The sequence below is a fragment of the Alteromonas lipotrueiana genome (genome assembly GCF_019249245.1).
GTDB classification, from domain to species: domain Bacteria; phylum Pseudomonadota; class Gammaproteobacteria; order Enterobacterales; family Alteromonadaceae; genus Alteromonas; species Alteromonas lipotrueiana.
This window is the reverse complement of sequence record NZ_JAESDK010000004.1, coordinates 57,672-115,342: the sequence shown is the minus strand read 5'-3', so window position 1 is coordinate 115,342 and position 57,671 is coordinate 57,672. Positions and strand designations below refer to the sequence as shown.

51 protein-coding genes (1 of these 51 only partly in view) are annotated in these 57,671 nt (G+C 45.6%); 34 read left to right on the top strand and 17 right to left on the bottom strand.

Features of this window, described 5'->3' with window-relative positions:
* The 12 genes from JK130_RS04450 to lipA all read left to right on the top strand — a co-directional run.
* Positions 1–325 carry the 3' portion of an LPS-assembly lipoprotein LptE gene (locus tag JK130_RS04450; RefSeq protein ID WP_218353014.1) on the top strand. 182 nt of this gene lie to the left of the window's left edge, so 325 of the gene's 507 nt are visible here — the last part of the coding sequence; the start codon falls outside the window, past its left edge; its stop codon occupies positions 323–325.
* 7 nt (positions 326–332) lie between these two features.
* Complete coding sequence (holA, locus tag JK130_RS04445; protein ID WP_218353013.1) at positions 333–1,364, top strand: DNA polymerase III subunit delta; 1,032 nt, start codon at positions 333–335, stop codon at positions 1,362–1,364.
* Positions 1,361–2,014, top strand: a complete 654-nt coding sequence (gene nadD / locus JK130_RS04440) for a nicotinate (nicotinamide) nucleotide adenylyltransferase (RefSeq protein ID WP_218353012.1) — start codon at positions 1,361–1,363, stop codon at positions 2,012–2,014. Before holA ends, nadD begins: the two co-directional genes overlap by 4 nt.
* On the top strand, positions 2,007–2,357 hold the full coding sequence (gene rsfS, locus JK130_RS04435; protein ID WP_425514584.1) for a ribosome silencing factor: 351 nt from the start codon (positions 2,007–2,009) through the stop codon (positions 2,355–2,357). Before nadD ends, rsfS begins: the two co-directional genes overlap by 8 nt.
* A gap of 72 nt (positions 2,358–2,429) precedes the next feature.
* Entirely contained in the window at positions 2,430–2,900 is a 471-nt protein-coding gene (gene rlmH, locus JK130_RS04430; protein ID WP_218353011.1) for a 23S rRNA (pseudouridine(1915)-N(3))-methyltransferase RlmH, read from the top strand.
* Positions 2,901–2,907: 7 nt separating this feature from the next.
* Positions 2,908–4,803, top strand: a complete 1,896-nt coding sequence (mrdA, locus tag JK130_RS04425; protein WP_218353010.1) for a penicillin-binding protein 2 — start codon at positions 2,908–2,910, stop codon at positions 4,801–4,803.
* Positions 4,800–5,921 (top strand): rod shape-determining protein RodA, encoded by a 1,122-nt coding sequence (gene rodA / locus JK130_RS04420; protein WP_218353009.1) that lies wholly within the window; start codon positions 4,800–4,802, stop codon positions 5,919–5,921. The genes mrdA and rodA overlap by 4 nt, the downstream gene beginning before the upstream one ends.
* A gap of 35 nt (positions 5,922–5,956) precedes the next feature.
* Positions 5,957–6,850: a septal ring lytic transglycosylase RlpA family protein gene (locus tag JK130_RS04415; protein WP_218353008.1), complete on the top strand. Its 894-nt coding sequence runs from the start codon at positions 5,957–5,959 to the stop codon at positions 6,848–6,850.
* A gap of 181 nt (positions 6,851–7,031) precedes the next feature.
* A complete protein-coding gene (locus tag JK130_RS04410; protein WP_425514583.1) occupies positions 7,032–8,225 on the top strand; it encodes a serine hydrolase in 1,194 nt (397 codons plus the stop codon).
* 86 nt (positions 8,226–8,311) lie between these two features.
* A complete protein-coding gene (gene ybeD / locus JK130_RS04405) occupies positions 8,312–8,575 on the top strand; it encodes a DUF493 family protein YbeD (RefSeq protein ID WP_218353007.1) in 264 nt (87 codons plus the stop codon).
* A gap of 72 nt (positions 8,576–8,647) precedes the next feature.
* Positions 8,648–9,232, top strand: a complete 585-nt coding sequence (gene lipB, locus JK130_RS04400; RefSeq protein WP_246587693.1) for a lipoyl(octanoyl) transferase LipB — start codon at positions 8,648–8,650, stop codon at positions 9,230–9,232.
* Positions 9,225–10,187 carry a lipoyl synthase gene (lipA, locus tag JK130_RS04395; RefSeq protein ID WP_218353005.1) on the top strand — a complete coding sequence of 321 codons (963 nt, stop codon included), beginning with the start codon at positions 9,225–9,227 and terminating at the stop codon, positions 10,185–10,187. Before lipB ends, lipA begins: the two co-directional genes overlap by 8 nt.
* 98 nt (positions 10,188–10,285) lie before the next feature.
* On the opposite strand, the gene JK130_RS04390 is transcribed toward lipA, so the two are convergent.
* On the bottom strand, positions 10,286–10,921 hold the full coding sequence (locus JK130_RS04390; RefSeq protein WP_218353004.1) for a response regulator transcription factor: 636 nt from the start codon (positions 10,919–10,921) through the stop codon (positions 10,286–10,288).
* Between the two features lie 172 nt (positions 10,922–11,093).
* Here JK130_RS04390 and cmoA point away from each other — a divergent pair, with 172 nt between their 5' ends.
* The 7 genes from cmoA to JK130_RS04355 all read left to right on the top strand — a co-directional run bounded on the left by cmoA (position 11,094) and on the right by JK130_RS04355 (position 19,750).
* Positions 11,094–11,834, top strand: a complete 741-nt coding sequence (gene cmoA, locus JK130_RS04385) for a carboxy-S-adenosyl-L-methionine synthase CmoA (RefSeq protein WP_218353003.1) — start codon at positions 11,094–11,096, stop codon at positions 11,832–11,834.
* Entirely contained in the window at positions 11,831–12,814 is a 984-nt protein-coding gene (gene cmoB, locus JK130_RS04380; protein WP_218353002.1) for a tRNA 5-methoxyuridine(34)/uridine 5-oxyacetic acid(34) synthase CmoB, read from the top strand. Before cmoA ends, cmoB begins: the two co-directional genes overlap by 4 nt.
* A gap of 347 nt (positions 12,815–13,161) precedes the next feature.
* Entirely contained in the window at positions 13,162–13,986 is an 825-nt protein-coding gene (locus JK130_RS04375; protein ID WP_218353001.1) for an HAD-IIB family hydrolase, read from the top strand.
* A gap of 8 nt (positions 13,987–13,994) precedes the next feature.
* A complete protein-coding gene (locus JK130_RS04370; protein ID WP_218353000.1) occupies positions 13,995–15,218 on the top strand; it encodes a glycosyltransferase family protein in 1,224 nt (407 codons plus the stop codon).
* Positions 15,219–15,221: 3 nt separating this feature from the next.
* Positions 15,222–16,982, top strand: coding sequence for a sugar phosphorylase (locus JK130_RS04365; RefSeq protein ID WP_218352999.1), 1,761 nt, complete (start codon positions 15,222–15,224; stop codon positions 16,980–16,982).
* 150 nt (positions 16,983–17,132) lie between these two features.
* Entirely contained in the window at positions 17,133–18,380 is a 1,248-nt protein-coding gene (gene moeA, locus JK130_RS04360) for a molybdopterin molybdotransferase MoeA (RefSeq protein WP_218352998.1), read from the top strand.
* Positions 18,377–19,750: an MATE family efflux transporter gene (locus JK130_RS04355; protein WP_218352997.1), complete on the top strand. Its 1,374-nt coding sequence runs from the start codon at positions 18,377–18,379 to the stop codon at positions 19,748–19,750. Before moeA ends, JK130_RS04355 begins: the two co-directional genes overlap by 4 nt.
* Positions 19,751–19,796: 46 nt before the next feature.
* Here the strand turns inward: JK130_RS04355 and JK130_RS04350 are convergent, their stop codons facing one another.
* From JK130_RS04350 to JK130_RS04330, 5 genes are all read right to left on the bottom strand, one after another.
* Positions 19,797–20,498, bottom strand: a complete 702-nt coding sequence (locus JK130_RS04350; protein ID WP_218352996.1) for a rhomboid family intramembrane serine protease — start codon at positions 20,496–20,498, stop codon at positions 19,797–19,799.
* An 83-nt stretch (positions 20,499–20,581) separates the two neighbouring features.
* Positions 20,582–21,178, bottom strand: coding sequence for a nucleotidyltransferase family protein (locus JK130_RS04345; protein WP_218352995.1), 597 nt, complete (start codon positions 21,176–21,178; stop codon positions 20,582–20,584).
* Entirely contained in the window at positions 21,166–22,152 is a 987-nt protein-coding gene (locus tag JK130_RS04340; protein WP_218352994.1) for an XdhC family protein, read from the bottom strand. Before JK130_RS04340 ends, JK130_RS04345 begins: the two co-directional genes overlap by 13 nt.
* Before the next feature lie 129 nt (positions 22,153–22,281).
* Positions 22,282–23,457, bottom strand: a complete 1,176-nt coding sequence (locus JK130_RS04335; protein WP_218352993.1) for a vWA domain-containing protein — start codon at positions 23,455–23,457, stop codon at positions 22,282–22,284.
* Positions 23,457–24,293: an AAA family ATPase gene (locus tag JK130_RS04330; protein ID WP_218352992.1), complete on the bottom strand. Its 837-nt coding sequence runs from the start codon at positions 24,291–24,293 to the stop codon at positions 23,457–23,459. The genes JK130_RS04335 and JK130_RS04330 overlap by 1 nt, the downstream gene beginning before the upstream one ends.
* 224 nt (positions 24,294–24,517) lie before the next feature.
* On the opposite strand from JK130_RS04330, the gene cysK reads away from it, so the two are divergent.
* Positions 24,518–25,483, top strand: a complete 966-nt coding sequence (cysK, locus tag JK130_RS04325) for a cysteine synthase A (RefSeq protein WP_218352991.1) — start codon at positions 24,518–24,520, stop codon at positions 25,481–25,483.
* 154 nt (positions 25,484–25,637) lie between these two features.
* Positions 25,638–26,090, top strand: a complete 453-nt coding sequence (locus tag JK130_RS04320; RefSeq protein WP_218352990.1) for a hypothetical protein — start codon at positions 25,638–25,640, stop codon at positions 26,088–26,090.
* Between the two features lies 1 nt (position 26,091).
* Here the strand turns inward: JK130_RS04320 and ggt are convergent, their stop codons facing one another.
* Together ggt and JK130_RS04310 are read right to left on the bottom strand one after the other, a co-directional pair.
* Positions 26,092–27,807, bottom strand: coding sequence for a gamma-glutamyltransferase (ggt, locus tag JK130_RS04315; protein ID WP_343210979.1), 1,716 nt, complete (start codon positions 27,805–27,807; stop codon positions 26,092–26,094).
* Positions 27,808–27,875: 68 nt separating this feature from the next.
* A complete protein-coding gene (locus JK130_RS04310) occupies positions 27,876–28,640 on the bottom strand; it encodes an enoyl-CoA hydratase (RefSeq protein WP_218352989.1) in 765 nt (254 codons plus the stop codon).
* Between the two features lie 87 nt (positions 28,641–28,727).
* Here JK130_RS04310 and rrtA point away from each other — a divergent pair, with 87 nt between their 5' ends.
* Positions 28,728–29,315 (top strand): rhombosortase, encoded by a 588-nt coding sequence (rrtA, locus tag JK130_RS04305; protein ID WP_218353088.1) that lies wholly within the window; start codon positions 28,728–28,730, stop codon positions 29,313–29,315.
* 75 nt (positions 29,316–29,390) lie between these two features.
* Here rrtA and JK130_RS04300 read toward each other — a convergent pair whose 3' ends face one another.
* The gene (locus tag JK130_RS04300) at positions 29,391–31,892 is read right to left on the bottom strand and encodes a S9 family peptidase (RefSeq protein ID WP_218352988.1); all 2,502 of its coding nucleotides are present in this window, start codon (positions 31,890–31,892) and stop codon (positions 29,391–29,393) included.
* A 495-nt stretch (positions 31,893–32,387) separates the two neighbouring features.
* Between JK130_RS04300 and JK130_RS04295 the strand changes: the two genes are divergently transcribed.
* Positions 32,388–34,112 (top strand): M1 family metallopeptidase, encoded by a 1,725-nt coding sequence (locus JK130_RS04295; protein ID WP_218352987.1) that lies wholly within the window; start codon positions 32,388–32,390, stop codon positions 34,110–34,112.
* A gap of 145 nt (positions 34,113–34,257) precedes the next feature.
* On the opposite strand, the gene JK130_RS04290 is transcribed toward JK130_RS04295, so the two are convergent.
* A complete protein-coding gene (locus JK130_RS04290) occupies positions 34,258–35,499 on the bottom strand; it encodes a cystathionine gamma-synthase family protein (protein WP_218352986.1) in 1,242 nt (413 codons plus the stop codon).
* A gap of 216 nt (positions 35,500–35,715) precedes the next feature.
* Between JK130_RS04290 and JK130_RS04285 the strand changes: the two genes are divergently transcribed.
* Complete coding sequence (locus tag JK130_RS04285; protein WP_218352985.1) at positions 35,716–36,483, top strand: NRDE family protein; 768 nt, start codon at positions 35,716–35,718, stop codon at positions 36,481–36,483.
* Between the two features lie 115 nt (positions 36,484–36,598).
* Complete coding sequence (locus tag JK130_RS04280) at positions 36,599–37,789, top strand: amino acid aminotransferase (RefSeq protein WP_218352984.1); 1,191 nt, start codon at positions 36,599–36,601, stop codon at positions 37,787–37,789.
* Between the two features lie 359 nt (positions 37,790–38,148).
* Here JK130_RS04280 and JK130_RS04275 read toward each other — a convergent pair whose 3' ends face one another.
* Positions 38,149–38,910 (bottom strand): SDR family oxidoreductase, encoded by a 762-nt coding sequence (locus JK130_RS04275; RefSeq protein WP_218352983.1) that lies wholly within the window; start codon positions 38,908–38,910, stop codon positions 38,149–38,151.
* A gap of 9 nt (positions 38,911–38,919) precedes the next feature.
* The gene (locus JK130_RS04270; RefSeq protein WP_218352982.1) at positions 38,920–39,924 is read right to left on the bottom strand and encodes an NADP-dependent oxidoreductase; all 1,005 of its coding nucleotides are present in this window, start codon (positions 39,922–39,924) and stop codon (positions 38,920–38,922) included.
* A 163-nt stretch (positions 39,925–40,087) separates the two neighbouring features.
* On the opposite strand from JK130_RS04270, the gene JK130_RS04265 reads away from it, so the two are divergent.
* A complete protein-coding gene (locus JK130_RS04265) occupies positions 40,088–41,083 on the top strand; it encodes a GlxA family transcriptional regulator (protein WP_218352981.1) in 996 nt (331 codons plus the stop codon).
* A gap of 142 nt (positions 41,084–41,225) precedes the next feature.
* A complete protein-coding gene (locus tag JK130_RS04260; protein WP_218352980.1) occupies positions 41,226–43,517 on the top strand; it encodes a TonB-dependent receptor in 2,292 nt (763 codons plus the stop codon).
* Between the two features lie 358 nt (positions 43,518–43,875).
* Here JK130_RS04260 and JK130_RS04255 read toward each other — a convergent pair whose 3' ends face one another.
* Together JK130_RS04255 and JK130_RS04250 are read right to left on the bottom strand one after the other, a co-directional pair.
* Complete coding sequence (locus tag JK130_RS04255) at positions 43,876–47,022, bottom strand: efflux RND transporter permease subunit (RefSeq protein WP_218352979.1); 3,147 nt, start codon at positions 47,020–47,022, stop codon at positions 43,876–43,878.
* A gap of 4 nt (positions 47,023–47,026) precedes the next feature.
* Positions 47,027–48,247 carry an efflux RND transporter periplasmic adaptor subunit gene (locus JK130_RS04250; RefSeq protein WP_218352978.1) on the bottom strand — a complete coding sequence of 407 codons (1,221 nt, stop codon included), beginning with the start codon at positions 48,245–48,247 and terminating at the stop codon, positions 47,027–47,029.
* Positions 48,248–48,523: 276 nt separating this feature from the next.
* Here JK130_RS04250 and JK130_RS04245 point away from each other — a divergent pair, with 276 nt between their 5' ends.
* Positions 48,524–48,832 (top strand): isoamylase early set domain-containing protein, encoded by a 309-nt coding sequence (locus JK130_RS04245; protein WP_218352977.1) that lies wholly within the window; start codon positions 48,524–48,526, stop codon positions 48,830–48,832.
* Positions 48,833–48,870: 38 nt separating this feature from the next.
* Here JK130_RS04245 and JK130_RS04240 read toward each other — a convergent pair whose 3' ends face one another.
* On the bottom strand, positions 48,871–49,797 hold the full coding sequence (locus JK130_RS04240) for an electron transfer flavoprotein subunit alpha/FixB family protein (protein WP_218352976.1): 927 nt from the start codon (positions 49,795–49,797) through the stop codon (positions 48,871–48,873).
* The gene (locus JK130_RS04235) at positions 49,797–50,546 is read right to left on the bottom strand and encodes an electron transfer flavoprotein subunit beta/FixA family protein (protein WP_218352975.1); all 750 of its coding nucleotides are present in this window, start codon (positions 50,544–50,546) and stop codon (positions 49,797–49,799) included. Before JK130_RS04235 ends, JK130_RS04240 begins: the two co-directional genes overlap by 1 nt.
* Before the next feature lie 290 nt (positions 50,547–50,836).
* On the opposite strand from JK130_RS04235, the gene JK130_RS04230 reads away from it, so the two are divergent.
* From JK130_RS04230 to fldA, 5 genes are all read left to right on the top strand, one after another.
* A complete protein-coding gene (locus JK130_RS04230; protein WP_218352974.1) occupies positions 50,837–52,483 on the top strand; it encodes an electron transfer flavoprotein-ubiquinone oxidoreductase in 1,647 nt (548 codons plus the stop codon).
* A 115-nt stretch (positions 52,484–52,598) separates the two neighbouring features.
* Positions 52,599–53,000: an H-NS histone family protein gene (locus tag JK130_RS04225; RefSeq protein ID WP_218352973.1), complete on the top strand. Its 402-nt coding sequence runs from the start codon at positions 52,599–52,601 to the stop codon at positions 52,998–53,000.
* Between the two features lie 171 nt (positions 53,001–53,171).
* Positions 53,172–53,963 (top strand): alpha/beta fold hydrolase, encoded by a 792-nt coding sequence (locus JK130_RS04220; RefSeq protein ID WP_218352972.1) that lies wholly within the window; start codon positions 53,172–53,174, stop codon positions 53,961–53,963.
* Between the two features lie 101 nt (positions 53,964–54,064).
* Positions 54,065–54,283: a DUF2788 domain-containing protein gene (locus tag JK130_RS04215; protein WP_218352971.1), complete on the top strand. Its 219-nt coding sequence runs from the start codon at positions 54,065–54,067 to the stop codon at positions 54,281–54,283.
* A 29-nt stretch (positions 54,284–54,312) separates the two neighbouring features.
* The gene (gene fldA / locus JK130_RS04210) at positions 54,313–54,837 is read left to right on the top strand and encodes a flavodoxin FldA (RefSeq protein WP_218352970.1); all 525 of its coding nucleotides are present in this window, start codon (positions 54,313–54,315) and stop codon (positions 54,835–54,837) included.
* A gap of 83 nt (positions 54,838–54,920) precedes the next feature.
* Here fldA and JK130_RS04205 read toward each other — a convergent pair whose 3' ends face one another.
* Complete coding sequence (locus JK130_RS04205) at positions 54,921–56,939, bottom strand: methyl-accepting chemotaxis protein (RefSeq protein ID WP_218352969.1); 2,019 nt, start codon at positions 56,937–56,939, stop codon at positions 54,921–54,923.
* A 274-nt stretch (positions 56,940–57,213) separates the two neighbouring features.
* Between JK130_RS04205 and fur the strand changes: the two genes are divergently transcribed.
* Positions 57,214–57,639, top strand: a complete 426-nt coding sequence (gene fur, locus JK130_RS04200; protein ID WP_218352968.1) for a ferric iron uptake transcriptional regulator — start codon at positions 57,214–57,216, stop codon at positions 57,637–57,639.
* Positions 57,640–57,671 lie beyond the last annotated feature (32 nt).

The following is a 57,671-nucleotide window of genomic DNA, read 5'->3' as shown; positions in this document are numbered from 1 at the left end:
GCATATTGAGGCGAGCGAGCTTGCGGGTAGCGCGAATACTGTGCTTATCCGGCTGCAACCTGAAACCCTCGAACGACGCTTACTTTCAGTCTTTTCTACCGGACAGGTCGCAGAATATGAGCTTATTTATGGCGTGAATTATCAGGTCGTGTTTCCAAACAAAGAACCGTTATACGCCTCATTTGAAGTGTTGCGTGACTACCAGGACGACCCGGATAAAGTGCTGGCCAAATCTCGCGAACTTGATTTGGTGGTAAGTGAAATGCGCAGAGAGGCTGCCGATCGTATTATTCGTCAGCTTGCTCGTCAGGCTAGCGGTCAATAAGGCGTCTATGCAGGTTTATCCTAATCGTTTTGACGAACAGCTAAAGCAGGGATTGTCTTCGTGCTACCTGTTGTTCGGCGATGAGCCCCAACAAAAATTCAGCATAATAAACGCGGTACGCCACCATGCTCGTAAAAAGGGATTTGATGAGCGCACCGTACTGGTGGCTGACAAAGACTTCAACTGGAACCAGCTGCTTGAAGCCACGCAGGCTATGTCGTTATTTTCTGCCAACATATTTATAGAATTAGAGCTACCTACCGGCAAACCCGGTTCCGAAGGTAGCAAGATGCTGCAAAGTGTTGCCCAGCGTCTGTCTGACGATATTTTACTGTTGGTGCATGGCCCTAAAATTGGCAAGGATGTACAAAAAGCAAAATGGTTTAAAACCCTTGATGCTATTGGTGTTCATTCTATTTGTTACGCGCTGGAAGGTCGGCAGCTACATAGCTGGATTCAACAAACCTTGCAGCATGTTGATGTGAAAGCCGATACGGTGACTGTGGCATTAATTGCTGATTTTTGTGAAGGCAATATGATGGCGGCTCATCAGGAAATTGAGAAGCTGGCTTTAGTGTACGCAGGACAAAGCGTAACGCGCGAGCAGGTCGAACAAATTATTGTAGACCAATCCCGCTTTACGGTATTTCAGTTAGTTGACGTGATGCTAAATGGTGAACAACAGCGTTGTGTTAAAATGCTTTATCGCCTGGAAAGCGAAGGGGTTGAACCCAACATTGTAATCTGGGCTTTAATTCGTGAGTTTCAGCTACTTTGGAAGTTAAAGATTCTGCTTGAACAAAATCAGCCTGTAAGTTGGCAACGTTTCGGAATTTGGCGTAACCGACAAGGTTGTTATGAAAATGCTCTGGCGCGTTTGTCAAAACCCGTGTTAGGGCAAATTCGCGAACAACTGAAAGAGGCCGATGTGGCTTTCAAGCAAAATCAGATAGTCCGCCCTTATGTAAAACTGTGTCACCTTTGTATGCTGTTCATGGGTGTACCGCTGAGCCTGCCTTTAGGTACCAGCGTGGCATGAAAACGCCAGTATGTGTATTTGGCGGCACCTTCAATCCGCCTCATTTAGGGCATGTTCGTGCCTGCCTCGACGCCGCTGACGAAATTGGCGTGACTAAAGTAGGATTGATGCCGGCTAAAGTGCCTCCACATAAACAGACTCATGGGGTTGCCGAACAGCACCGGGTGGCTATGGTTAATCTAACCTGTAATACCTCATCGCGGCTGTATCCGGAGCTTATTGAACTGGCGTTACCAGAGCCCTCGTATACCGTTAAAACCTTACAGGCACTGCGAGACAAAAATCCAGAGGCACCGCTTATTTTTATTATGGGCGAAGACTCCTGGCTAAATCTCACCAGCTGGTATCAGTGGTCCCGTTTGACCCAGTTTTGTCATTTGGTGATTTTAAAGCGGGCAACGCAAAATAAAGCACTCGCTGCAGAGTTAGCAGAACTTGCAGAGCAACAAGGCACGCAGTCTTTTGAACCCTTGCATAACGAATTATCCGGACGTATTTATTTTGCCCAAACCTGTTTGCAGCCGGTCTCATCGACCCAGCTAAGAGAATGGCTAAATACCAACGCAAACACCCCTTATGTTGCTACGGTAGGTGACTGGGTGTCCGATTCCGTATTACACTATATAAAAGAGAACCGACTTTATGTCTGAAAACCCGACCCGAGAAGGAGTCACTTTGCAGAACACCGAACTAAAAGAATTTGTTATTGATAAAATTGATGACATGAAAGCACGCAGTATTACCCAACTTAATGTTGAGGGAAAATCAAGCATTACCGACCTTATGGTTATTTGCTCTGGCAACTCTAAACGTCATGTTGTGGCTATTGCCGATAATTTGGTCGTAGAGGCTAAACAAGCCGGTATAAAACCCTTAAGCGTGGAAGGAAAAGAAACCGGCGAATGGGTACTGGTTGATTTGGGTGAAATTATCGTGCATGTCATGCAGGACGAAACCCGCGATTTTTATCAGCTTGAGAAGTTGTGGTCATAATATCGTAGTGACACATACAGCTGCGGTACAACTTGTAGCTGTATGTATCAAGCCAGATTCAGAGGTAACGCTTTGCGCATTCAAATAGTCGCGGTAGGCACAAAAATGCCTGGCTGGGTTGAAACCGGCACAAACGAGTTTTTACGTCGATTTCCGGTGGATTTGCCCGTAAGCTTTACCGAAATACCTGCTCAAAAGCGCGGCAAAAATGCAGATATTAAACGCATTTTGCAAAAAGAAGGTCAGGCCACTCTGAGCGTTATTCCTAAAGACCATCGTATCGTTACTCTGGAAGTGACCGGCAAACCCTGGGATACACCCACTTTAGCCCGTCAGCTTGACCAATGGAAGATGGACGGCCGGGATGTTAGCTTACTTATCGGGGGTCCTGAAGGGCTGGCGCCCGAGTGCATTGCATTGGCCGAACAGCGCTGGTCATTATCCCCCCTCACCCTGCCCCACCCTCTGGTAAGAGTTATCGTCACCGAAAGTCTTTACCGGGCATGGTCAGTTACGCAAAATCACCCTTACCATCGAGAATAACTTTTACATGGTAAGAAAACGTCAACATATTCGCGATCATACCGCTGAGTCCAATTTGTTTGCCCGGCGCGCTGCTATTGCGTTGCTTATTGTCGTAGGCATGCTTGCGGTTGTGATCAGTAATTTGTATAGGCTGCAGGTAAATCAGTTTGAGGACTATCAGACCCGGTCTAATGGTAACCGGATCAAGGTAGTACCCATTGCGCCCAATCGCGGTCTCATCTATGACCGCAACGGGGTACTTCTTGCCGAAAATCGACCGGTATTCAGCCTTGAAGTTATTCCTGAAAAAGTAGAGGACCTGGAAGATACCCTGCAAAAATTAACTACATTGATGCAACTTACCCCAGAAGAGCTGACCAATTTCACCAAAAACAGTCAGGGTAAACGGCGTTTTAAACCCGTGGCATTGCGAACACAATTAACCGAATATGAAGTAGCCCGCTTTTCTGCTCAACAGCATTTGTTTACAGGGGTGTCTATTGAAGCACGATTGTCGCGTCACTACCCGTACGGTGATACTCTCACCCATATTCTGGGATATGTGGCTAAGATAAACAAAAAAGATTTACAGAAAATTGTAGAGGCAGGCCAGGAAGCTAATTACGCCGCTACCCATGATATTGGCAAGCTTGGAATAGAAAAATACCATGAGGACAAACTTCATGGTGAGGTAGGTTATCAGCAGGTTGAAGTAAACAGCCAGGGTCGCATTATTCGAATTTTACATGTCGACCCGCCCACGCCGGGCAAAGATATTGTGCTCAATGTTGATTTGCAAATGCAAATAGCCGTGCAAAAAACGCTGCAAGACCAACGGGGTACTGTAGTGGTTTCAGACCCGCGAACCGGCGGGCTGCTGGCAATGTATTCTAACCCCAGCTATGATCCGAACTTATTTGTGCATGGCATCAGTCAAAAGAATTACAGTGCGTTGCTTAATTCACCCGACCGGCCACTTATTAACCGGGCTACTCAGGGCCAGTATCCGCCAGCTTCTACCATTAAGCCGCATCTGGCATTACTGGGGCTTGACAGTGATACCATTTCGACCAGCTACACTATAAATGATACCGGACGTTTCCGACTGCCCAATGTTTCGCATGTCTGGCGCGACTGGAAACGCTGGGGCCACGGCAAGGTAGATGTTGCTAAAGCCATCGAGGTGTCGTGCGATACGTATTATTACGACCTGGCCTATAAGTTAGGTATCGACAAAATCAGTGCAGCGATGAGTGAGTTTGGATTTGGCGATTATACCGGCATTGACCTGTACGAAGAGTCCGATGGCAATATGCCAAGTCGCGGCTGGAAGCGGGCCCGGTTCAATCAGCCGTGGTATATCGGCGATACTATTCCGGTAGGTATCGGACAAAGTTTCTGGACCGCCACCCCCATACAGTTAAACCAATCAATAAACACACTAATAAATCGGGGCAAACGTTATGTTCCCCAGTTGATGCGCGGGTACATGCAAGACAATGGCGAGGTAGAGCTGGAATCCCTTAAAACATTGCGTCCTTACCAGATTAAGCAACAAAAAAACTGGGATATTGTGTTAGATGCCATGTGGAAGGTAGTCAACGGTGAGGAAGGAACAGCTCGCCACGCTTTTGATGATGTGGGTTACGTTTCAGCCGGTAAAACCGGAACCGCGCAGTTATTTTCGGTCGGTCAGAACGAGTCCTACAATGCTGACGAAGTTGCCGAGCATTTACGTGACAATGCCATGTATGTGGGTTTTGCACCTTTTGAAGACCCGCAGGTATCGGTAACCGTGGTCATTGAAAATGCCGGAGGAGGCAGTTCTAACGCGGCGCCGGTAGCTCGTCAGGTCATGGACTTTTACTTTGACCATATGGCCTCAGACCTGTCGAGTGTACAAAGCCAGGAGATGATGTGAAGTCAGCCAAAAGCACCATCAAACACCATAAAACCAGCTGGTTAGTGCGTTGTCATGTTGATGCCATTTTACTTATAGGCCTGATCGCGCTGACCGGGGTTGGTTTGATTACATTATACTCAGCAGCAGGTCAGGATATCGCTCAGATGGAACGGCAGCTGACCAGACTCGGGGTGAGTTTTTTAGTCATGTTAGGGCTGGCTCAGTTGCCAATCATGTTTATCCGACGTCTGTCTCCGGTTAGCTTCGGGGTGGGTGTGCTTATGTTAGTGGCCGTTATCTTTTTCGGCGATATGGGCAAAGGCGCTCAGCGCTGGCTTGATTTGCAATTCATTCGTTTTCAACCTTCTGAAATGATGAAACTTGCCGTGCCCATGATGGTTGCCTGGTATATAAGCAAGTTTACGTTACCGCCACGCACTTTGCATATTATCGGGGCATTTTTACTGGTCGTGTTTCCCACCATATTAATTGCTAAACAACCTGATTTGGGCACCTCGCTACTGGTAGCCAGTTCGGGGATATTTGCGATATTTTTAGCGGGCATGAGCTGGCGCCTGATCATGCTTGTCGCCGGCTTGATGGGCGCTTTTTTACCGGTGATGTGGTACTTTTTAATGAAAGAATACCAAAAACAGCGGGTGCTTACTTTTCTTAATCCGGAAAGCGACCCTTTGGGTTCGGGTTACCATATTATTCAATCAAAAATTGCCATAGGTTCCGGCGGTCTGGAAGGTAAAGGCTGGTTGCAGGGCACGCAGTCACAACTCGAATTTTTGCCCGAACGCCACACCGACTTTATCTTTGCGGTATTTAGTGAAGAATTTGGTTTATTAGGCGTGTTAGGGCTGTTGGCTATCTACTTATTTATAATTTGTCGAGGCCTGATAATCGCAAATAGAGCGCAGGATGCGTACAGCAAGCTTTTGGCTGGCAGCATTACGCTGACTTTTTTTGTGTACGTTTTTGTAAATATGGGGATGGTGTCAGGGCTATTGCCAGTGGTTGGTGTCCCCTTACCGTTAGTAAGTTTCGGTGGCACATCAATGGTGACACTAATGGCAGGTTTTGGCATGCTTATGCGTATTGCAACTCAACAACGATTTTTAACCCGATGACCTCGTTTTCATTTTGCAGACTAATACTAGCCGCTATGGCTTTATATTGGCTTACTGGCTGTCAGACACCCAGTGGACGTTATGCACAACATCAGGACTCTGCGCCCACATTTGAACACGGTGCCTATGACCAAACCGATGCTACCCCTCGCTTCGAACCGTACCGAAGCTTTAATAGCCGACCTTACGAAGTTTTGGGTAAACGGTATTATCCTATGCAAACAGGCAAAGGCTTTGAGCAGGAGGGTTTTGCTTCATGGTATGGCCAAAAGTTTCACGGTCATTTAACCTCCAATGGTGAAACCTATAATATGTTTGCTATGACGGCAGCTCACAAAACCCTGCCTCTGCCCAGTTTTGTCAGAGTAACCAATCTGGCCAACAATAAGAGCGCGGTAGTGCGGGTAAATGACCGCGGGCCGTTTCATTCAAACCGGATTATTGACCTGTCTTATGCCGCAGCTCACAAGTTAGATTATCAGCAACACGGCACCGCGCGGGTGCGCATAGAAGTCATTCATTTTGACGATAATAATAACGTAACTGTAGGTAACTCGCCCACGGTGAGCTTCACCGAATATGCGGCGCTCACTTCAGATACCGCTACTGCACCCGACAAATTACAGACAGCAAAAGAACCCGCTGTTCCCGAAGTTAACAACCAGCCTGAGCAATATGCTGCACAATCTGGGGTAAAATCTGATGATGTGTACATTCAGGTGGCTGCGCTTAGTGATGCTGACAAAGCCAAATCGGTGTCGACTATTTTATCCAAACTGTACCAGGTTCCATCGCAAATACCGCTGGTAAACAACATCTACAAACTTCGGTTAGGCCCATTGCGTGACCGGTTCCAGGTGAAAATGTTACTTGAAGAGCTTAAAAGGAATGGTTACCCCAACGCTTATACTGTTGAAGTTCAGCTGTAAGCATGTTGGTAAGCGGACAAAAATGTTTTATACAGCTCATCATGATGCTTTAACTTACAAAGCATGTTTTTCATAGCAAAACAGGTAAACTTTTGCGTGCAAACCTAGTCCTGTCCAAAGGCATACGGTACACTTTGTAAAAGTTTTGAAAGTATCAACAACACGGTAATTAAGATCACTCATGTATAATAATAGTAAACGCGCTAAGCATTCAGCCAGTGTCTACGGTATGGCCTTCATTACACTGCTGCTAACGGTATTTTGCCTGACAGCAAATGCGGCCGTCGTCACCCCTCCTCCTCCTAACGTAGATGGTGAGGGCTTTGTGCTGATGGATTTTGACACCGGCCATGTTATTGCTTCAAAAAATGCAGATATGCAGGTTTTTCCAGCCAGTCTGACTAAAATGATGACGACCTATGTTATTGGCAAAGAATTGGAAGCCGGCAATATCAGCATGGACGATGAAGTCACCATTTCAGAAAATGCCTGGGCCAAGAAATTCCCCGATTCGTCGAAGATGTTTATCGAGGTAGGTACACAGGTAAAAGTCGCAGACTTAATTCGCGGTATTATTATTCAGTCAGGCAACGATGCGTGTGTGGCCATGGCCGAACATGTGGCAGGCTCAGAAGATGCTTTTGCCAGCATGATGAACGCCCATGCGCAATCTCTGGGTATGACCGGCTCACATTTTGTGAACAGCCATGGTCTGCACGACCCTGAGCATTATGTTACGCCTTCGGATATGGCTATTTTATCGCGGGCGCTGGTCTCTGAAACCCGTAAAATCTACGATATCTACAGTGAAAAAGAATTTAGCTACAATGGCATCAAGCAATACAACCGTAATAGCCTGCTGTGGGACAAAAGCCTGAATGTTGATGGTATTAAAACCGGCCACACCTCAGATGCGGGTTACAGTTTAATCACATCAGCAAAACAAGGTGATATGCGTTTGATTGCAGTGGTTATGGGGACCGACAGTGAGCGTTCGCGCAAGGTAGAAAACAAAAAACTATTGCGTTATGGCTTTCGCTTCTACGAAACGGTAACTCCATACGAGGCAGGCAAAAGCTTTGTTGCGCACCGCATTTACATGGGCGACCGCGACACAGTAGACCTGGGTATTAACCAGGCCACACCCATTACCATCCCCCGTGGTCAGGCTGAAAATCTTGAAGCAAATTTTGAGCTAGACCAAAAACTTGAAGCACCCTTAGCCAAAGGCGAGGTGGTAGGTACGTTGTATCTTCAGCTGGAAGGTAAAGACGTAGCAAATTACCCGTTGGTCACCTTACAGGAAGTAAACGAAGGCAGTTTACTGGATCGCGTATGGGACTGGGGAATGCTACAAATTGGCTGGGAAGAATAAACCATATAAAATACAACAAAACTAGTTCTAAGGCGGTCAGATTTGTTACAATCTGACCGTTTTTTATTTGCAGTCAAGGATATCGCATGGATACCCATTTTGATGAACTACTGGATTTCCCGACCTTTCAAACATTTAAGGTTATGGGCGTAGCAGATGACGACCTTCCTAATCAGGTAGTTACATGTTTGCAAAAGCTTTCGCCAGGGGATTACAGTCCAACCGTTAAGCCAAGCAGTAAAGGCAATTATCATTCTATCTCGGTGAGTGTTAAGGTGACCAGTAAAGAGCATATGGAAACTATCTATACCGAGCTGGCAGAACTTGAACTGGTGAGGGTTGTATTATAAGTGGCTACTGAGCTTCCCCGACTAATTGTTCGGCAATTAGGGCGCCAGGCTTACACACCTGTCTGGCAAAAGATGCAAGGCTTTACCGATACCCGGACGCCTGAGTGCGCCGATGAAATGTGGCTGGTTGAACATGACCCCGTTTTTACACAAGGGCAGGCAGGTAAAGCAGAACATATTTTAATGCCAGGTGATATTCCGGTAGTCAATGTTGATCGGGGAGGACAGGTAACCTACCACGGCCCTGGCCAGCAGGTTATTTACTTGCTGATTGATATTAAGCGGCGCAAGTTGGGTGTCAGGCACCTGGTTAATGCGATGGAAAATGCAGTCATTTCGCTTTTGGCTGAATCTAACATCCAGGCTTATGCCAAAAAGGATGCCCCAGGCGTATACGTTGATGAACAAAAAGTGTGTTCATTAGGCTTACGCATTCGCCGCGGTTGTTCTTTTCATGGCTTAGCGTTAAATGTTGCAATGGATTTGTCTCCGTTTGACAGAATCAATCCGTGTGGCTATGCGGGCATGCAAATGGTTGATACTCAGCGCCTTGGTGGGCCTGAATCACTTGCTCAGACGGGTCCAGCGCTTATCGCGAATTTACTAAATGAATTAGACATTCAGAATACACAGTATAAAGAAGGTTTTGATGAGTAACGCACGTCCCCAAGCTGGAGTGAAGCTCCGCGACGATGAAAAAGTCAAACATATTCCGGTCACCATTGTACCGACCGAAAAAGAAGAGATGCTGCGCAAGCCTGAGTGGATAAAAATCAAGCTTCCGCGCACCACTGACAAAATTGATCACATAAAAAAAACCCTGCGCAAAAATAATTTGCATTCGGTTTGTGAAGAAGCAAGTTGCCCGAATCTGGCAGAATGTTTTAATCATGGTACTGCCACCTTTATGATTTTAGGTGATATTTGTACGCGTCGTTGTCCGTTTTGTGATGTGGGGCACGGTAAACCATTACCGCCTAGCGCTGAAGAGCCAGAGAAACTCGCCACCACTATTGCTGAAATGGATTTAAAATATGTTGTGATCACCTCGGTAGACCGAGACGATCTACGAGATGGTGGCGCGCAGCATTTTGTTGATTGCATTAATGCGATTCGCAAGCACAGCCCATCTACAACGATTGAAGTATTAGTCCCTGATTTTCGCGGACGTATGGACCGTGCTCTGGAAATATTCAAACACGGTGTGCCCGATGTGTTTAATCACAATCTTGAAACCATTCCACGCTTGTATCGTGAGTGCCGGCCCGGGGCTAATTACCAGTGGTCTTTAGACTTGCTGAAAAAGTTTAAAGAACAACATCCCGATATTCCCACAAAATCTGGATTAATGATGGGCATGGGAGAAGAAAGTGATGAGATTAAAGGGGTTTTGCGCGACCTTCGCGCGCACAATGTAAATATGCTTACGTTAGGTCAGTATTTACAGCCAAGCCGTCATCATTTTCCTGTGAAAAAATATGTACATCCTACTGAGTTTGATGCGCTGGGCGATTACGCCCGCGAAATAGGTTTTACACAGGCGGCATGCGGGCCTATGGTTCGTTCAAGTTACCATGCAGATCAACAAGCTGCGGGTAAAGAAGTTAAATAATTAGCGTACAAAGTACGTAAAATTAATCAGTAGATAAAATAAAAAAACCGGCACTTTGCATCTGCCGGTTTTTTTGTTTGTTAAGAATGAAGCTTAAATTAGGTAAGCTGAAGTTTATCCATTAATAACACCGCCTGGGTTCGGGTGTTAATATCAAGTTTACGTAAAATAGCACTGATGTGCGCTTTTATCGTGGCTTCTGTGACATTCATTTCATGCGCTATTTGTTTATTCATCAAGCCTGCACGTAAAAACGATAACACCTGAATTTGCTTTGGCGTCAGCTCTCTGAAGCGTTGTAACAACTGTGCCATCTCAGCATTTACCGACTCTAACTCAGCCTGCATAGATTCAGGGATCCAGGTTCCGCCCTTAGTAATATGCATAATAGCCTGGGCAATGTCTTTGGTGGGTGTCGATTTTGGAATAAAACCCTGAGCCCCCAGGCTCATTACCTGAGCCACTACCTCAATACCTTCGCTGGCAGACACTACGGCTACCGGGATATCAGGATAGGCTTCGCGAACCGAGATTAAGCCGTTAAAGTACTCTGCCCCCGGCATGGTTAAATCCAGCAATATAAGTTCAATTTCACGTTGTTCGTTCAGTACAGACAACATTGTATCCAGCGAGTCCGCCTCAAGAATTTCCGTATCTTCAAAATACGGTGTGAGAGCGCCCCGCAATGCCTCTCGAAACAAGGGATGGTCGTCGGCAACCAATATCTGCATCATGTTTATTCTCAAACCTAAATTATTGTGTACTACAGTAATACTTAAGACTAATAAGTAAAAGTAAAAAAGGCAAATATACCGGGTAAACAATAAGTTTTATTACGAAGCAATTGGAAAAAACTGCAAGACAGGTAAAATCGGGGCAATTTTATGATTTGAAAGAGCCGACATTGTGAGCAAACAAGACAAAATCTTTGCCACCCCCATGCAATCTGTCGAAGACTTTACCTTTGACGAAGCTGTGGCAGATGTATTTCCAGATATGATAAAGCGGTCGGTCCCCGGCTATCAGACCATTGTTCACACCATTGGTGAACTGGCCAGTCGCTATGTCAAAAGCGCAACCCGCGTCTATGATTTAGGTTGCTCGTTAGGGGCCGCCAGTTTATCTGTCGCCCGGGCAACGCATGCTATACCCTGTGATATTGTGGCAATAGACAGCTCACCGGCTATGGTTGAGCGATGCAGTCGAACCGTGCGCTCCTTTGCGCTCTCAAATCCTATCACGGTTGAGCAAAAGCTGGCACAAAACACCAAAATTGAAAACGCCTCAATGGTTATTATGAACTTCACCTTACAGTTTATTAAACCAGATGAGCGCTTAGCGTTGTTAACCTCTATTTATAAAGGTATGAACGATGGCGCTATTTTAGTTTTGTCAGAGAAGGTCAGTCACCCTACCCTGCAAGGCAATGAGTTACTTATTGATTTGCATCACCAGTTCAAACGCGATAATGGTTACAGTGAACTCGAAGTATCACAAAAGCGGGCTGCGTTAGAAAACATTATGCTGACCGACTCGTTTGAAACCCATGAGAATCGGTTGTTTGAAGCGGGCTTCAGTGACGTTGTAAAGTGGTATCAGTGTTATAACTTCATGTCGTTAGTAGCGATCAAGGGACAAACATTATGAATCAACTTGCACGCAGCTGGTTTGATGATGCCTACGCTTGTCTGATAGACAACAACCTGAGTCACTGGCTTGAAACGCTGCCAGCCCAAATTAACTTATGGGACCAACAGGGCCAGCGCGGGGAGTTTAACAAGTGGTGTCGATTACTTGCAAAACTACCCCAGGTATCCTCACCCGACATTGAGCTGTCTGCCCAGGTTAAAATAGGCAGTAGCGAAGATATTACCGAGTATCAGAAAAAGCAGATAACCGGCTTGTTACAGCAGTTTACGCCCTGGCGTAAGGGCCCGTTTGATTTATTTGGTATTGAAATAAACACTGAATGGCGTTCAGACTGGAAGTGGGATCGGGTGGTCGGCCATATTAGTCCCCTGGCTAATCGAAAGGTGCTGGATGTAGGATGTGGCAGCGGCTATCACTTATGGCGCATGTACGGTGAACACGCAAGGTGTGTGTTTGGCATTGACCCTACCAATTTATTTTTAGTTCAGTTTCAGGCCATCAAGCATTATCTGGGGGCTGCACCCGTACACTACCTACCTCTTGGAATAGAACAAATGCAAGCGGTTCAGGCTTTTGACACGGTGTTTTCTATGGGTGTCTTATATCATCGCAAAGACCCTCTTCAGTTTTTAGAACAGCTGAAATCACAACTTCGAAGTGGCGGTGAACTGGTGTTAGAAACCCTTGTAGTCGATGGCGACGAGCGCACTGTGGTTATGCCGGGCGAGCGTTATGCGCAAATGCGCAATGTTTGGTTTTTACCTTCGGTGGCAGCATTAACCACGTGGTTAGAGCGTTTAGGCTTTAAAAATATTATCATCGCCGATGTAAACACAACCAGTTTGGATGAACAAAGAAGTACTAACTGGATGACAAATCAAAGTTTGCAGGATTTTCTGGACCCTGAAGACATTAGCAAAACCATTGAAGGCTACCCTGCACCAAAACGAGCGGTACTGGTGGCTACCCGAAAATAGCTACTTGTCTGCTATGTTGTCACTATTGCACCATATTGGCGTTTAAGCGCTTTATCATGGTGCATGCCCTCGGCTTTTACAGGGTGCCAGGCTTTGGCCGCACCTTGTAACTTTACCGCATACAATTTAAAGCGACATATCGTCTCTTTTTTATTCTAAACCTTAGACCTGCCCCCCTAAGCTAAGGTTATTGCAGCCGATGTGATCATTACTGCGCGCGTTTGCGTTTTAATTGCAAAATGATTATACGGCAATGGCCTGAAATGTGCTTTGTGAGATATTACTCCACACTTTCTGCCACACGTATAGGATTGGTTTTCAACTCTATTTGCTTGATAAGGTCGCTCATGACATCAATTCAAACGCTGGTATTCACCGACATGGATGGCACTTTGCTGGATCACAATACCTATAGCTTTGAGCCTGCAAAACCCACGCTTGATGTGTTATCTGAACAGCGTATTCCGGTTATTCCTACTACCAGCAAAACCTTTGCAGAGATGCTGGTGTTAAGGAACAGAATTGGCCTGACGGGTCCGTTTATTGTAGAAAACGGGGCGGCAGTCTATATTCCTCGCAATTTCTTTGACCAAAAACCGACAGGTACCGTATGGCAGGATGGTTTTTGGTGTAAGTCTTTTATTTCGGCCAACCACCACTGGCTGCAGATTCTTGAACAAATAAAAACGGACTGCGAGTATAAATTCACTCATTTTAGTGCCATGACGTTAGCGCAAATCCAAGATGCCACAGGCTTAGACGAAGACTCAGCGAAACTTGCCGCAAGCCGGCAGTACGGCGAACCCGTCTTATGGCAGGATGAACAGAGCAAAAAAGAGGCTTTTTTAAAGACTATAGCAGCGCGCGGTGCTCATCCGTTGGAGGGCGGCCGTTTTATTCATATTTCTGGAGATTGCGACAAAGGCCAGGCATTAAACTGGCTGTGTAGCGAATACCAGCGGCAGAATAAAACGACCACACAATCTATTGCACTAGGCGATGGTAACAATGATGTGGCTATGCTTGAGGCGGCAGATATTGCCGTTAGAATTGCCTCGCCCAGTCATGAGCCACCCACATTAAAAAAAGAAGAACAGGTTTACACCAGTACCTTACACGGCCCGGCGGGCTGGACTGAAATCCTTTCAAAATTGCTTTCATTACCTATTTAGGAGTATACATGGCCGATTTTTATCAAAACGGTGTGGTGACAACCTTACATAATCTGGCGAACCGCCCTACTGAAGAGCTTGAAGCCGAGTTGCTACGCTTTTCACAAAAGCGACCCATGGCGCTTATTTTGCCCTCACTGTATTCCGAACTTGAAGGCGAAGCATTGCCTGATATTATCGAGCATCTGAAGGATGTTCCCTATCTTTCTGAAATTGTTATTGGTCTGGACAGAGCAGATAAAGAGCAATATAAAAGTGCGCTTAAGTTTTTTGGAAAACTTCCCCAGCACCACCGGGTATTATGGAATGATGGCCCTCGTCTTCAGGCTATTGATAAAGAACTAACCGAAATGGGGCTTGCGCCAAAGGAGTTAGGTAAAGGCCGTAATGTCTGGTATTGCATGGGCTACATTCTGGCTTCTAACCGGGCCGAATCGGTGGCGCTACACGATTGCGACATTGTTACCTACAACCGGGATTTGCTGGCCCGGTTAATTTACCCGGTGGCCAATCCAATGTTTAATTATGAATTTTGCAAAGGCTATTATGCCCGTGTGGCAGATGGCAAAATTAACGGGCGGGTCTCGCGACTGCTGGTAACGCCACTGTTACGCGCGTTAAAGCGCACGTTAGGCGACAATGAGTATCTCGAATTCATGGACAGTTTCCGGTATCCATTAGCCGGAGAGTTTTCTTTCAGACGCGATGTGTTAAACGACATTCGCATACCCAGTGACTGGGGTTTGGAGATTGGCGTACTTTCTGAAATGCACCGTAATTATTCTCATAATCGATTATGTCAGGCTGATATCGCCGAAACTTACGACCACAAACATCAGGACCTGTCGCTGCATGACGATCAGGGTGGATTGTCGAAAATGTCTATCGATATTACCAAAGCGCTGTTTCGAAAGCTGGCGACGCAAGGCGTTGCATTTAGTCCTGAAACCTTTCGCGCAGTAAAAGCGACGTACTATCGAATCGCATTGGATTTTGTCGAAACCTATCATAATGATGCGGTTATGAATGGTTTAACTTTAGATATTCACCGTGAAGAAAAAGCGGTAGAGATGTTTGCAAGTAATATTATGAAGGCCGGCCAAAGCTTTTTAGACAGCCCGATGGAAACCCCTTTTATCCCAAGCTGGAATCGCGTCACCAGTGCGGTGCCTGATATTTTAGATCGCTTATTAGAAGCGGTAGAGGCAGATACATCTGAATTACTGGAGTAGTCTATGACCACGAACTGGAATTCTTTAAACGAAAAAATCAAACATCATTTAGAAGCGATTTTTGCCCAGGTGAATTTAGACACTTCTGTGGGGAAAATCGCTGATGAACTGATGCATGCGATGCGCCTGAAATCAGACGATGACATTGTGGTCCCCCAGCATCATTGTAACTACTGGGATGAGCAAGATGTGATGATGATCACCTACGGTGACAGTATTGTAGATGGCCATGAGAAACCGCTCTTTACATTACACCGGTTTTTACAAACTTACTGTAAAAATACGATTAACAAAGTGCATTTGCTACCGTTTTACCCTTACAGCTCTGACGATGGGTTTTCGGTCATCGATTATTCCAGTGTTAACGAAGCATTGGGTGAATGGTCTGATATTAAACGTTTAGCTGACGATTACGGTCTTATGTTTGATCTGGTGGTCAATCATTGCTCTGCCCGCAGTGCCTGGTTTGAAAATTTCATCAAAGGTGAAGGGCCCGGCAGTGATTTTTTCTTTACAGCCAGCCCTGATGACGATTTATCGCAGGTAACCCGCCCTCGGGTTTCACCGCTATTGCGCGAAACCCAGACCCAAGAGGGAACAAAGTACGTGTGGTGTACGTTTAGTCACGACCAGGTCGATTTTGATTTCAGCAATCCAAAAGTGCTTTTGGCTTTTATGAAAATCATTCGTCTGTATATCGACGAAGGTGCAAAAGTATTTCGATTAGATGCTGTCGCGTTCTTATGGAAAGTGGTGGGGACCACCTGTATTAATCTTCCCCAAACGCATGAAGTTATTCGGTTAATGCGTACGTTGATTGAACATGTTGATCCCAGCATTATTATCATTACTGAAACAAATATACCAAATCGCGAAAATCTGACCTATTTCGGTAATGCTAATGAAGCTCATGCTATTTACAACTTTTCATTGCCACCTTTGCTGGTTAATACTCTGGTGACGGGTGACTGCCGTTATCTGAAAAGCTGGATGATGAGTATGCCACCTGCGCAAAATGGCACCACTTATTTTAATTTTATTGCTTCACATGATGGTATTGGGCTGCGCCCGGCTGAAGGTCTACTCGATGATGAGGAAATTTCTACGCTGGCACATACCATGCAAAATTATGGGGGGAAAATCTCGTGGCGGGCGTCGGCTCATGGTCAGCAAAAGCCTTATGAGATTAATATTACCCTGTTTGATGCTTTGCAGGGCACCGTCAATGGTCCTGACCGCTGGCAGATTGAACGCTTTATCTGTGCCCACGCTATCATGCTGGGTATGGAAGGAATGCCCGGTATCTATATTCATAGCTTACTGGGGACGTCTAACGATTACGAAAAAGTAGCCAATACAGGCCAAAATCGTTCGATTAACCGTAAGCGTTGGGAGTTTGATGAAATTGAGCGGCTGCTTGATGCGCCCTACTCTCAGCATCATCAGGTTTTAACGCAGATGTCCCAGCTTATTCGTATCCGTAAAGCGCAGCCGGCATTTCATCCAAATGCGACTCAGTTTACCTTGCAACTGGGTAATCAGCTGTTTGGTTACTGGCGTCAAAGCCTTGATCGCACGCAAAGTATTTTTTGTGTCAGTAACATTTCAGTCGATGAGCAAGTGGTATTGATGTCAGACATCAATCTGCTGGCAACCGAACACTGGATTGATTTGATTAGCGGTGAAGCCATTGAAGATGACAATGGCTACTTACGGCTTGCTCCGTATCAAACAGTATGGATTTGTAACCAGCGCCCCTCCTAGCGCAGGGTAAGCTGCCGAAATGGCGATGGCAGACAATACTGCCTTCGCCTTATCTGACTGAATAGAAAATTGACCTGAAAAGCGCTAGCGCCTGCCTCTGATCTTCGCCATAATTGCCCGTGTTTTCAAAGATAAATCAATGGGTTTTGAATGGCAGCAAATAATTGGTTAAGTTTACAAGATGCATTGAAAGTAATTTATCAGCAATCTTGTCCGGTTACCGACTTGCAAGAATGCCCGGTATACGAAGCATCAGGCCGAATTTTGGCCAACACACTCTATGCACCCATGAGCGTGCCAGGACAAGATGTGTCATCAATGGATGGTTATGCGCTGGCAGTTCCCCCTTCAGTGGAAAGCGATACCTTTGAAGTGGCTGCAACTATTTTCGCCGGCGATGATGCCGGTGCTGTTACTTTGAAGCAGGGTCAGGCCGCCCGAATTATGACAGGCGCCGGCATACCTGCAGCGGCCGACCGGGTTGTGATGCAGGAAAACACGGTTTTAACAGACACCAGGGTAAAGGTAACCTCGTGGCCGGATGCCGGTGAAAATATTCGGTCGGCCGGTGAAGACATCACCAGCGGCGATGAAGTCATTAAATCGGGCACCCGTTTAAAGCCCGAGCATCTGATGTTATTAAGCTCTTTAGGTATTACCTCCATTACTGTATATCGCAAGCTCAATGTAGCGCTGCTTGCCACCGGTGATGAGTTAAAAGCGCCAGGTGATACGCTAAAGCCTGGCCAAATATATAACTCAAACAGTGTTGGTATTGCAGCTTTATTGCAACCCTACCACGTAAATATCATTGACCTGGGCATTGCTGCTGATAGTCAGGAAACCCTGACCCGTATATTTAAAGAAGCCATAAAAAATGCCGACGTCTTGATAAGCTCAGGTGGGGTATCGGTGGGTGACGCCGATTTTGTCAAACCCACATTGCAGGCTTTGGGAAATATCGATTTTTGGAAGATTGCTATAAAGCCTGGTAAACCCTTTGCTTTTGGTCATCTTGAAAACTGTTTATTTTGTGGCCTACCGGGCAACCCCGTGTCGGCCTATGTCACCACACAGCAATTAGTATTACCCCTGATCCAAAAGCTTCAGGGCGAAGAAAACCGGTCCGAACCTCTGACGATTACCGCGACCCTCACTCAGGCTATCCGTCATCGCCCGGGCCGGGCTGAGTTTGTTCGTGCCTGGATAAGCCGTGATACTACCGGCAACTGGAAGGCTACGCCGCTTTCAAAACAAAGCTCGGGGGTAATGACGACAGTAACTAAGGCCAACGCCTATATTTTAGTTGCGGCCGACAGCACCGGCTTATCAGCGAATGACCCGGTTTCGGTCCAACCTTTTAGCGTGTGCGGCGATTGGAGTACTTTCACCCAGTGACCTTATTTACCCCCCGCTTTGCTCTTGAAAGTAAGCGACTTATTCAGCTTACCTGGCCGCTGCTTATCGCTCAGATAACACAAATGCTGATGGGCGTGGTCGATACCATAATGGCTGGACAATACAATGCTGTAGACATGGCCGCTGTGGCATTAGGCTTCAGTATTACCATTCCTCTGATGTGTTTTTTACAAGGGGTTGCCCTGGCCCTCCCCCCTATCATTTCGCGATATCAGGGTAAAGGTGCGTCGGGTCAGGTCGCCTTTGCTGCTCAGCAGGCTGGTTACTTACTATTGGTCATAGGTATCGCCATTTTAAGCCTGTATCCGGTAGTACCTCATATTTTAAAATGGTTTCCGATGGAGCCTGAGTTACACAGTATTACCCTTGACTATGTCCGCTATGTATTACTAAGTATGCCAGCCTTTGCCCTGTATCAATGGTTAAGAAACTATTGTGAGGGGCTGGGCAATACCAAGCCGACGATGATTATTACGGTTATTGGGCTTGGGTTTAATATTGTCGCAAATTATCTGTTTATCTACGGCGCCGGGCCCATACCCGCCTTTGGCGGTGCAGGCTGTGGTATTGCTACGGCCATTGTGATCACGGTCATGTTTTTCTCAACGTTGTTGTATACCGCCCGTAGTCGCAGACTTAAAGTATTTGGTTTATATGAAAAGCTGCATCGGCCCGCACTCAAAATGATGCTACGTACGTTTAAGCTTGGTTTTCCGGTGGCAATGACATTGCTATTTGAAGTGACTCTGTTTGCCGTTGTGGCATTGCTACTGGCCCCCTTTGGAGCGACTACGGTCGCCGCGCATCAGGTAGCACTGAACTTCTCGTCACTTATGTTTATGTTTCCCCTTAGTATGGGAATGGCGGTATCGATTCGGGTGGGCTATCGGGTTGGACAAAGAAATTACCGTCAGGCCAGAACCGCCGTACACAGCGCACTGGTTATTGGTTTACTGGTGGCTATAGGAACCGCCAGCTTTACACTACTGGCGAAAGATTTCATTATCGGTCTTTATACCAGTGACCCTGCGGTCTCCTCATTGGCAAGTGCGTTATTGATATATGCGGCGATGTTTCAGTTTTCTGATGCTATCCAGGTTATCTCTGCCAATACATTGCGCGGTTACAAAGATACCACCGCCATGTTTATTATCAGTTTTCTGGCTTACTGGGGCGTGGGCCTGCCTACCGGGGTTATTCTTGGCCGTACAAATTGGGTCACGGACGTACCGATGGAAGCTGCTGGCTTTTGGATAGGGATAATCGCGGGTCTGAGCTGCGCAGCGGTTTTGTTAGGCGCTCGGGTCTATCATGTTATTAAACAGCAACCTCAGAGCGCGCTGGCTTAGCCTGGCTTAGTGAAACGGCAGATTCTTTGCAATTCTGGCACGTCGGTCAATGTCGTGTGTGGTCAAAAAAAGACTCCGGCTCATCCTGTTTTTCGGGATTATCGGGGTCATGTGATAATTGCCGGGCAATCTGCGGATCATCAGGTTCGTCCGGAGTTTCCCAGCTATACGTTTTGCGTTTAAGTTGTGGGTCTTTGCGCCACCAAATCAGTGCGGCAATAAACCCAGACAATCCTCCAAAAAAATGCGCTTCATAGGAAATATTGGGTTCGGTAGGAAATATTGTTAACACCATGGTTCCGTACATAAAAAACGCAATCATCATCAGCGCAACTGAACGGGCATCACGCCGTAAAATCGATACCACAAACACATAAAAAAACAAGCCGTGAGCTAACCCACTTGCTCCAAGATGGTTTGATTCACGACCAAACAGCCAGACGCCCAAACCACTGCCTATCCAGGTTATCACTATTACTTTGAAGCGGCTTTTGGGGTAGCCGTACATTAACGCACTACCAAGTACCAGCAGCGGCAAAGTATTATTAAACAAATGCTCGTATCCAGAGTGCACCAGTACCGAGGTTATAACACCATGTAACCGGGAAATCTCCAGAGGATAAACTGCCAGTACAGAGAGTGGCAGGTTAAACAACACGCCTGCCGATTGAATTATCCACAACAGTGCTACCGCACAGGTTACACTTTTGATTGCACCCGCCAGGCTATAGGTCGGTTTTGATGTCATTAGAACCTCTTAACAGCCAAGGTGACGGGTTTATTTTGTAGTGCTTACAAAAGTGATTTTTATACTCACATCAACAGGCTGTATTAGCTTACGAATTTTTTGTAGGTTTGCGGCGTATCAATATCAAGCGCTGCTTCTGCATGAGGTACCGGAATACAAGCAGGGGGAGATTGCGCCATAGCATCACGCAGTAGCATACCCGCCCCACTGTCGCCTGACAGCTGTGTCAGTAACGGCCAGAAACAGCGCGGAAAAATAGCCGGAGCCGTCGCCCGGCCCTCCCAGAAACTCGCGATAATTGTTTGGGGTTCACTTTGCGCGACTTCCCACAGGCTGTTCAGGCTCTGTGTTGTTACCAACGGCAAATCGCCTAACGTGACCAACAAATGTGTTATGTCAGCGGGTTGGCGCTTAACACATTGCACCGCCTGATGAATGCTGGTGGCCATACCCTGTTGCCAATGGGTGTTCTGCACAAGGTTTACCGAGGCGGCAAAGGGTTGCTGGCTTAACGCATTGTGATAGGCGCCGCTAACCACGATAATCGGCAGCCTGGATAAAGGCCTGCACTGTTCAATACAATGTCCCAGCAAAGTTTGCCCGCCGGCTAGCGGAGCTAACATTTTGTTACCGCCATAGCGCTGTGAACAGCCTGCGGCCAGAATAGCTATGCCGAGCATGCGTCCTCGATAATAAAATTAGTTTGGTAAGATTTATTGTGTAAGGCAGCATGTGCCTGAGACAACATAGACAGCGCAATAGACTCAGGCAGCTCACCCCCAATATCAAAACCCGCCGGAGACTGCAGCGGCGTGGGCAGATCGCAGCTGCGTAACATTGCCTGCTCTAGTACACGCTGGGTACGATGCGTCGGGCCCAACAGGGCTAAATATTGCAATGCAGAAGGTGGCTCAGCAGCTATAGCTTTTAAACATTCTGCATCTAAACTTACCTGATGGTGCATCGCAATAACGGCCCTTGCCTGCTGGTAGTCAGTCACGTTATTGACCGAACCCGCCGGCTCTTTTGTACATTGTACTGCATTAGCAAAGTCAGTGGGTCGGGCATAGCGCGCCCGTTCGTCATTTACCAGTACCCGCCACCCAATACGACTGGCTAAATCACATACCGGTACGGCATCTACTCCACCGCCTAAAATCAGTAGCGTGGGCGGCGGCTCGATAACATGACAGAAACTTTCAGTGCTGTTGGCAGCATCACCTGTGTACACCTTCGCCGAATTCATCGTTTTGTTTTGACAGTATAATACCGACTGATGATTGTTTAGCATGCTTCGTACATCAGCTAAATATAAATAATGATTATCAGCGGTCACGGGCTGCAACAGTAATGTGACCTCGCCCCCGCAGCCAATTCCCAGCCGCCAGGCTACATCGCCCTCTTCGCGCATGTCATACGTCACTGTTCGTGCTTTGCCGGTCATCCAGCACTTTTGGGCATGATGATACAAGTCGCTTTCAAGACAGCCGCCACTCACTACACCAAACTGATCGCCAGAGTCATTGAAAAGCATCATAGCGCCGGCTTTACGATACGCAGAACCCCGGGTTTGCACGATAGTGGCTAATAGCCACCGACCTTCATCTTTATGCGTAAACCAGTGTTCTAATAAGTAGCAAAAGTGATGTTTCATAGTTTTGGTATCTTTTGACTCGCGCGGTGCATTTGGCATTCATCGAACAAAAAAATGCCGACAGTAATGCTATCTTTACCTCTGCCAGCATAAAATTGTTCACCCACGGCCTTTATTTATTGTATTGCCTTACCCACTTAATTCGCTGATTGCCTGTGCCATGCCGTCAAGAGTTAACGAATACATGCGCTTATCCATTAATTCATGAATAAGACCAATCGACTGATAGTAGTTCCAGTATGACTGAGGCTGCGGGTTAAGCCAGACCGCACGAGCAAAATGGTTAAGCAAACGCTGCATCCATACACTTCCGGGCTCTTCATTCCAGTGTTCAACGCTGCCGCCTGGATACGCTATTTCGTACGGGCCCATGGTCGCATCGCCGACAAATATGACCTTATAGTCACTGCCAAATCGATGGATAATATCCCATACATCAATCGTGTCAGTGCGGCGCCGGGCGTTGTCCTGCCAAACCCCTTCATAAACACAGTTGTGAAAATAAAAATATTCAAGATGTTTAAACTCACTGTGCACCGCTGAAAACAGTTCTTGTACCTGTTCCACATAGGGGTCCATCGAGCCCCCGACATCGAAAAACATCAACACCTTTACCGCATTATGGCGAGTGGGCGTCATATGTATATCCAGCAGTCCACCTTTTCGGGCTGTTTGAGCAATGGTATTGTCAATATCCAGTTCAAGGCTGGCGCCGGTGCGAGCAAACTTTCGTAATTTGCGCAGCGCCATTTTTATATTACGCGTTCCCAGAGCCACTTCTGATGACAGATTTTTAAATTCGCGTTTATCCCAAACCTTTGCCGCTGAAAAATTGCGGTTTCCGGGCTGACCAATCCTTACCCCTTCCGGGTTGTACCCAAAAGCACCAAAAGGTGAAGTGCCGCCAGTGCCAATCCACTTGCTACCGCCCTGATGGCGCTTTTCCTGCTCTTTAAGCCGTTCTTGCAAGGTTTTCATTAGCTCATCGAGCCCGCCTAATGCCTTGATCTGAGCTTTTTCTTCATCACTTAGCTGTTTTTCAAACGCTTTTGTGAGCCAGTCATCGGGTATTTCCTTGTCAAATAAATCAATTGACTGAACCCCGTCAAAGTAATCGGCGAAGGCTTTATCAAACCGGTCAAACTGGGTTTCATCTTTTACCAAAGTCAGACGTGCAAGATAATAAAAGGCGTTGATGTCAGCAAAAACTACCTGCTGTTCGAGAGCGCTTAGTAAATCAAGTAACTCGCGTAAACTGGTTTTAACGCGGTATCGGCGTAGGGTAAAAAAGAAATCTATCAGCATTACCGGCGCGCCATAAATGCCAGTTTCTCGAATAAATGAATGTCCTGTTCATTTTTCAATAGTGCCCCATACAACGGTGGAATCGCCGTTTTTCCATCTTTACTGTGCAGTGCTTCAGGCGCAATGTCTTCTGCTACCAGTAGCTTAAGCCAGTCGATCAGCTCTGAGGTAGAAGGTTTTTTCTTGAGGCCCGGGACCTCGCGGATATTAAAAAATGCATTAAGGGCATCATCTAACAACCGATTCTTTAACTTAGGAAAATGCACCTCGACAATGTCGCGCATTTGCTGAGCGTCGGGAAACTGAATGTAATGAAAGAAGCACCGGCGAAGAAAGGCATCAGGTAATTCTTTTTCGTTATTTGAAGTAATAATAACCACAGGTCTTTGCGCCGCTTTAATGACCTGTTGAGTTTCATAAACAAAAAATTCCATTTTGTCTAACTCAAGTAACAAATCGTTAGGAAACTCAATATCTGCTTTGTCTATTTCATCAATCAGTAACACCGGACGCTGCTGCGCCTCAAAGGCTTGCCATAACTTACCTTTTACAATGTAGTTACCAATATCATGAACGCGATCATCGCCCAGTTGCGAGTCTCGCAGCCTGGACACGGCATCGTATTCGTATAGCCCCTGCTGTGCTTTTGTGGTCGATTTAATATGCCACTGTATCAGGTCGGTATTAAGACTTGCGGCTAATTCTTCGGCCAGTAACGTTTTGCCGGTGCCTGGTTCGCCTTTAATCAATAGAGGCTTTTGCAAGGTTATCGCGGCGTTAACTGCCAGTTGCAGTTCTTCGCTGGCGATATAATTTTCTGTGCTGCTAAATGCCATAGGTTTTCCTTTCAAATACTTCACTAAGCCATAGAATAATAATCAATACAAATAACCATATCATATAACTAAAAATCACTTTGATTTTTGTAGTTTGACACCAATCATATAAGTGTTAATAAAAATATCATGCAACAGCCTTTAGTAAGTTTCAGCTTGTTTTTGTTAGCAAAATAAACCATAAAGGCGTATGACAACGATTCAAAGCGAATAAAGGACGACTAATGAAAGTATTTGACGACAATTCACTGGCAATCGGCGGTACGCCGCTGGTAAAACTGAACCGGGTAACCAGCGGTAACGTGTACGCTAAAATGGAGTCACGTAATCCTAGCTTTAGCGTAAAATGCCGTATTGGTGCGAACATGATTTGGGACGCCGAAAAACGCGGTGTATTGACCGAAGGCAAAGAAATTGTCGAACCCACCAGTGGTAACACCGGTATCGCCCTGGCCTTTGTAGCGGCATCGCGTGGTTACAAACTAACCTTAACCATGCCTAGCAGCATGAGCTTAGAGCGTCGCAAACTATTAAAAGCATTAGGGGCTAACTTAGTACTTACCGAAGCGCCAAAGGGTATGAAAGGTGCAATGGCAGCGGCTCAGGAAATCGTAGACTCTGCCCCCGAAAAATATGTGTTATTGCAACAATTTGACAATCCGGCTAACCCTCAAATTCATGAGCTCACCACCGGCCCTGAAATTTGGGAAGGCACTGAAGGTAAAATTGATGCCTTTATTGCCGGTGTAGGCACGGGCGGTACCATTACCGGCGTTAGTCGTTATATAAAACAAACCAAAGGTAAGGCCATTACGTCTGTAGCGGTGGAACCTACCGACTCACCCGTGATTACACAGGCAAAAAATGGTGAAGAGCTCACTCCAGGCCCACACAAAATTCAGGGAATTGGCGCAGGTTTTATTCCAGGCAACCTGGATTTAGACCTGGTCGACGAAGTTGAACAAGTCACTAACGAAGAATGCATGGCGATGGTTCATCGTTTAATGAAAGAAGAAGGCATTCTGGCAGGTATTTCTTCAGGTGCTGCCGTAGTAGCCGCGAAGCGTTATGCCGAACGACCTGAAAACAAAGATAAAGTAGTGGTGGTGATATTAGCCAGTGCTACCGAGCGTTACTTATCAAGTCCCTTGTTTGCCGGTGAATTTGGCGATCAGGAAGAAGTGCAGTAATATTACTGCCAGGCTTGCAGGTATAATACCTTATAAAAACGAGGCCCAATCGGCCTCGTTTTTTTAACTCAGAAAAGTAAATAAACGAATTGGGGCTGTACCCAGTTTAACCAGATATTGCCTGCCACTTCATGATTTATAATAGGATGCTGTCATGATAAATCGCGTGTTTTTTCTGCCTGTTCTGGCATTTTTCCTTTTGTTACTTACAGGATGCAATAAGGAGGAGCCCGGTGAACAAAATTCAAAGGTAAAAAACGATACTCCCGAACATGCTGCATTGTTGTTTGCAAGAAGTATCTATGAAGAGCGCACAATCGAAACAGCACTGTCGTTGAGTACCCCGCGTTTACAGCGGGTGTTAAACAGTTATCATATTAACAGCAATGTTCAGCGTCATATTTTCAATCTTAAATACGACAATGTTAAAATTATACCCGATGGCGGTAACAAAATAGGCCGGGCGCAATTTGCAGAAACTGCCTCCGTAACGCTATTTTTTACCGGTACTTACGGTGATGATCACATAGAAGACTTACGCTCGGTAAAATTACTACGACAAAACGGCCAGTGGAAAGTAGACCGTATTGCCGCAGATGTCATGTGATTTACTGGCCTACAGCAACGCCTTCACGTCGTGGGTCTGCGCCACCAATATAGTGGCCGTCTTTAATCTGAATGCCATGTAAGCCGCTATTTAAATCAATAATTTTAACCCGGTGGCCCAGCGCTTCTAAAGGCTGTGCTAAATCTTGTGCGGCGGTGCCTTTTTCTAGCGCGGTATAATCGTTGCGGTTGGTGATTCTTGGTAAGTTAATCGCCTCTTGCACGTTTAGGTCAAAGTCTACAACCCCAATAACCGTTTGCGCCACATAATCAATAATACGGCTGCCTCCCGGCGAGCCTATCACCAATTCTAATGCACCTGTCTGGTCGAAGACCATTGTCGGGCTCATGGAGCTGCGTGGCCGTTTATGGGGTTCTACCCTGTTGGGCACCGGGTTAACGCCTTGAACCGGGTTGAACGAAAAATCAGTAAGCTGATTATTCAACAAAAAGCCCTCGACCATTAATCCGGAGCCAAACATGAACTCAATACTGGTGGTCATCGATACTGCATTGCCTTGCTTATCAATAATAGAAACATGACTGGTATTGGGCTGTTCAGGGGTCATACCGTGATGTTGCTGAGCCTCACTGAACGGCTTGCCAGGGCGTGCTTTTCGCCACTTTTTATCGACCTTGATGCTTTGTGCTCTGCGGGTTAAATAAGGTGGGTTAATAAGTGAAGCCACCGGCAGGTTGGTAAAGTCGGTATCGGCTATATAGGCTTCTCGGTCTGCATACGTCATCGCACTTGCCTGAACAAACAGATTGACAAATTCAGGATCTAAAGGCGAATACGAAGCAATATCAAATTTTTCAAGCAGCTTTAAAATTTGGTAGACATTGATTCCGCCCGAGCTGGGAGGTGCCATGCCACAGATTTTTCTATCCCGATAGGGCCCGCAAACCGCACCTCGCTCAACCGCAGTGTAAGCGTTAAGATCGTCCAGAGAGATTTTCCCGGGATTTACCGGGGCATGGTTAACCGTATCAACAATTTTTTTGGCTAATGAACCGGTATATAAATAATCTGCTCCATGTCGGGCAATATTATGTAAGGTTTTGGCTAAAGGTTTATTTTTCTTATTTACGCCAGCTTTTAGTGGCATACCGCCCGGGAAAAAATAGGTACTGCTACCGGCAAACTCCCGTAACCCCGGATGATAATCAAGCGCCACTAATTTTGCCAGGCGTGGTGAAACTTTAAAACCCTCGTTCGCCGTTTGTACCGCATCAGTAAATAATGTTTTCCACGGCAATTTTCCATGCTGGTTATGCGCAAGCTCTAATGCACGTAAAGCACCGGGTACCCCCACTGACATGCCGCCCACCAGCGCATCAAGCCAGGGCATTGCCTTATTGTTTTGCATAAACCAGTAAGGATTAACCTGCTCAGGTGCTGTTTCCCGGCCGTCAAAGGTATGCAACTGTTTATTTTGATTATCCCAGTACAAAATAAACGCTCCACCCCCGATGCCCGAAGACTGAGGTTCGACTAAGGTCAACATAGCCTGAACGGCAATGGCAGCATCAATGGCACTGCCCCCTTTTTCGATAATATTTTTACCGGCCCATGAGGCGTAAGGGTTTGCAGCCACTACCATATAGTTGTCGCTCAAAAAAGCCTGTTTTTGTTCAAAGCCGGTATTTGCTTCGGGTTCACGGGTTTCAATAGACGCACTTTGCGCCAATGCTGCTGAAGTCGATATCAGCGAGATCGCAACAGAACATAGGCGCAATACTGTTTTTATGATTTTTTTTGACTGTGTCAAAGCCACATCTTCCTTTATTTAAATTTTTCAGGATTTATCGGACGCTTATGCAAAAAAGCGTCAAACGCTTCACGGGCGGCTTCGCTGTCCATTGCCTCTAAAAATACATCAAGCTCAACATTTATATGTTGTTCAATGGCTTCTTTATCCGAGTTCAGTAAGCTTTTTGTATGATGAAGCGAAAATTGAGGTTTTGCTGCCAGTGACTGGCACACTTTATCTACCCGCTCAGCCAACTGTTCTTCATTCAGAACCGCAGTGACAATTCCGCCTTCATAGGCATCCTGGGCGCTAAAGGGTTCGCCCAGCATCAGCCATTCGCTGGCCTTGCGACGGCCCGCCAAACGTGGCAGCAAATAGCTAGAAGCATACTCGGGCACCAGGCCTAAATTGATAAACGGTAAAATAAATCGGGTATTTTTTGCAGCATAGACCAAATCACAGTGCAGCAGTAACGTTGTACCAATACCCACCGCCATGCCGTGTACCTGTGCTACCACTGGCTTAGTGCAATCCACTAATGCATGCATAAATGCCGATATTTCAGAAATTTGTCGGCCATCATCTTGCTGCGCAAAATCACTGATATCATTGCCGGCGGTAAAACAATCTCCTGCCGCCTCAATTCGAACCACCTTAATGTTTTCATCCTCATTGGCTTTTACCAGCGCATCAGCAAGGCTTTGATACATATGCCGGGTAAGTGCATTTTTTTTATCAGCCCGGTTCAGGGTTAGTGTTAAAACCTTGTCTTTTTGACTTTCAGTAACATGACTCATAAACGCTCCTACGGGATTGGTCGGTTATTTTCATTGTTTTTCTGTATGATAGCCCGCATCGTCCAAAATCAAAAATCATTCACATTGATGATCACACTGCCCATATCACCCAAACACAGCGTGGGGCCGCTTATTATTGCCCTGACCGCTATAATTGTTTTTTTCTTGGAGCCGGCAGCCTCTGACTGGCTTGCTTACGACCGGTACGCATTACAAGGTTGGGAGACCTGGCGTGTGCTTACCGGTAATTTAGTTCATACCAATGGCTATCACTTACTATTAAACCTTGGCGGTCTTGGTTTGTTATGGTTATTACATGCTGAACATTATCGTATTTTGCGGTTTTTAAAGGTATTTGGTTGGTGTTGTCTGGGTACCAGCGTCGCTATTTATATAGGCTCGCCAGATTTAATCTGGTATGTGGGTTTATCGGGGGCACTGCACGGGGTATTTGTCTGGGGTGCGTGTATGGATATTGCTTCGGGGGTACGTTCAGGCTGGCTGCTATTAACAGGAGTAGCGGCAAAGGTTGTTTATGAACAGCTGGGCGGTAGCAGTAGTTCGGTTGCCGAACTGATTCAGGCAAAGGTGGCAACCGATGCTCATCTTTATGGGGCGGTGTGCGGGCTGGTATTATTTTTTGCTATGTACGGTCTTAGAAAACCCGCCAAATAAATAACTTATGTGTCACCCATGTTATTAAATAATAACGCCGACAGTCTTTCTGCCGGCGTTTTGTTTAACAGACGATTATAGGTTTTCTTCAAAAAGTTTATAAATACGACGGTATTCATCAAGCCATGAACTCGGCTGAACAAACCCATGAGGTTCAACCGGATAAATCGCTGTTTCAAAGTCTTGTTTTTCAAGTTCGATGAGCTTTTGCACCAGCCTTACCGTGTCTACAAAAAACACGTTATCGTCTACCATAGGTGCGTTAATCAGTAAGGGTTTTTCCAGACCTTCAGCAAAATAGATAGGTGAACTGCGACGATACGCTATAGGGTCAATATCCGGGGTGTTCAGTATATTGGCGGTATAGGGCGTATTATAATGGGCCCAGTCTGTTACAGGGCGAAGTGCTGCCCCGGCTTGAAACAAGTCAGGCTGTTTGAACATAGCCATAAATGTTAAAAATCCGCCATAAGAGCCGCCATAGGTACCAATACGCTGCCTGTCCACATTCGCATTGTTTACGAGCCAATTCACACCGTCTCTTAAATCTTCAACCTCGGGTTGACCCATGTCGCGGTATATTGCGGTACGCCAGTCGCGCCCATAACCGGCTGAAGCCCGGTAGTCCATATCCAGTACGACATAACCCTGTTGCACCAACATACTGTGAAACATGAATTCGCGAAAATATCCTGACCAGCCTAAATGCGAATTTTGCAGATAGCCGGCTCCATGATTAAACACTACCGCTTTGCGGGGCTCACCTTGTTGATAATTTTCTGGCAAATACACTCTGGCATAAATAGGCTGCGCAGTGTTGCTTGACTCAATAGCGACCACTTTAGGTACGCTCCACGGTTTAGCCAAAAATTCATCACTTATGGTGTCGGTAATTTTTTTCGCGGTTGTGCGCGAGTCTGCTGGCTTAATATACAACTCTGGAGGGCGGGTAACTTTACTGTGCGTGAGCAAGAGTGTCTGTTCATCCGGACTCAGCGTATAGTCAGTCATGCCATTCAGACGGGTTAATTCAGTGTTTTCGCCTGTTTGCAGGTTCACACGATAAATCTCGTACACGCCGGGATGTTTTTTGTTGGCTTTGTAGTAAAGATATTTATCGTCTTTGGTTAGTGTCGGGTCGTCGGTGACAAACTGGCCTTCGGTAAGTGCGGTAGCCGCCTCGCCCGGTTTTTGCAGATACAAGTGCGAATAACCTGAGCGCTCAGACTGATAATAAAGAGTTTCACTGTTGTTTAGCCAGCCAAACTGGTTATAGCGATAATTGATCCAGGCGTCATCGTGCAGACGCGCCTGACTGGTTAACTGACTATTTTGCAAATCGACCGTGGCTATCCAGCGATCTTTATTGTCCCAGGCTTCTAACATTACCGCGACCGCCTTACCCTCAGAGTGCCACCGGATAGACGGATTAGTCCAGTACCAGCTTTCTAACAGGGTTATATCCCGACCCAGGCGATTTACCTGATAGGTTTCGCCGCGCGCTTTTGCGTTTTCGGTTTTTTCTTCAGCCAGCACGTCTTCGTTGTAGCCGGGTAATGTTTTGAACGATAAAGGCTGTTTTTTGTTCGTCGCTAAATCTACCATCCATAATTCGTGATTTACAGGTTTGGCATCTGCCACGCGCTGACGTACTTCTTTTGAGGCTATCCGACCATCTTCCTGAATATAATGAGGCATAATGTCGGTATCGTCACGCCATGGTTTATCAGCGGTAGTGGCTACTATCGCTTTGTCACCTGCAGGTGATACTGACACAGCTACCAGCTTGTGATCAGGGGCAAAATACAAGGTTTCAGGGGCCACAGCCTGACTTTCCCGGGCCAGTTTGCGGTCTTGTTCGGCCGCTTCTTCAGCCTGGGCCTGCTGTTTTGCCACATAGTCAATCAACGAAATTTGTTCGCGAGCCACAAAGTCTTCAGCTTCATCTACCGGTTGTGGCTTTTCAGCGAACTTCCAGCTGATAAGCTGCTCTCGCTGACCTGTGTTCAAATCAATCGCCACCACTTTGTTACCTGAGCGTGCCATTAAGCGATTATCAGTCATAAACTGCAAGTGTGTCAGACGCGCCCCACCCCGCGTTAGCTGTACCAGTTGGCCATTGCCAAACTGAACAAATACACTGTCTTTAAAGCGATAAGCAGTGATTTCACCATTGCTGCTGGTAACCTTTTCATCAAACCGATAACGGTGTAACTCAGAGTCCTGCGCCGGCTGAGCATTGTCCGGATTTGTTAGCGGTGCTACAAAAACCGTATTAAGGTCGCTGTCAACTTTCTCACGCTCGTAAACAATGCTTTTTCCGTCGATAGAAAACCCTGCCCGCTGGGGCGCGCGACCTAACCATTGTGGGTCTGACATGATTTTTTCAAGGGTCAGAACCGTGCTATTACTGGCTTGCGATGCGGGCACTTGAGGTTGCATGACCGCTGCCGGGGTTGAGGCACTAGCTTGCGTTGATGTTTCAGTTGCTGGTGAGTCGGGCGCCGAGGTGGAAGAACAGGCACTAAGGGCGCTGGTAATAGCAGCACTTAGCATCAGTTTGGTCAGTTTTTTCATAGGTTGGGTCTTTTTTTGGTTTGTTGTTTTACCCTCATTATACCCAAGCCATGTTCGGGCTGGTCAAGCTTCATCTTTAATGTTGATAGAGTCGTCTTACATAAAGCCATTATTTATTACTGTATTCACGGTGCGCTATTTTTATCAGGACATAAAAAAGCCCCGCTAATAGCGGGGCAATCAAGCACACTCAACTTGGAACACACACTTGCTCTAAACAGATCTCTTCAAAAGATGAAAGAGAATATTGCTAGCAGCATAGATTTAGTCAGCCAGAACCTGCGTAAGTTCAATTTTTTTCGCAGTTTTATAATATGCTTTAAAAAATACGGATTTAATTTGATAAATCTTATAGTTATCATGAACCTAAATTTATTTATCGCATTTCTCACCAGGTTTAACAAAGAATAGTTGCGTAAGTCTGTACGCAGCGTAAAAAGCACGTCATTATGTCAATTTTTGAATTTGTACTGTACATCTCAGACAGGAATTTTAATGCGTAAATTTGTAGCCGGGCTTATCTCATTATTGGTTTTAAGCGCCTGTGCAACCCGCGAACCCGTAATTAAAGGGCAGCCTTCCAGAGAGCTTTCTACCCCTTATACACTAAAAACGGGCGGATTTATGCCGCCGCTGCAACGTGGGGTCACCCTGAATCATGCTGAATTGTGGTTCAATTTCGATTTTGAGCGCAATGTACTGTTTGGCATTAGCGAGCTTACATTAGACAGTAACCGACCCAAACGAACCTTATCGGTAGATCTTGATACGCGCTTTAAAGTTGAGCAAGTTTGGATAAATGGCTCACCTGTGCCGTTAGGAAACGTCAAAAATCCCGATGGGCAGCTGCTCATTACTCCGCAAAATGCAGTCGCGTTTCCACTTAAATTGAAAATTCAATACTTTGGGCGCCCACGAACTCCTTCAAATCCCCCGTGGGAAGGGGGCGTGCTTTGGGATAAAACTGCCGAAGGTCAACCTTGGGTGGTTACCACTGTGCAAAGCGAAGGTTGCGATTTGTTTTGGCCGTGCATTGATCAGCCGTCAGGCGAGCCACAGCAACTTGATGTGCATATTACGGTGCCTAAAAACTTAATGGCAATAAGCAACGGCACGTTGCAAAAAACCACCCAACAAAAAAGCGCGCATACTTTTCACTGGCACTCAGATACCCCAATCAATACCTATGGCGTTGCTTTGAATATAGCGCCTTACAAAAGGCTATCAACCCAATTTAAGAGTGCGTTTGGTAATCAGTATCCTCTGACCTATTATTATCTGCCTTCAGCAGACAGTGATAGCAAACAGGCGCAGACTTTGTTAGATGAACTGCCTGAAATGCTGCGTTTTTTCGAACAGTATATTGGTCCCTACCCGTTTGCGAACGACAAGGTGGGAATTGTTCAGACCCCCTATTTGGGGATGGAACATCAAACGATAAATGCTTACGGTAATCAGTACAAAAAAGATGGATACGGCTTTGACTGGTTGATGCAACACGAGCTTGCTCACGAGTGGTTTGGCAATCAGCTTACCACGACCAACTGGGATCATATGTGGTTACACGAAGGCCTTGCCACTTATATGCAACCCGCGTTTGCTCAATACCTCCACGGCGACGTGGCTTACTTTGCATATCTCAATAAAATTCGTACTCAGTTGAACAATAAGTACCCATTGGTAAGTGGTCGTATTAAAGCTGAAAAAGAAGTGTATAGCAAAGATAAAGGGCCCGGGCTCGACTTGTATTATAAAGGGGCCTGGGTAATGCACACGCTGCGTTATTATATTGGCGATGAGGCTTTTTTTGCGGCGGTACAAGAGCTGGTATATGGTCAGTCTGACCCCACTCCAGGAAATATCACACCCCGTCACGCCAATACTAAAGATTTTATCGCATTGGTAAACAAACACGCAGATAAAGATCTGAATTGGTTTTTTGAAACCTACTTATATCAAGCGGCTCTGCCCGAACTAACACAAGAGCGAACCGCCAGTACACTTACGTTGTCATGGAAGACAAGCGCTGAAAGTCAGTTTACTATGCCGGTACAGATAAGTATTAACGGGTCATTGCAAACGCTGTCTATGCAGCAACCCACCACCTTGTCGGTTAGTGCCCTCGATACGGTGATTATCGACCCTCATAGCCGAGTTTTACGATACCAACCACGTTTTGAAGAGCTTAAAAAATATCAGAAGAAAGCCAAAACGAAATAATGATAGCTTCGCATGGTTCATGTTTTTTGATTTACCTGGGGTTGGCGTTAAGCGATATGAAGGTTGGCTGGAGGGAGCTTATAATAAGTACTTCAGGGTTTAAATGGCAGTCGCGCCGCAATGGGCGCGACCAGGAAAAACCGTATTACAAACTGGCCAGCGCCTGGGTAAAATCAGTAATCAGATCCTCAATATCCTCTATACCTACTGATATTCTGAGCATATTTTCACTGATTCCCATTTGGGCCCGCTCCTGTGGTCCGCTTTCATAAAAGATGGTCGGTGCCACCGGCAATGCCAGTGTACGAGTGTCGCCTAAATGCGTAGCACAGATAACAAGTTCCAGTTTGTTTAAAAAGGCAATGGGATCGATATGCTCAGCCAAATCGATACTCAACATCGCTCCATAGCCCGTAAGCATTTGTTCGCGGGCAATAAAATGTTGAGGGTGATCGGCAAGGCCGGGATAGTAAACCTGGGATATTTTATCGTGATTGTGTAAAAACAACGCAAGTTCTTTGGCATTACTGCACGCCCGCTGCATTCGTAAGGCCAGGGTTTCCATACCCACGGCAATTTTGTGGGCTGCCTCACTCGATAGCGACGCACCCATATCGCGCAGACCTTTTTTCTTGATCTGGGTTAAACCCCATTGAGTACAATCAGCCACCTGATAAGCAGGCGAAATATTGTTAAAACCTGACCAGTCAAACTCGCCTGTATCAATTACCGCGCCGCCCAGTACATGCCCATGACCGGCAACATATTTGGTTAGCGAACACACCACTAAGCTTACACCTGACGCTTTTGCATTAAACAACGGCGGCGGGGTCATGGTATTGTCAACAATCAACAGAATCTCGCGTTCTTTGCAATATCGCCCGATAGCCTGAATATCAGCAACCTGAGTGGCCGGGTTAGCAATGGTTTCGGTAAACACCGCCCGAGTATTAGGTTGATAGGCTTCGGTAATAGCCTGAAGTGAAGTGACATCTACAAAGCTAATCTGTATGCCCAGATCTGACACAGTATTCATCAGGCTACGGGTATTTCCAAACAGATACTGACTTACAATGATATGATCGCCATGCTTAAACAACGACAAAACAGCAGCGCTGATGGCGGCCATACCAGTAGCAAAACAAACAGCACCTACGCCTTGTTCCAAATCATTTATCTGGTTTGCCAACGCCTGCATTGATTCTGTGGATGAGCGTCCGTATACGTGACCCGCTTGTTTACCCTGAAATACATCAATAATGTCTTGGGCATCGGTGTACTCAAATAAAACTGAGGTGGTGGCCGGTGTGTGCACGGCGCCATTAGCGGGCTTATTTAAGCGTCGGTCGGCGTGAATCTGGCGGGTAGTAAAGCCCTGCTTACTCAAAATATACTCCAGTAAAAAGCATTATTATTGAGCGTCACGTTAGCACATTTTTTTTATATTTTGCGACACCCCCGTTTATTTAGATGCATGATTGACTTACAAACAGCGTAATGAAAACTAAAGTGTGAGTAATTATCGACCACTCCTGGTTGATCCGTATTAAAAACGTAAACCTATAAGAATCACGCACTAGGCTAAAGGAGAAGTATTGCCGCTATGTGTATTCTTTTTATTGCTAAGGGGCAACGCAAAGATTATCCCTTAATCATTGCTGCCAACCGGGATGAGTTTAATAACCGCCCCACACTACCCTCCCATATCTGGAGCTCTCACCCTCCGATTTTCGCGGGTAAAGATCTTAAAGCCGGGGGCACCTGGATGGGCGTAACCCGCAGTGGCCGTATTGCTGCGCTTACCAATATCCGAAAACCAGACAGCGAAGATAGCTCGGCTCGTTCCCGCGGCGAGTTAGTCGTTAATTATCTTCTGAATCAGGGTTCAGACATTCAACATCAACAGCAATTAACGCAACAGGCAAGTCAGTACAATGGTTTTAATTTATTGTATGGGACGTGGCAAAACCTTTATGTCTTTAACAACCACTCTTTACAAAATGAGCAGTTGACTGATGGTGTGCACGGTTTGTCTAATGCTACTCTCAACGCGCCCTGGCCAAAAGTGTCTCGCGGCGTGGGCGCCATCAGTGAGTATTGCAGCAGCGCCAAGACCGTTACCGAAGACAGACTGTTTTCTTTGCTAAAAGATTCGACCGTAGCACCCGATGATATGTTGCCCGACACAGGTATCGACAAAGCGTGGGAAAAACGCCTTTCGCCTATATTTATCCAGTCTGAAGAATACGGAACCCGTTCATCAACACTGCTACTGATTAAACGCGACGGCAGCGCAAGCTGGTTTGAAAGAACCTTCGATGCCAGCGGTAAACAGGTTGATCAGGCTAACGCGTTGTTTCAATTCAGCTAAGCGGTGAACCGCAGACAATGTCTGGCGGATTAAATCTCCATTAACACTCGTATTTTCCTATATGGGTGGCATAATACCTGCCCCGCTTATAATTCGCGCATTGAGAGGAACTATCGTGTTTGAAGTATTGCCCCAATTAAATCCAGATCCTATTCTTGGTTTGTCTACCGCTTATAAAGAAGATAAAAGCAGCGTAAAAATTGATTTAGGTGTCGGTGTTTATAAAGACGAAAAAGGTAATACGCCTATTCTCTCATCGGTAGCTCAGGCCCAGTCTATTTTACAAGGCCGCGAAGATACCAAAAGCTATATCACCCCCCAGGGCAACCAGGGTTATATCGATAATATGCTTGAGCTTTTGCTGGGCGCTAAAAGCCCGGTATTTATGGCTGACCGTATTGCCGCTGTTCAGGCGCCCGGCGGCTGTGGTGCGCTGCGGATATTATCTGAGTTACTGGTTCGTTGTAACAAAGATGCCCGCGTATTTGTTAGCGATCCTACCTGGGCTAACCACATCCCACTGATTGGCTCGGCCGGCCTTGCCCTTGAAACGTACCCTTACTTTAGTAAAGACAAAGCAGGTATTCGTTTTGATGCGATGATGGATAAGTTAAAAGAAGCCGGTAAAGGCGACGTGGTGCTGCTGCATGGGTGTTGTCATAACCCTACCGGCGCTGATTTAACCAACGAGCAATGGGATGCCCTGTTAGAGCTCGCTCAGGAACGTGGCTTTTTGCCATTTCTTGATGTCGCTTACTTAGGCTTTGGCGACGGTATTGACGAAGATGCATATGGCATTCGCTTGCTTGCCGAGAATCTTCCTGAAGTGATTATTGCCGCGTCGTGCAGCAAAAACTTTGGTTTGTATCGTGAGCGTGTGGGCCTGGCTGCTATTATCACCGAAAACAGCAATATCAAAAAAATTGCACAGTCACAAATACAATCTGTAGCTCGTGAGTCTTATTCTATGCCACCAAGTTATGGCGGCGCTCTGGTAGATATTATTTTGTCTGACAAAGCGTTAAAGCAAGAGTGGGTCAGTGAAGTGAATAGCATGCGTAACCGTATGAAAAGCTTGCGCGCCATGCTGGTAGATAAACTTGAAGCTAATGGTGCTCAGCAAGACTTTAGCTTTATTAATGAGCAAAAAGGGATGTTTTCATTTTTGTGTATTACACCCGAGCAGGTTTTACAGCTTCGTCGTGAACACAGTGTTTATTTTGTTGAGTCCAGCCGCATCAACATTGCCGGCATTAATCAGCAAAATGTTGACACACTGGCCAAAGCTTTGGTCTCGGTTTTGTAAATAGTATGGTTAAGGGCTAACTATAACGTCGGCCCTTTTAAAACCGTTTCACACCAAGTGACCGGGCGCGTTCAGCGCCTGTATCCCTCTTAATATTATAAATACGATGGCTGGCCCCACATTTCACTAAATGTAATTGGTGTGCCTGCTCCAATTAAGATTTCGATTGTGAGCGACGATAAGCACCTTGCGTTAGTACTGGCTATTAACCCGTGGCTGATGTGTATAGCGCATCTGATATTTAACATTGGTTGATGCTATCAAAATTGTAAGTCCGGTTAAGCGTTAATATGTATTCAGAGCGAACAAAAAAGACGCATTATTGCGTCTTTTTTCAGATTTTCAGCCAACCCAAACGCTTAGGCTAGCATACCTCCATCTACGGTAATTGCGCTTCCGGTGGTATAGCTGGATGCTTCAGAAACCAGATATAGTACGGTTCCGGCCATTTCATCAGGATGAGCCACTCTTCCTAATGGAATTTGTGTTAATGCGGACTTTAAAATTTTGTCGTTACTGGTTAGCGCAGACGCAAATTTTGTATCGGTAAGCCCCGGAAGTAATGCATTAACCCGGATGTTGTGTTTGCCGCATTCTTTGGCAAACGATTTGGTCATACTAATTACTGCGGCCTTGGTTATAGAGTAAATACCCTGCATATCGCCAGGTACAACCCCATTAACCGAGGCAGTGTTGAGTATGACGCCCTGCCCTTGTTCGCGCATTAGTTTACCGGCCTCTACCGACATAAAGAAATACCCGCGAATGTTCACATCCACCGTTTTTTGAAAAGCAGCCAGGTCGGTGTCAAGAATGTGGCCAAAATACGGGTTAGCCGCCGCGTTATTGACCAGAATATCCAATTGGCCGTGTTGCTGTCTGATCAGGCTGAAAATTGATTCAATTTGTTCCATTTCCCCCACATGACAGGCCATAGCAGAGGCTTTCCCGCCTTGCTCTCGAATAGCAGCGGCCACGGTTTCGCAGCTTTCCTGCTTGCGACTGGAAACAATAACATGAGCTCCGTACCGGGCGAGCAAATGAGCAATAGACTCCCCAATACCGCGACTGGCGCCTGTGACTAATGCTACCTTGCCAGTTAAATCAAAAAGATGACTCATAGTCACTCCTTAATCATGGTTTACTTTTAAAACCAGCTTGCCAAAATTCTCACCACGAAACAGCATCATCAGTGTGTCCGGAAAGGTGTCTATTCCTTCCACCACGTGCTCTTTGGCTTTCAGTTTACCCTGGCCAATCCAGCCTGACATATCACGCGCTGCTTCACCATAGTGTTTAATATTATCAAACACTACGATACCTTCCATACGGGCTCGGTTTACCAGCAGTGACAAATAGTTAGACGGCCCTTTCACTGCGGTAGTGTTGTTGTACTGGCTAATGGCCCCGCAGATTACGATACGTGCCCGTAAATTAATATGGGTAAGAACCGCATCCAGAATCTCACCACCCACATTATCAAAGTACACGTCTACGCCATCTGGGCAGGTACTACGCAACGCTTTTTTCACGTCTTCGTTTTTGTAGTCTATAACGGCATCAAAACCTAATTCAGACATCACGTAATCGCATTTTTCTTTACCGCCAGCGATGCCGACCACCCGGCAGCCTTTAATTTTTGCAATTTGGCCCACCACACTGCCGACTGCGCCAGCCGCGCCCGAGACAACAACGGTTTCGCCTGCCTCTGGAAGCCCCGTTTTTAGCAGCCCGAAATAGGCGGTCATACCGGGCATGCCCAAAACCCCCAGATAACGCTCTAACGGTGCCAGCTCAGGGTCCACTTTATGTACACCCTGGGCTGAACATGTAGCGTATTGCTGAACCCCAAAGCTGCCGTACACCTTATCGCCTGCGCTAAAGTTATCATCGCCTGATTCGATTACCTCTCCCACCGCACCGGCACGCATTACATCACCTAACTCCACAGGCTCAATATACGATTTACCTTCGTTCATCCAACCACGCATTGCCGGGTCTAGTGAGATGTACTCTACCTTAACCAGTATTTCTCCTTTTTCAGGTGAACGGGTTTGCGTTTCGTTGTGCTTCCAGTCACCACGTGTCGGTTCGCCTTTAGGGCGGGCTGCCAGTAACCATTGAATATTCTTCATCGCTGTTTTTTCCTTTTTATAGTAAAGGCCCGGGTCAAAGGGTTTTAGTATGTAAATAGATTGTGACACAGGTCTGACCATCAAATGATTGTCAAAAATGACACAATTATGGTTAATTAGGACATACATTTTTCTGTGTTATAAGCGATTATGAGAAACAGTAATGAATAGCCCCGCCAATGTCGTGGTTTATGGCTTTGACCATGCGCTGTCAAGCGCCATCACCGGGGTGGTCGATCTATTTGCTCAGGCCGGCGTGACCTGGCAGAACATTCATCATCAGCCAAGCCAGCCGGTATTTTCAGTGCGGCTACTTTCAGCCGACGGCAGCGATATACATTGCTCAAACGGCATTACTTTAAAAGCCGATGGCGCACTAAGGGCAAATGACCAGCCTGATGTGCTTCTGATCCCTTCAATTGGCTCGAACATTGACCGGGTGCTGGCTAACGAACAATGCCTTTATCCTTTGCTGCGCGCCTTTCATTTAGCCCAGGTTGATATTGCCGCTAATTGCACAGGCGTATTTTTAGTTGCTCAGGCAGGCTTACTTGAGAATAAGGCCGCAACTACACACTGGGGCTTTGCCAGTGCGTTTAAACATAAGTACCCAAATGTCGATTTACAAAGCGAAAAATTACATACTATTGACAACAATATTTTTTGCACTGGAGGCGGCATGGCCTGGTTCGATTTGGCCTTGCTGTTAATCGAGCGCTACGCCGGCGCCGAGGTTGCCCGGCAAACGGCTAAAGCTCATGTCCTGGATCTACCCCGCTATAATCAGAGCTTGTATGCCGGCTCAAGACGCCAAACGGTACATCAGGATGAATTAGTCAAAGATATTCAAATTTATATGATGGGCCACCTGAACACTTTAGTCGCATTACCGGCACTGGCTGCTGAATTTAATGTTACCACCCGAACGCTTACGCGGCGGTTTAAAGCAGCAACAGGTCTCTCACCCGGTTATTATTTGCAGCAGCTAAGAGTCGATCACGCACGTAAGCTCATTGAAACCACCCGCTGTACATTAGATAGTCTTTTGCCCCAGATTGGCTACGAAGATGCCAGTTCTTTTTCGCGCTTATTTAAACGCCATACGGGATGCTCAATTTCACAGTATCGGGCCAAGTTTGCTTTAGTAGAAAACCAATAAATAAACTCATTGCAAAAATTTATAGTGAAAATATGATATAAAAAATCTGTGATTCAAGTAAACTAAGCAGCCACAAGCAGTTCGTTCAGCAAACTGCGTAAAAAAAAAATTTAAAAACACATTACCTTCACTTGGTGGACACATGAAAACACATCGCATCGCTTCCCTTGCACTTGCTATTGGAGCCGCGTTTAGCAGTCCTCTTTTGGCTCAGGAAACACAACAAAAGCCAAAAGAATCTGAATTGGAACAAATCACCGTAACCGCTCAAAAGCGGACACAGTCAATTCAGGAAGTTCCCCTTTCTATCGCCACATTAAGCGGGGAAAAACTCGACAGCCTATTCGCTGGCGGCGAAGATATTCTGGCCCTGGCCGTACGCGTACCCGGATTGTATGCCGAATCATCAAATGGAAGAGTTGCGCCCCGGTTTTACATTCGTGGCCTGGGCAATACCGACTTTGACCTGGCCGCATCACAGCCGGTTTCCATTGTGATGGATGAAGTTGTCATGGAAAACGTGGTATTAAAAAGCTTTCCGCTTTTTGATATTCAGCAAGTTGAAGTTTTACGTGGGCCTCAGGGAACTTTATTTGGCAGAAACACGACTGCTGGTATTGTTAAATTCGATACCGTGAAGCCTGGGCAAGATTTCGAAGGTTATGCTAAAGCGGTTTACGGCAGCTACAACACCCTTAATTTCGAAGGTGCGGTAGGTGGCGGTTTAACTGAAGATCTGTCGGGTCGAATCTCAGTACTGTCGCAAACCCGCGATGACTATATCGATAATGGCTTTACCGGCCAGGAAGACGTTATTGGGGGTTTTGACGAAAAAGCATGGCGTGCACAGTTGTTGTATCAGCCTAATGATCGGTTCTCGGCGCTATTAAATTTACACGGACGCGACCTTGATGGTACCGCCTCTATTTTCCGGGCCAATCTGTTTGATAAAGGCAGCAATGACCTGAATGATAATTACGACCGCGACGTTGTTTATTATGATGGCGATATTGACGGTGATGGAGCTGATAACAACCCGCAGGCGTATGAAGGTTTTGGTTCGTCTTTAAAGATGACTTATGACTTTGACGCTGTTGAGCTAACCTCTATCACCGCCCTAGAAACTGCTGACGGCTTTAGTCTGGGCGACATAGACGGCGGAGCGGGCTCAGGTGTAACTGAAAATACGGGCTTCATTCCATTTACCGCCGTAACTCAGGATAAACTTGACGATTTAGAGCAGTTTACTCAGGAAATTCGTGTCGCCAGCCAAACCACCGATCCTATGAGCTGGCAGGTAGGTGCGTTCTTTTTTGACTCATCATTTAATGTAACCAGTATTGATGGTCTGTTTGGTGCATCGACCGTTTTTCATGAAAATACCACCTGGGCGGTTTTTGGCCAAAGCTCTTATCAGGTTAACAACAAATTGAATGTTACAGCCGGTGTGCGTTACACCCACGACGACAAATCGTTACGGGTTGGCGAACAAAACGTGGATGGCGCCTGTAATTTTCTTGATTTTAATGGCGATGGTATTAACGAATGTACGGTTCAGGATTATGATCCCGTAGATGTTGATGATGGTCAGGTTAGTTTCGAGCTGAGCGCAAATTATCGTTTGACCGACGATGTTTCGTTGTACGCTCGTTATGCTAATGGCTTTCGCGCGCAAACTATTCAGGGCCGGGATGTCGCGTTTGAAGGTGCACCTTCGGTGGCTGAAGCAGAAACCATCAATTCGTACGAAATTGGTTTTAAGTCTGACCTGCTAGATAAAACCTTGCGTTTCAACGCGGCAGCTTTTTACTACACGGTTGATGACATGCAGTTTTCTGCCATTGGTGGCGGCAACAACTTTACGGCTTTGGTCAACGCTGACCAGGGCGAAGCCTATGGTTTTGAAGTAGATACGCAGTGGTTGGCGACTGACCAGTTAACCTTTACAGCGGGCTATAGCTATAACCATACCGAAATAAAAGATGATTCGTTAACGGTGCTTCCGTGTGGCGCTAATGCTGGCTTTGGCTTTGCCGGTAATTGTACAGTGACCGATCCTCGCCCGGACGGCTTTGCTGCCTCTATCGATGGAAACCCATTCCCGCAGGCGCCTGAGTCAATTTTCAACTTTACCGCCCGTTACTCTATTCCAGTAGGAAGCGATGGTGAATTGTTTGCCTTTACCGACTGGGCATTTCAGGGTGAAACCAACCTGTTTTTGTATGAAGCGGTTGAGTTTACTACCGACAACAATGTTGAAGGTGGTTTGCGCGTAGGTTACGAAAACTTCGCTGATGGCTACACGGTTGCCTTGTTCGGCCGTAATATTACTGATGAAGACAATGTTAAAGGCGCTATCGACTTTAACAATCTGACCGGTATTGTTAATGAGCCTCGTATCTGGGGTGTTGAAGTGAAAATGTCTTTCTATTGATTCTGACGATACTCAATAAATAAGCATAAGCTGTGGCGTTCGCGCCGCAGCTTTTTTTTGATAACCGCTAACAACACCTGCGGTCCATACCTTCTGTATTATATGAAGAAACGCTATTCCCCCCACACCTCGCGTTAGAGCCACTAACAGCATTTCCTAAAAAAGCTTATAGCAATAACCGCTGTGTCTTTTGTACAAATAGGTGCGGTTAAATTTTAACAACTTTAATCGCAATGATTGGCCTTCAGATTCAAAGTTAACCTGTGTTAGTGAGTTACTTGTTACCTGTGTAAATACCCCATTCCATAAAAAAGCCCGCCAAGGCTTTCACCAGGCGGGCTTGTCTATCACTATTGCATTAGTTGTGCTTTACTGACGTTGACTCAGTAGAATAAGAAGTCGGTTTTTTTCTAAACAACCCTCTGACATCATCCAGAATAAGGTAAAGCGAAGGCACCAAAAGCAGAGTAATAATGGTGGCAAACAAAATACCAAACGCAAGTGAAATAGCCATAGGAATAACAATCTGAGCCTGCAAACTACGCTCAAAAACAATCGGCATTAGCCCCATAAACGTGGTGAGCGAGGTTAAAATGATAGGACGAAAACGCTGAGTTCCTGCACTTATCGCGGCATCTATTAAACGATGACCTTCAGCCCGGGCACGGTTAACAAAATCAACCATAATTAAGCTGTCGTTTACCACTACGCCTGACAGGGCAATGATCCCGCAAAGTGAAAGCGAGCTTACTGCCATATCCAGTACCAGGTGTCCTACAATTGCGCCCACTACCCCAAACGGAATTACCGCCATGATGATAAATGGCTGAGTGTAAGAACGTAGCGGTATGGCCAGCAGAGCATAGATAGCGAATAACGCAAACAGCAGTCCCTGAAACATACTTAACAATGCCTCTTGCTGTTCTTTTGAATTTCCCTGCAGCTGGAAGTCTACGGTTGGGTATCGTTCCATAATTTGTGGGATCACCGTCATTACTACATCGCGGGTGACTTCGCCGGGATCTAAAGTGGTTTTGTCCACCTTTGCGCTAACCGTAATCGAACGCCTGCCATCCACTCTGACAATAGAAGAAAAGCCTTCACCTAAGTCAATTTTTCCGACTTCTTCAAAAGGAATGTCGTCGCCATTAGGCGCACGTACACGCATGTCTTCAAGGTATTCAATAGAGTTTCGCGCCTCTTGCGGATAACGAACCATCACTTTAACTTCTTCGTCATCGCGCTGTAAACGCTGTACCTCTGCCCCATAAAAGCCGTAACGCACCTGCTGCCCTAATTGCTGCAAACTAATACCTAATGCGTCCGCCTGAGGTTTTAGTGACAATTGAATTTCATCACTGCCTCCGGCAAAAGAATCATTAATATCACTTAGACCTTCGTAATCAGCCAAACGTGCTTTAAGCTCCTGAGCCGCCGCTTGCAATGAATCTATCTCAGATGAAGTAAACTCAAAGCTCATATCCGGCCCGCCAAAGCCATCACCTGAACCGATGTTTAATGTTTTAACTCCCGGAATTTCCGGCATTTGCTCGCGCCAGCGCTGATGTATCTCATAGTCCGGCAGCTCACGGGTTTCTCCTTTGCTAAGTTCTACAAAAACCTCGCCGCCGAGGTTGCCATTATCAAACGCAATAGCATGTTCAATAACCCCTGTGCCCGTTTCTTTTTCAATGTTATCGTTCATTTTATGCATCGCCGCCAGCATTTCTTTCAAAGCTTTGTCACGCTGATTCAACGATGATCCTGGTTCTAACTCAAAGCTGGCCGACATAAAGTCGCTGGGAATATCGGGGAAGAATACAAACCGGACAATCCCTCCGGCGAATAAGCCAATGGTCAAAATGAGCATCGCCACAAAGGACGCTAAAGTGGTATAGCGGTTACGTACCGCTTTTGCTAAAAATGGCGCGTATTGATTAGTAATAAATCGCTTTATACCTTCGCTAAATATATTACGAAACCGCTGAAAACGATTTTGTTTGGCCGGGTCTGGCTTACTGAGTTTCATGTGCACTAAGTGCGCAGGTAAAATTAGTTTTGACTCAATCAGTGAAAACACCAGACAAACAATAACCACCCAGCCTATAGACTTCCAGATAACCCCAAATGGGCCCGACACCATTAGCATTGGGGTAAACGCTGCAATGGTAGTTAACACCCCGAATGTGGCCGGCATGGCAACCTTTTTGACCCCCGCAATAACGTTATCGGTCGAGTGGCCTTTAGTGTCTATTTCGGTATAGGCTGATTCGCCCATAATAATAGCATCGTCAACAACAATGCCTAATACCAGGATAAATGCGAACAAACTTAGCAAGTTTATCGATACGCCGACAAACTCCATTGGCATGACTAAAATCGCCCCTAAGAAGCAAACCGGCAGGCCCCAGATAACCCAGAACGCCAGTTTTACCCGCAAAAATAACGACAATACAATAAAAACCAATAATGCGCCGAAACCCATGTTTTCAAGCATCATATTGAGTCGGTCTTTAAGATAGAAAGATACATCACCCCATGTATCCGCATTCAAATGGGCAGGAAAGTCCGGGCTGTTTTCGGCAATGTAGTTGTTAACCTGCTCAGATATCTCTAACGCATTTTGATCGCCGACCGCCTGAATCCGCATACTTACTGCAGGTTTGCCGTCAAAATACGCAAATCTGTTGTCTTCAACAAAGCCATCGTTAATAGTGGCAACATCACCTAACCGAACACGGGTACCGTCGTTACTGGTAAGCAGGGTTAGCTGCGCAAAGTCCCAGCCGGTGTAAGCCTGACCTTTAGTACGTAATAAAATATCGCCGTTATCCGTGCGAATAGAGCCGCCGGGCAAGTCAACACTGGATTGCCTCACCATACTGACGACTTCAGAAAAGGTCAGATTGTATTTTTGCAAATCTTTTTCAGAAAGTTCTATCGATACTTCATAGTCGCGGGCTCCGACAACATTAACGCTGGTAACCCCGTCCAAATTCGCAATATCATCGCGAATTTGTTTGGCAAACTCTTTTAGCTCCCGCTCACTGGCATCGCCATACACCGACACCCAAATAACATCTGACTGAATTTTTTGCCGATAGATTATCGGCTTTTCAGTATTTCCCGGAAAGCTAGGTATGGCATCTACCTGTACTTTCATTTCGTCCAGCACTTCCTGAACGTCGTAATTCTCTTCAACTTCTACCGTTACAGTGCCCAGCCCTTCCTGAGCCGTGGACGTGATTTTCTTTATTCCCTCAATATTTTCTATTGCTTCTTCTATCTTAAGTAAAACACCTTCTTCAACTTCTTGAGGTGCTGCACCCAGATAAGGCACCCGAACACTAACGATATTGATTTCTATTGGCGGAAATATTTGTTTTTGAATAGCAAAGGCGCTGAACAAACCGCCGATAAGCAGCACCCACATTAGCAGGTTAGAGGCCACATTATTTCTGGCAAACCAGGCAATTATGCCTTTGTGCGTGTCTATTTTGCTCATCAGGCTATTCCTCTACCGACACAGCGTCTTTTTCATCAGCGATGTCCTGACTTATCGCACCAGGGGTGTCAGTACTTTCACCGGGTAAACGCACTTTCATGCCGTTATAAGGATTAGGCACGGCACTAAGTACAATTTGCTCTCCTTCTTCAAGACCATCGGCAATAAAGACGTGGTCAGCATCTGTACGTGCTACCTCTACGGGTTTAATTTGAATTTCGTTGTCTGAATTTACCGTTAACACAGTCTGATCAAACCGCAGTACACTGCGCGGAAGTACGAACAAATCTCGTTGTTTTGACGCGGTAATCTCAGCTTCTACAAATTGACCAAAGCGCAATACGGGTTGATTAGAATTGCTGTTACGGTGATATGGGTCTGCTAATTGTGCTACCAGGTAGCTTACCCGACTTGCTTCATCCAATACGCCTTCACTGCGCACCAGATTCGCTGTCCATTGAGTCGAGGCGCCATTAACCCGAGCGTTAAGCACAACATTGTCACTGGTATCTATGCCGTCGGCTAAATCAATGAATGCCATTTCACTATCGCCCACCGGCATTCTTATTTCGGCAATGTCCGTACTATAGATGGTGCCTAATGCACTACCGATAGCAACAAACTGACCAATATCAATGTTGCGAGAAACCACCAGGCCATTATAAGGTGCTCTGATTTTGGTTCGCTCTAAATTACGTTTTGCGCGATCAAGCCGGGCTGTCGCTGCTTTTACATTCGCCTGCTCGCGCGCCAGTTGGGGTTTACGTAAGCCTAGTTCAGGCGGGACCCCAGAATTAACTGACTGCCATTCGGTTTTTGCAACCTGCCCTCGGGCAATTTCTTCAGAAAGTGCGGCCTGGGCCTGTGCAAGCTGAGCTTCAGCCAAACTAATCTCAGTCAGGTAATCATCGGGTTCGAGCGATATCAGCACCTCGCCTTTTTCAAACATGCCGCCCACCACATAACTATCTGCTATATCGACCACCTTGCCACTTACCTGGGCACTAAGGTTGGTGCGGTGAAAGGGAACAACATTGCCTTGAGAACGTACAGAAAAAGTAACCGGTTCGCGATTTACTGGTTTAGCATCAACCAGAAATGCTTTTGTTTGTGCAGGCTCGATAGGCGGTGGTTCTTTACTTGCAATTAAAACCACGGCGGAGATTATAGCAACGAGGACAATGACCAGGGGTATTCCCGCCTTGGTCCAAACAGCATTTTTCATTCTATGTCTATTCCCTTTGAAAACATCAGTGAGCTGAATCACTGCGGCTCTATTTTTCAGATAAATAAAGCGTTTTTATTTTTGTAATCAGAGTCTACCGCGTCTTTTCTTTAAAGGCTTGTATAAAACTGTTAATAAATATGATCATTTATATTATTTTCTATTATATCCCGACCATGGATAAAATAATTTGCTGAAAAAAGTATGAACGCGCTTGATTTGGTTACTTTTTAATCGTAATTTATTAGATGTAAATTCTGCCACGGAACGCATCTTATGAGTCTTAAAAAACAGTATCTGAAAACCAAACCCGTTTGCAAGGTCACCTTTAGACTTAAAGCTAAGGAAGCCGGCCAGACAAAAACTGCAAAGTTGGTGGGCGACTTCAATCAGTGGAATGAAGCAGTATCTCCTATGCGACATTTAAAAAACGGAGACTTTACGCAGACCATTACGCTTGATATCGAACATACCTACGCATTTCGTTATTTACTGGACAATAAAAGCTGGGAAAATGACTGGGAAGCAGATGGTTATCAGCGTTCGCCGTTAAGCAATGAAGATAATTCGGTAGTGCGGGTATAAAAAGGGGACAAGCTTAAGACTTGTCCCGCAGTTGGTAATTAAACAGACTTTTCAAGTTCGGGTAAAATATCAAATAAATCACCCACCAGACCATAGTCGGCCACCTGAAATATAGGAGCTTCTTCGTCTTTGTTTATTGCCACGATAACTTTAGAGTCTTTCATACCGGCAAGATGCTGAATTGCACCTGAAATACCCACAGCAATATACAGCTGAGGCGCTACAATTTTACCGGTTTGTCCAACCTGCATGTCGTTAGGCACAAACCCTGCATCCACTGCGGCTCGTGAGGCACCGATAGCGGCGCCTAGTTTGTCGGCAATCCCTTCAAGCAGAGCAAAGTTCTCACCATTTTGCATTCCGCGGCCGCCAGAAATGACTATCTCGGCTGCCCCTAATTCAGGACGTTCAGATTCGGTAAGCTCTTCGCCAACAAACGAAACACCTTTGGCCTCTGAGCCTTTATCCAGCTTCTCAATCTCAGCATTATTACCTGTTGCCTGGGCATCAAATGCTGAGGCACGTACAGTCAGTACTTTGATTGAATCTGAAGACTGAACCGTGGCTATTGCGTTACCGGCGTAAATTGGCCTCACGAAGGTGTCATCAGATTCAACGCCGATAACATCAGACAATTGGGCAACATCTAATAGCGCTGCTACACGGGGCATAAAATTCTTACCCGTAGTTGAGGCGCTAGCCAAAATATGACTGTAGTCTTTGCCAATTTCTACTAGCAGGTCAGCGGTATTTTCAGCCAACTGATGCTCAAAGTTTTCATTATCAACAAGCAAAACCTTTGCAACATCATCAATTTTCGCAGCTTCAGATGCGATACCTTCGCAGTTGCTCCCAGCAACCAAAACATGAATATCGCCACCAATTTTCGTGGCAGCGTGCACCAGTTTGGCCGTTTCCGACTTTAACTGGCTGTTATCGTGCTCGGCATATACTAAAACAGTCATCAGATCACCTTCGCTTCGTTTTTAAGCTTATCTACTAATTCAGCTACATCTGCTACTTTTACGCCGCCCTTACGCTGCGCTGGCGCTTCAACTTTTATGACTTTGACATTAGAGGTTAACTCAACACCAAAATCACTGGCTGGCATAACATCTAATGGCTTACGCTTCGCTTTCATGATGTTTGGCAATGATGCATAACGAGGTTCATTAAGGCGAAGATCGGTGGTAACCACAGCGGGTAACGTTAGCGCGATAGTTTGCAGGCCACCATCAATTTCGCGGGTAACCTTAACCGAATCACCGTCTACTTCAACCTGCGAAGCGAATGTGCCTTGAGGCATGTTGGTTAATGCTGCCAGCATTTGCCCGGTTTGGTTATTGTCAGAGTCTATGCTTTGCTTACCAAGAATCACCATTTTAGGCGCTTCTTTTTCTACTACTTTAGCTAATAACTTAGCAATTTGAAGTGAATCCAGTGATTCGTCAGTGTCAATTTGGATACCACGGTCTGCCCCAAGCGCCAGTGCCGTTCTTATTTGTTCCTGACAGCTTTTATTGCCAACCGAAACAACGACAACTTCTTCAGCGATGCCTTTTTCTTTCAGGCGCACGGCTTCTTCTACCGCAATTTCACAAAAGGGATTAATCGCCATTTTAGCGTTAGTGAGATCAACGCCCGAGTTATCAGCTTTTACCCGCACTTTTACGTTGTAGTCAATGGCACGCTTGACCGGTACAAGTATTTTCATTTCTTACCTCAAGATGTGAGTGTTTGCCGGTGACTTAGCACCTTGGTCTGAATTCATCAGATAACTTAATACTGATGCCGCCTCATCGTTTTACCCCGTTTTAACGTAAAACAATGAAGAATATTTACAACCTTTACGTTAACGTAAACTTATCAGCAATCTACTTCCTGTTGACGTAAACGTCAACCTGCATTACCGTTCAGAACGGTATTTAATTTACAAGTTTTTGACACTTCGCATTATTTGTTTCACCTATAGTGCACTATAACGAAAATTTTTAAGGAGCCTGTATGGAACGTGAATCAATGGATTTTGATGTTGTCATTGTTGGGGCTGGTCCAAGTGGTCTGGCTGCAGCATGCCGGTTAATGCAAATGGCGAATGAGGCTAGCCAGGAGCTGATGGTTTGTGTGGTAGAAAAAGGCTCTGAAGTAGGAGCACATATTTTATCGGGAGCGGTTTTTGAACCGCGGGCTTTAGAAGAACTTTTCCCGGACCATAAAGAACGTAAAGCGCCGTTATCCACGCCGGTAACCGAAGATGAAATTTATTTATTGAAAGACGACACGTCATCACAAAAACTGCCTAACGGTCTGACGCCTAAAACAATGCATAATAAAGGCAATTATATTACCTCAATGGGCAATATGTGCCGCTGGCTGGCTGAACAGGCAGAAGAGCTTGGAGTAGAAATATTTCCCGGCTTCCCGGCTACCGATATTCTTTATAATGACGATGGCAGCGTGGCAGGTGTTTCCACGGGCGATATGGGCATTAGCGCCAGTGGCGAACACAAAGATAGTTATATGCCGGGCATGGATTTGCGGGCCAGATATACCTTATTTGCCGAGGGTTCTCGTGGCCATCTTGGCAAAACATTAAACGAGAAGTTTGCTTTAGATAAAGACGCGAGTGAACAACACTATGCGCTGGGTTTTAAAGAAATATGGGATATTGACCCGGCATTGCATCAGCCTGGAAAAGTTATCCATACTGCGGGGTGGCCGCTTGATGAGGCCACCGGTGGTAGCTATTTATACCACGCTGAAGATAACCAGGTTCTGGTAGGACTTATTGTTGATTTAAATTACGACAACCCGTATTTAAGCCCGTATGACGAATTTCAGCGTCTGAAGCATCACCCTTTATTTAGTCAGTACCTTAAAACAGGTAAGCGTGTGTCTTATGGTGCCAGAGCAATTACAAAAGGTGGGTTTAATTCATTACCTACCATGAATTTTCCGGGGGGTTTATTAGTTGGCTGCAATGCCGGCACGCTTAATTTTGCTAAAATAAAAGGGAATCATACGGCGATGAAATCAGGCATGATTGCCGCCGAAACGGTATTTGAGGCGATTGCCAATAATAATGAGTCTAAAAATCTGACCCAATTTGCAGAAAACCTCAAGAACTCCTGGTTGTATGATGAATTATACCGGTCACGAAACTTTGGCCCGGCTATTCACAAGTACGGAAACTTCTGGGGGGGGGCATTTAATACTATCGAGCAGAACTTTTTTGGTGGCAACATGATGGGGGTCACGCTCAAAGACAATACGCCTGATCACGCTCAGTTAAAAACAGCCGATAACTCGGTTAAAATTAATTACCCCAAACCCGATGGTAAATTAAGTTTTGATAAGCCTTCTTCGGTATACCTATCAAATACAAATCATGAAGAGGATCAGCCCTGTCACTTACAATTGATTGACAAAGAAATACCTATAAAAGTTAATTTACCGAAGTATGCAGAGCCTGCTCAGCGTTACTGTCCGGCCGGGGTGTATGAGGTTATTGAACAAAACGGAGAAGATGTTTTCCAAATAAACGCGCAAAATTGTATTCACTGTAAAACGTGCGATATTAAAGATCCCTCTCAAAATATTCGCTGGGTGACACCTGAGGGTACGGGCGGACCTAATTATCCGAATATGTAAAATGATCTTTTTATATTGCCTTTAATTAAAAAGCAGCACATCGCTGCTTTTTTTTTTAATAAAAATTAACTATGATGTATTACGTATTGAATACAAATAAACGCAAGGTTAATAAATGAGCGAATTTCTAGATATTTTAACCCATGGAAGACGTTTACAGGGAGCAGTAAAAGAATTGTCTTTGTCTGAACTTGAAGCGGTTCAGGAAAAACTTGGAAATATTATTGAAAAACGTCGTGAAAAAGCGGCCGAAGATGAACAGAAAGAGCAACAAAAGTTAGAAAAAATTGCTCAAATACATCAACAGATGCAAGAAGCTGGTTTAGATGTTACTGACCTGGAAGCGGGTCAGTCAACTAAAGCCCAACCTCGTAAAACAGGTAAAAAAAGACCCGTTAAGTATTCTTTAACAGATGCTGAAGGTCAGGAACATAAATGGACCGGTATTGGCCGGATGCCTAAAGTTTTTAAAGAAGCAATTGAAAACGGTAAAGACCTGCAAAGTTTCTCTATTTAGTTGCATCTAAAGTAAAATCATTGCACTCAGCCTTTTGAGCTGTAATTAAAAATAAAAAAGCCGGCGATTAAAACATCTTGTTTTATACCGGCTTTTTTTTAGCTTTCAAGATCGCTGGTGTATCGAAACTTATTGATTATCACAACATGTCTTTTAGCACGGAGTTTCTTGATGAATGTTAAGTTGCACTACGAAACCTCAGAGTTGTCGAGCACGGCGCCCTGGTTAGTTTTGATTCATGGCTTGTTTGGAAGTCTGGATAATCTGGCTGTAATTAAACGTTACTTTGAGCAAAGCTATAACATTTTAAGTATTGATTTACCCGACCATGGCCAGTCGCAGCACTTTGAAGCTTTTGACCTGACTACCAGCGCGAACGAAGTTTTTCAGGTTTTAAAAGAAGTGGGGGCGTCACACTATTATCTATTGGGCCATTCATTAGGCGGCAAAGTGGCAATGTTATGTGCATTACACCACCCCGAAATAGTCGCACGCTTAATTGTGGCCGATATTGCCCCGGTCGATTACCCTGCCCGGCACGACAGTATTATCAACGGTTTGAAGTCGGTAAACTTGTCTACACTGAATAATCGCAAAGATGCTGATACTCAGCTTAGTCAACACATTCGTGAGGCGGGTGTTCGACAATTTTTGTTAAAAAGCTTGTATCAAAATGAACAAGACCAATGGTCATGGCGTTTTAATTTAGAAGGTTTGTCTAAAGCCTATGATGACATTCGTACCTGGCCCGCTACCGAACAAACGTTTGATAAACCCACCTTGTTTATAAAAGGAAGTGTATCAGATTATATTCTGGCAGAGCACAAAGAAGCTATTGGCGTCTTGTTTCCTAATGCCAAAGCTCATGTTATTGAAGGCGTAGGCCATTGGCTTCACGCTGAGAAACCACAGGCGTTCAATTCTGTAGTAGATAACTTTATAAGCAAGGGTGCGGCTAAATAAGTAAAATGGCTGCAAACTAACCATCGCTTTTTTGAACGCTATTCTATGCCGCTGCCGTATAGGATATGTTATAGTTCACGCCGAATTGAGATGGGGGGTTTATGCCCGCTAGCAGTTACGAGTTATTTGAATCTGTTTCGATTTACATTGGCCTTGGAGGCTTGTTTATCCTAATGGGTTTAGCCGTGCATGACGTCTTGAAAAAAAACGATGTGCCGCTTATTGGTAAAGTTGTGGTATACGGGGTGTTAGGTGCAGGCGCACTTGGGTTTATAGCAAAAGGCTTAATAGAAGTATTTTGGTTAGGCACCGGCGTATAAGCAAAACAGTTAAATAATAGAGGTTTAATATGGCGACTGTTGGCCTATTTTTCGGAAGCGATACTGGTAACACAGAACATATCGCTAAAATGATTCAAAAAGAACTGGGAAAACATCTGATTGATGTTTTTGATATCGCTAAAAGTAGCAAAGAAGCGATAGCAGAATTTGACTTGCTTATTTTTGGTATTCCAACCTGGTACTACGGCGAAGCTCAATGTGACTGGGATGATTTCTTCCCCGACCTTGAAGAGCTGGACTTTGAAGACAAGTTGGTTGCTATTTTTGGATGTGGCGATCAAGAAGACTATGCTGAATATTTTCTTGATGCCATGGGCATGATTCGTGACATTGTCGAACCTAAAGGTGCAATTTTGGTAGGTCAGTGGTCCACTGACGGCTACGAGTTTGAAGCATCAAAAGGCATGGCAGACGATGATCATTTTGTTGGCTTGGGCATCGATGAAGACCGTCAGCCTGAACTTACTGAAGAACGTGTAAAAGCCTGGTGTAAGCAGCTTTATGATGAGTTGTGTCTGGCTGAACTCGCATAAATAGGTAATAGGTAATTCAAGTATTAAAAAAAGCTGCTTTATAGCAGCTTTTTTTATACTTAAAGCACCGTCATGCTACAGATTTACAGTTTAAAACGCTCGACCGCATTACGTAAGCTGTTCATTTGATTGTCTAATCGGGATACCGTTTCGCTTGCTTTATGAGTACTCTGGGCACTTGAATCAGCAAGCTTTACAATAGTGCTGAGGCTGTCCGCAACCTGGGCAAGTAAAGAATCCTGATTCTGAGTATCGGTAACGATTTGGTCATTGATGCTTCCTAACCGACTTATAATATCGCTGATTTGGTCTACCTGTGACTTAACCTGTTCGGTTATCTGAACACCTGCCTGTGCTTGCTCACGCCCCGAATTAATAGCGCTTACTGCACTGTCAGCATCTTTTTGTAAACGGCTGATCATGTTTTCGATTTCTTCAGTGGAATTTTGGGTACGGGTTGCCAGTGTTCTTACCTCATCGGCAACGACCGCAAACCCTCTACCCTGTTCTCCGGCACGTGCGGCTTCTATAGCGGCATTCAACGCCAGTAAATTAGTTTGTTCGGCAATGGTTTTGATTACATCTAAAATACTGCCAATATTACGGCTATTTTCATTTAGTCGAGCCACTGTTTTCGCTGAAATTTCAGCCTGAGTTGCCTGCTGAGTACTTTGTTGACGACTTTGCTCTACTAAAGCTGCAATCGTTTGGCTTTGTTCAGTAATTGTATTTAAGGCCGCACTTGACTGTTGTATCTGAGCCAGATTGCTACCGCTGGTATGGCGAATATTCTGAGTGTTTTCGGCGGTCCCGGTAACGTGCTCGCGTTGTTCGTCTACATCTTTTAAGCTTTGCTCGCCAATCGCCAAACTGTCCTTAATAATGGCGACAAGTTGCTGTTCCTGAATATGAATATTGCCGATTAATTCTCGTAGGCTTTCAATAAGTAAATTAACTTTATGCGCCAGCCGCGAAAATTCGTCATTACCATTTTCATCAAGAGAAGTTGTTAAATCACCTGTAGCAAGTCGGTCTAATCTTTGATTTATATGACTCAGGGGTCGGGCAATACTACGGGTAGCCATCGTGCCTAATATAAGCGCGGCAAGTAAACCCACGGCTGAAACGGTCAGAGTTTCTATTAAGCTTTCCTGAACCGTTTCAACAATACCGCGTTGGCCATCAATAGTGGCTTTACTTACCTCATCAAACAATAAATTAGTAGCAATCAATGCCTGATTCAAAGCTGTGTCTGCCTGATTACGGTAGGTAATGCTTTGCGCCACAGCGTTTAGCTGGGCAAGATGCAGCGATGTTAAGCCGGTTCCGGGCTCACGTATAAGGTTAAGTAAATTATCAAATTCGGTATTAAATTTAGCGACCGTACCCTCGTTGTCTATGGTCTTAGCTAACGTATTGAGAAAGTCTTTATCAACACCAAGGTTGCTGAACTGATAATTCAGATCTTCAATGACTTGTTCAGAGGCTGTTGTTGTCTCGGCCTGAACCAGCTCTGTAAGCGCGGTATTCAGTGTCAAAAGCTTATTGTCTATGTTGGTACCGGCTCCAATTAACGTATCGACACCCGCAATATCGCTGTCAAGATAGCTTAAATCTAACATCAGGGCGCTGGCTTCATCTGCGCTTGCTAAGACGTCAGCTAACCTGGCTTTTCGCTGTGTCTCAAGCTGCAATTTTTGTTGTAAAGCGCTGTACATCTGTGTAGCAGCTTGCACAAACCTGTGAGATTGTTCAATAGCCTGCTTAAGAGTTTGCTGGCGCACGTTGTCTGTATCGTGCTGCTGTAATTGCGTTAGTTGTTTATCAAACTGTGCGCTAAGCGATGTGAACTGATTTATGTTTTGAACAAGCGCTGCGGGTTCATCTTTGTGAAACCCATTTGCCACTATTGTCGATAATGAAAGCGTTTCAGATTTAAGCTCCATCATCTGAATTTGTAGTGGCATTTTCTTTTCTACCACTGATACCGCCGCTTGCCTTATTTCAGTAAGTCCGAAAAATGACAGTATTCCGATAAGTAATAGTAACAACCAGAATACGGCAAAACCCATTATTATTTTTTTTACGACGGTGAGCTGCACCTTGCTACATCCTGCAAACTTTTCTGCGGCTGCTAACATACAAAATTGTTACACAATTGTAAATAAGCGTTCAGACTGTAAGGTATACAAAGGTATTCGCATTTAAAACCGTTTTTGATAGAAAACGCACTGAAAAGTAAACACGTAAGACAAAGGCGCCCTTATCTGATGGTTTTTCAATCAAATATTTGACAAACGTACCCTTTTACTTTCAAATCAATTCAAGTTACCTATAATAACCTCTATCTTCGAACAGCCCCTGAAGTTGGTATTAATGGATCAAAATAAAGAGTTGAAAAAGGCAGGCTTAAAAGTCACCTTACCGCGCCTTAAAATACTGCAAATTTTGCAGGAGCCGAAGAATCAGCATATTAGTGCTGAGGACGTATATAAAATCTTAATAGACCATGGTGAAGAAATTGGCCTTGCGACTGTTTACAGGGTGCTTAATCAGTTCGACGATGCGGGCATTTTAAACCGCCACCATTTTGAAGGTGGCAAGTCAGTCTTTGAAATAAGCCACAAAGATCACCACGATCATCTGGTTTGTTTAAAATGCGGCAAAGTTATCGAATTTGAAGATGACATGATAGAACGTCGTCAGCTTGAAATTGCCAGTGAAAACAACATGAAGCTGACTCACCATAGTCTTTATCTCTATGGCGAGTGTGCCGATGGTGAATGCGACGAAGTTGAGTAGCAAACGCTCATCTTTGGGTAACTGACCCATTA

Coding starts and splice junctions, on each gene's coding strand:
- rsfS (WP_425514584.1), top strand. CDS start 2,007: ATGTCTGAAAACCCGACCCGAGAAGGAGTCACTTTGCAGAACACCGAA.
- JK130_RS04240 (WP_218352976.1), bottom strand. CDS start 49,797: ATGACTGTTTTAGTATATGCCGAGCACGATAACAGCCAGTTAAAGTCG.
- JK130_RS04365 (WP_218352999.1), top strand. CDS start 15,222: ATGACCACGAACTGGAATTCTTTAAACGAAAAAATCAAACATCATTTA.
- JK130_RS04225 (WP_218352973.1), top strand. CDS start 52,599: ATGAGCGAATTTCTAGATATTTTAACCCATGGAAGACGTTTACAGGGA.
- JK130_RS04230 (WP_218352974.1), top strand. CDS start 50,837: ATGGAACGTGAATCAATGGATTTTGATGTTGTCATTGTTGGGGCTGGT.
- JK130_RS04295 (WP_218352987.1), top strand. CDS start 32,388: ATGCGTAAATTTGTAGCCGGGCTTATCTCATTATTGGTTTTAAGCGCC.
- JK130_RS04300 (WP_218352988.1), bottom strand. CDS start 31,892: ATGAAAAAACTGACCAAACTGATGCTAAGTGCTGCTATTACCAGCGCC.
- moeA (WP_218352998.1), top strand. CDS start 17,133: ATGGCAGCAAATAATTGGTTAAGTTTACAAGATGCATTGAAAGTAATT.
- JK130_RS04310 (WP_218352989.1), bottom strand. CDS start 28,640: ATGAGTCATGTTACTGAAAGTCAAAAAGACAAGGTTTTAACACTAACC.
- nadD (WP_218353012.1), top strand. CDS start 1,361: ATGAAAACGCCAGTATGTGTATTTGGCGGCACCTTCAATCCGCCTCAT.
- JK130_RS04320 (WP_218352990.1), top strand. CDS start 25,638: ATGATAAATCGCGTGTTTTTTCTGCCTGTTCTGGCATTTTTCCTTTTG.
- JK130_RS04330 (WP_218352992.1), bottom strand. CDS start 24,293: ATGGCATTTAGCAGCACAGAAAATTATATCGCCAGCGAAGAACTGCAA.
- ybeD (WP_218353007.1), top strand. CDS start 8,312: ATGGATACCCATTTTGATGAACTACTGGATTTCCCGACCTTTCAAACA.
- lipA (WP_218353005.1), top strand. CDS start 9,225: ATGAGTAACGCACGTCCCCAAGCTGGAGTGAAGCTCCGCGACGATGAA.
- JK130_RS04255 (WP_218352979.1), bottom strand. CDS start 47,022: ATGAGCAAAATAGACACGCACAAAGGCATAATTGCCTGGTTTGCCAGA.
- JK130_RS04275 (WP_218352983.1), bottom strand. CDS start 38,910: ATGAGTCATCTTTTTGATTTAACTGGCAAGGTAGCATTAGTCACAGGC.
- holA (WP_218353013.1), top strand. CDS start 333: ATGCAGGTTTATCCTAATCGTTTTGACGAACAGCTAAAGCAGGGATTG.
- JK130_RS04245 (WP_218352977.1), top strand. CDS start 48,524: ATGAGTCTTAAAAAACAGTATCTGAAAACCAAACCCGTTTGCAAGGTC.
- cysK (WP_218352991.1), top strand. CDS start 24,518: ATGAAAGTATTTGACGACAATTCACTGGCAATCGGCGGTACGCCGCTG.
- JK130_RS04235 (WP_218352975.1), bottom strand. CDS start 50,546: ATGAAAATACTTGTACCGGTCAAGCGTGCCATTGACTACAACGTAAAA.
- JK130_RS04260 (WP_218352980.1), top strand. CDS start 41,226: ATGAAAACACATCGCATCGCTTCCCTTGCACTTGCTATTGGAGCCGCG.
- JK130_RS04285 (WP_218352985.1), top strand. CDS start 35,716: ATGTGTATTCTTTTTATTGCTAAGGGGCAACGCAAAGATTATCCCTTA.
- JK130_RS04350 (WP_218352996.1), bottom strand. CDS start 20,498: ATGACATCAAAACCGACCTATAGCCTGGCGGGTGCAATCAAAAGTGTA.
- JK130_RS04390 (WP_218353004.1), bottom strand. CDS start 10,921: ATGATGCAGATATTGGTTGCCGACGACCATCCCTTGTTTCGAGAGGCA.
- JK130_RS04250 (WP_218352978.1), bottom strand. CDS start 48,247: ATGAAAAATGCTGTTTGGACCAAGGCGGGAATACCCCTGGTCATTGTC.
- JK130_RS04215 (WP_218352971.1), top strand. CDS start 54,065: ATGCCCGCTAGCAGTTACGAGTTATTTGAATCTGTTTCGATTTACATT.
- fur (WP_218352968.1), top strand. CDS start 57,214: ATGGATCAAAATAAAGAGTTGAAAAAGGCAGGCTTAAAAGTCACCTTA.
- mrdA (WP_218353010.1), top strand. CDS start 2,908: ATGGTAAGAAAACGTCAACATATTCGCGATCATACCGCTGAGTCCAAT.
- JK130_RS04265 (WP_218352981.1), top strand. CDS start 40,088: ATGAATAGCCCCGCCAATGTCGTGGTTTATGGCTTTGACCATGCGCTG.
- JK130_RS04370 (WP_218353000.1), top strand. CDS start 13,995: ATGGCCGATTTTTATCAAAACGGTGTGGTGACAACCTTACATAATCTG.
- lipB (WP_246587693.1), top strand. CDS start 8,648: ATGCAAGGCTTTACCGATACCCGGACGCCTGAGTGCGCCGATGAAATG.
- JK130_RS04375 (WP_218353001.1), top strand. CDS start 13,162: ATGACATCAATTCAAACGCTGGTATTCACCGACATGGATGGCACTTTG.
- rrtA (WP_218353088.1), top strand. CDS start 28,728: ATGATCACACTGCCCATATCACCCAAACACAGCGTGGGGCCGCTTATT.
- JK130_RS04335 (WP_218352993.1), bottom strand. CDS start 23,457: ATGCTGATAGATTTCTTTTTTACCCTACGCCGATACCGCGTTAAAACC.
- cmoB (WP_218353002.1), top strand. CDS start 11,831: ATGAATCAACTTGCACGCAGCTGGTTTGATGATGCCTACGCTTGTCTG.
- fldA (WP_218352970.1), top strand. CDS start 54,313: ATGGCGACTGTTGGCCTATTTTTCGGAAGCGATACTGGTAACACAGAA.
- JK130_RS04345 (WP_218352995.1), bottom strand. CDS start 21,178: ATGCTCGGCATAGCTATTCTGGCCGCAGGCTGTTCACAGCGCTATGGC.
- JK130_RS04270 (WP_218352982.1), bottom strand. CDS start 39,924: ATGAAGAATATTCAATGGTTACTGGCAGCCCGCCCTAAAGGCGAACCG.
- JK130_RS04220 (WP_218352972.1), top strand. CDS start 53,172: ATGAATGTTAAGTTGCACTACGAAACCTCAGAGTTGTCGAGCACGGCG.
- JK130_RS04410 (WP_425514583.1), top strand. CDS start 7,032: ATGTATAATAATAGTAAACGCGCTAAGCATTCAGCCAGTGTCTACGGT.
- JK130_RS04340 (WP_218352994.1), bottom strand. CDS start 22,152: ATGAAACATCACTTTTGCTACTTATTAGAACACTGGTTTACGCATAAA.
- JK130_RS04415 (WP_218353008.1), top strand. CDS start 5,957: ATGGCTTTATATTGGCTTACTGGCTGTCAGACACCCAGTGGACGTTAT.